The organism is Paenibacillus sp. FSL K6-3182 (assembly GCF_037976325.1).
Lineage (GTDB): Bacteria > Bacillota > Bacilli > Paenibacillales > Paenibacillaceae > Pristimantibacillus.
The window spans coordinates 6210073-6267743 of sequence record NZ_CP150265.1; the positions used below are offsets into that span (position 1 = coordinate 6210073).

Below are 57671 nucleotides of genomic sequence, written 5' to 3' on the forward strand. Positions count from 1 at the left end.
CCTTAGCTTTTTTTTCGTTTCATACCGCGTATTATGATTTTGGTTTCTTGATCGACGCGGTATGATTCTATTATTTTTTGCAGAGCTTTGTTGTAGGTGAATTCATCTAAAGAATTAGCACCGCTTTTCAAATAATTCATAGTAGCCTCTGGCTGCTTAATATAACAAATCGACAATGCCCATGCTACCGCCATCTTGACGTAATACGTCTCTCGTTTCGTCTGATCAAGCAGCTGCAAGAGGCGCTCGATATAAGTTTCTTCAATATAATAGCCAAGCAGCATAACCACGCCAAAACGTATCTCATACTCTTTGTCACATACCAAATACGGCTGTATGAAATCCCATACCGCTGACTTATTGTCCGTTGTAAACTTCAGCCCATTGCAAAAGCTGTCACAGACTGACCAATTGTCTATCTTCGGAACAAATTCAGCGACAATGTTTAAACGTTCTGTTATATCCGCTTGGGCATAACCAATGACCATCCCCTGCAGCATCACTTCCTCAAAGTACTCGCTATCTGCATCCTTTAAATAGGTACGCCAGTCATCACTTGCTATCGACTTGGCCAGCTGGCGCAGCTTCGGCAGCCGAACGCCTAATACATTATTAATTGTAGGAATAAGCGCAGCCGTAAATTTCTGAAAATCGTCTTCCTTCAATGCTATGAGCTGTTCTTTTATTGTTTTCTCCATGTTGTTGCTCCTTTTAGCTTACTCCATTGACAAGGTCCACAAATAAATCGAAGCCACTGAACCATAGGGCGAATACCTTAGCCGGTAGGTATCGAACTGTTCTTTGGTTAAATCTTGAAGACCATACAGCTTCATCATCCCGCGGCGAATGGCAATATCTCCCCAGCTCACGACATCTGGGCGCTCCATCGCATGAATGAGCAGCATTTCAGCCGTCCACTTGCCAACTCCCTTTAAGGACATCAGCTGCTTGATTACCTCTGCATCCGATAAGCGGTTCAACTCTTCCAGCCGGATTTCACCTTGCATAATCGACTCCGCAATGCTTTTTATGCAAACGGCCTTCTTCATCGTTATCCCGCAGCTTTGAATCTGATCTGCCTTTTGATTAGCTATGTTCGAAGGGGATATTTCGCCAAGCCGCACCTGCATTCGCTCCCATATGGTGTGCACTGCTTTAGCTGAAATCAGCTGGCCTACAATCGCATAAACGAGTGAAGTGAATAAGTCCGGCATGATGATGCGTTCGACTTTTCCGAGCCGAGACATGGCAGCACCAAGCGCTTCATCTACGCTTTTCAAATAATCGATCTCTGCTTGCCCATAGTCAAAAAGCTTTGTTTGTATGGTTTGCAGACGGCTCGCCCCCTGTAAATCGAAATAAATAGCTGTATATATATTTACTATACCTCATCGGGCTTTGTATGTTTTAATTACCGAATATAATCGCAAGATAACGAAATCGGCGATGATAAAAATAACGGACATCAGATGCCTTATTTGCTTTGAATTCCTCTTTTTTCAAAAGTAACGGACATAGAGTACGCTATTAGGCTCCAAGCGTTATAATTTAACACGATTTCGACTAAATAGTGGAATCTATGTCCGTTAGATGCAAATTAAGCCCAAATTATGAAGAATAGCGGATTCTATGTCCGTTAGCATCAAGCCTGAGTCACAAATGTATAGGTATGCTTAGAAGGAAAACGACCATTTCATAAAACAGCGGCAGTTTTGGACTGTTTCATCTCGTCCATCGCTGCCGCTGTATTTTAAATGGGATAGGTTTAATCGTTCTACTCTACTTTTATTTCTACTGCAGCAAGTGATAGTTGTTTTTGATGTAGTTAGCTCCGGATAGGATGGTCAACGCCAAGGCAACATACATCAGAATTTGATCGACAGGAATCGCTGTCAAAAAGCTGAGCTGACGATGGTTTAACAACACCGCTGAAATCGCAACAACTTGAAAGACCATCTTAATTTTGCCGAATTGGTCGGCTTGCAGGGCAATTTTTTGAGATGAGGCGACAATTCGAATGCCCGTTATAATAATCTCTCTTCCGATAATCACAACTGCGATCCAGCTGTAAATCATCTGCTCGCCTACCATTAATATTAACGCGGCGGATATTAGCAGCTTGTCTGCCAGCGGATCGAGCAGCTTGCCAAGATTCGTAATCTGATTATATTTTCTTGCGATATGTCCATCTAATTTATCCGTCGCTGAAGCGAGTATAAATAATGCTGCGGCATAATAAATGCCATAGGTATCTATATGTAGAAAAAATTCTGATTTGCTGATTAACCACTCGGGGTATATCGGAAAAAATAAAATAAACACAGGTATTAATAAAATACGAGCAATCGTTATTTTATTCGCTAGATTCATATGGTTCCTCCTTCGCATTATGCTAGTCATTATACCATATGTTGGTAGGCTTCTGAAGAAGCTGCCTGCGCGCCTCCATAACCTATCCTTATTCTCTTTTTAAAGACTGATCAAGCATATCCCAATCGGCATGTGAGGCGTCAAACAGCATTAGCCCGTCTGTGTACCGGAAAGCCGAACGGAATACCTCACCCTGCCGCTTGGCGCTATTCATCTGATTAAGGGAAATGCCCGCATATACCGGAACTTCTCCACCTGTGGCAATATTGCCAAGGGCCATATATTTCTCCACCTCGGCCAGCGTATCCTGATACGTACCAATCATGAGGAAATCCAAGTGCCGAACATAGCCAGTGCCTCGGTAGTCCTTGGTATAGACGGAGCCCTCCTGAAATTGAAGGCGGCTGTCATATTGAAAATCCGGGCTGGCCCAGTTTGCACCGTTGACATAATAGGTATCAAACCAAGACCCCACGTAGGCAGATAACAAAACATCGCTTCCCGTTTGTCGCTTATGACCGTCCACCATCTCCTTGACCTCCGCAACAAAAGAGGTAATGACGCCTGCACGGAAAGCCCACCAGTCCAAAATCAACGGACCATCTATTCTCGTATTGCCTTGATAATCGAATATGTCCTCTGGCCAACGATGAAGCCGCTTGCCCCTTTCCGCCAAATAAGCCTCAAAGCGGCTTCGTGTCAAAGGACTGAAGTCCGCCGTTTCATTGTCGTATCTGCCCCGGTCCAAAATAATGCCGTCCACCTGATAGCCGGCAATCACTTCCCGGAAAGCTGCCAATTGATGCTCGCGCACCTTCTCATGAAGCGGGTTGGCAAACGCAACCAAGCCCGGAGCCGAGCTGTCTCGCTGCCGTTTGATCACGCCTTCATCTTGATGCTTGTAAACCATTTCCTCCCATTCAGGATGTTCATTTAGAATCGCATATTGACCACGTACAATAGAGCCTTCTGCAAATACATTCATGGATGCATGAATAGCTAGACCAAGCTGATGCCCCTCCTCTATAAAAATCTGCAGCAAATCCAGCTTTGGATAAGGAGTATCCTGCTTAGCGTTTACCAATTCACTCATGTGGGGACGGCTCGTCAGCGGATTTTTGAAGTAAGAAACGTACCCCTCCACCCCTTTAACGTCAAGCGCAATATCCGTAACGCCTGCATGTTTTGCACGCTCCAGCAGTTTTCTTACAGCGTCCGCAGACTGCAGCTTCCCACTGTTGGCTCTCTGATCTATCCAAAGGATGACCCTCTGCTTCCTCTCAGCACGGCTCTTAGAAAAAATGGCTAAGCTTCGAGCAACTGGGGTTTCGTTCCCCGCTTTGATCTCCACATCAACAAAGTTGACGCCAAGCGCCAGTTTCAGTTTATGGGCAAAAATACCCTGCTCGTCAACCACAGCCTCTTCACCATTAATCGTTAGCGCCGGAAACTCGCCCGCATTGCCGCCGCTCACATTACCGCTAACTGTGGTAACGGTCTGCGTTTCCGTATAAACGGATGGATGATTCAAATAAAGGCTGAATTCATGATCAGCAGCGCCTGCCAGCCCGTGATGTTCAGTCACCGCACCATCCTTGCGCAGCTTGATACGGTCTCCTTTTCTAAAGCAGGTAGACAAAAAGAAGCGGCTGCTTTCCGGAGCATACAAAGGATCAAGGGCAACAAGCGCATAACCATCCTCAGGGATGTCTAGTATCGTTGGGCCCGACCAGGCCGGGGCAAAGCCGACAGGCGCTTCATTAACGACGCGTAAAACCAAGCCGCCTGCTCCCACCTGCACCGCAACGCCATTCTCAGGAACAGTGACCGATTCCCCCCATGCGCTTGTAAACAAGACAAGCCACTCTTCGGCCGACGGAATGGTGTTGACAGCCGTTATAGCGTGCCGCTGCCCTTCTAATGTAATCGTAATATCCTCTGGCGCAGCTTCCACTTGGGCATGGATAGCAAGCATATCAACCTCACTGCCTTTATGCGGCTTAAATGGTTCGTTCATTTCTGTTCCCCCTCAGTCAATTATGCTAGGCATTTCGCCTGGGCGACAAAGAGGCACCTGCGATTCGCAGCTGCCCCTTTGCCATCAAGCCTACGTCTATAGGCAAGCCATTATTTTGAAATGGTTTGATACCACTCGTTCGCTTCCTTGACGGATTCTGCGCCGCCTTCTGCCATCCATTGCGAAAGGAAGGTATCGTAGTTGTCTCTAGATTGCGCTCCTGCGATATACATTAGCACCGTGTCGTCCAGCAGCTTCGTCAGCTTTTGCTTGTTTTTGGATACCGCATCGATTGGCGGCGCAATCGACATCGGATCAACGACAATATTGCCTTTCGCCGCGTTTTCCTGAAACGCCTCATAGTAGCTTTGCAGCACAGGGTCCTTCCGAACGCGCGCCTGCCAGTAAGCCGGATAATCATATTCATTAACCCCGGTCATGTAGGAGCTAGCATTGGTTAAGTCATCATTGAATTTAGGCAGAATGGGATAATATTTGCCATCCTTCACTTCGTGATGAACGCCTTCCTCGCCAATGGCGAGCTTTATGAAGATATCCTTCTTCAGCTTGGTATCGAGCAGCTTGATCGCATGCTCCTTTTGCTTGGATATCTTCGGTATCGCAATAAACCAAGTAGTTGCCAGGTTAACGCCAATCGATGATTTGCCATCCTTGCCAACTAAGTATGGAATAATGCCGATTTTGGCTTCAGGGAAGTTTTTGACAAGGGCAGCTTCTGCGCTAGAAGCACTCCACCAAGCCAGCTTGATCATTGCGGCATTGCCGCTGGAAAACTTCTCAATCGCTTTCGCACTCGTATTGATCGGCATTTCCGAATCCAGCAGCCCTTCGCTGTACAGCTTGTTCATATAAGTCAAAAATTCCTTCATCTGTGGAAGCTCTGCTTTATGCAGAAGCTTGCCATCCACATCGTTCCAGTCGTTCAGCACGCCGAATGCTGCTGCAATATCTCCATAGATAGAATCCTTTGAGCCCGTTAATGGAACAATATTTTTGGCCTTCTTGATCGCTTTCAACACCTCATACAGCTCATCCGGCGTTGTCGGGTTTTTCAAGCTCAGTTCTTCCATCCAATCCTGACGGACAACGAGCTCCTCGCCTACGCTAATGCCAGAGCCCGTCTCCGGTATAGCATAGATTTTGCCGTCGATCGTAACGCTTTCCCATGAATCTTCCTTAATCGCCGCTTTGATGTTAGGGCCATGGCTTTCGATCAGATCATTCAGCGGCTCCAGCGCGCCCGCTGTTGCCAGCTTGTAGAACTGGGCAGAACCCAGCTTCATGATATCGAAGTTTTGCTTGTTCGCAACCATTAGGTTCAGCTTCTCGTCGGCACTTTCGGCCGGAAGCATTTCATAGGTAACCTTGTAGCCGGTCGCATCTTCTATGTTTTTAGCAACCGGGTCTGCGTTCGGATCGAACAGGCTGTACTGCATCAGCATCGTGAGGTTAGGATTGCCTTCGCCATCTCCCCCTGAGCCGCTGCCCGGAGCTGGAGTGGAATTGTTGCCGCATGCGGCAAGAGCAAGAGCAAATACAAGGACTATGGCCAACCAAGAACCTTTTTTCATAGAGTACCCTCCCGAATATGTGTTTTAAAGTCAAACTGCATTACCCTTCCATTGCCCGCTATCATGACAAGCTGACAGCATCACCGCCTTTCATGCCGATAGGTTTAACCCTTAACCGAACCTACCAGCACACCTTTGACAAAATATTTTTGCAAGAACGGATAAACCATCAGGATCGGCAGCGTAGCTAGCAATATTGAAGCTGCCTGAATGGACTGGGGCGTTGTGTTCAGCGCCGCGTCCACGTTATCCTTCAAAAACTCGCTGCTGGAGGATACCAACAGTTCCTTCAGATACAGCTGCAGCGGCTTGAAATCCTGATTGGTAATGTAGATCATTGATGTAAAATAGTCGTTCCAGAACGCCACCGCGAAAAATAGCGCAATGGTTGCCAGCACAGGAAGCGACAGCGGCAAAACAATGGAGAATAAAATTCGGATGTTGCTTGCTCCGTCCAGCTTGGCGGACTCCTCCAGCCCGTCCGGCAGCCCTTCAAAGTAATTTTTGATAATCAGCATGTTGAACACGTTGATGGCCGCCGGCAGGAATAGAACAGGAAACTGATTAACCAGTCCAAGATTATGCATGAGCAGGTAGGTAGGAATCAGGCCACCGCTGAACAGCATTGTGAAAATAAACATCAGCAGAAACCATTTTCTGCCTCGAAGCTGAACGCGAGATAATGGATACGCCGTAATGGTCGTGAGGAACAATCCTAACGCCGTCCCCACAATGGCCAAAAGAATCGAATTTTTTAAAGAGTTAAGGAACATGGAATCCTTGAGCACATACATGTACGTTCCGGTCTGAAAGCCAATGGGCAGCAAATTGACCTTGCCGGAGATGACCGCCGCTTCGCTGCTGAACGATTTGGCGATCAAGTTAACGAAGGGCAGCAGCGTCGTCAGACCTACCAGTATGAAAAATAAATAGTTGCAGAAATTGAACAGCTTCTCTGAAAACGATGTTTTCACGGTCACAGCAATCTCCCCTTTCAGTTACCAAATCCCGCGTTGCAGGTATTTGCGGCTAAGCGCGTTGCCCGCCAAGACGAGCGTGAAGGCAATAACGGATTCAAATACGCCAACAGCAGTAGTGAAGCTGTAGTCCTGATTGCCGAGACCCATTCGGTACACGTAGGTGCCGATGACATCTGACACCTTGTATACAGTGGGATTGTACATGACGAGAATTTGCTCTGTGCCAGCCTCCAGAATGCTGCCCAGCCTTAGAATAAACATCAGCAGTATAATGGGCGCGATGCCAGGCAGCGTAATGTGCCACAGCTGCTTCATCCGCCCCGCTCCGTCAATCTTGGCCGCTTCGTACAAGCCAGGATCGATCGTGGCGAAGGCCGCAAGATACACGATGGTACTCCACCCCGTCTCCTTCCAGCCCGCTGAGGTAATCAGAACACCCCGGAACACGCTATTATCCAGGAAAAACGAGATCGGCTCCATGCCGATCATACCCATTGCCTTGTTGACCAAACCGCCATTACTGGACAGCATGTCGATAAATAGACCGCTTACGATAACCCAGGACAGAAAATGCGGCAAATAGATAACGGTCTGAATTGCGCGCTTGAACAGCATCCGCCTGATCTCATTCAACAGCAGGGCAATGAGAATCGGCAGCGGGAACAAGATACCGATCTTCAGAAAACTGATAATAACGGTGTTTTGAAAAACATGCAGAAAATCGGGAGAGTTGAACAGTTTGGCAAAATGCTTCCATCCCACCCACGGGCTAGCGTCATAGCCATCAAAGATATTGAAATCCTTAAAGGCGATGGTAATGCCATACATCGGGGCATATTTGAAGAGCAAAAGAAACAAAATTCCAGGGACAAGAAGTGCATATAAATCCCAATCCCGTTTGACATCGGCAGCAAGCCGTTTGACATAATTGTTTTTAGCCTGGGGCTTCTCCAGTGGTGCCGTTGCGCTTTTCATCGTATTCCCCCTCGATTTGATGCTTTCTACCTAAAATTGTAGTATCCAGCGCTCAGGGTTGGTAGAGTAATGCCATTACTATTTCTGGTACTTTGATGTTTGATTTCTTCACAAAGGAACGTAATCGGCATTAAAAAAGACAAAACCGCTTTCTACAACTGAAAGCGGTTTTGTCTTATATTTTTTTTGGTTATTGCACGCCAGCATAATTAGGCGCAGCTTTCACGCTTTAACTCCGCCTGGGTTGACGCCCCAATATTTGCGGAACACCTTGGTGAAATAGCTCACATCCCGGTAGCCCACGAGACGAGCGGCATCGTACACCTTGCCCCCATTCTGCAGAACGGATTTGGCCCGTTCCATCTTGCGCTCCAGCACATAGGTTGAAAAAGGTACTCCTGTCTCCTGCTTAAACAGCCGGCTCAAGTAAGATGAATTGATAAAAAGGCGGTCTGCTACCGTATGCAGCGTAATATCCTGATCGATTTCCTGATTGACGATAGACAGAATGGAGCGGACCACTCCGTTGCTCGTCGTTTTCCGCTGCTGCTGCAGGTAATCGCAGATGCGGCCAGTCAAGCGGACCAGCCAGGCCCGAATCTGCTCCTTCGTCGCCAGCAGCCTGATGTTCTCGAAATAAATCATATCCTCTCCTGCCACGCACCCAATTCGCCAGCCCTGCTTCTGAATCATACGGATATACAGGCTGCTCAAATAAAGGACGGCCTCATGAACCTCTTCTGCCGTCTCCACGGACTCTAGGCTTTTGTCCCACAATCCTTGCAGCGCCTCCAGCGCCTTGGCCTCGTCAGCGGTTTCCATGGCGATCTCCAGCGCTTTCTCTAATCCTTGCTGTACCTGAACCCCCTGTTCCTTACGGCCAATCTCGCGGTAAGGAATGGCTATGTCGCAGCCGTATACAATACGTTCCTGCAAGGCACGGCAAGCTTCGGCATACAGCGCACTCATGCTGCCAATCCCTCCGGCCGCAGCGCAAATGCCTGCGCTTGCTGTCAGACCAAGCGTCTCCCGGGTGCGCGACAGCAATTGAACGACCGATGCCTGTACGCGCAAAGCGCTGTCTCCTGGCTCCTCCTCGCGCCGCAGCACAAAAACAAGGAGCGTATACCCTTGATGATCAGGGCACACCCAACAGGAGGCGGGCAGCATTTCTCTCGCCAGGCATTGCAATGAGAAACGCCACATTGGAGCATCCTCCGCGCGAAAGCAGCCATCCCCTTGCGGAAGCGGGTCAATATCCACCACCGCAACTGCGATCCGGTCGGACTCCTCAAGCTCAATCTGATATTCCGCACCTCTTCGCAGCACCTCGCTATCGTCGTAGTCGCCTGCTGCCCACTGCCGAATAAAACTGCTTTGCAAATGGGGAAGATGCTCACGCCACTTTACCTTCAGCTCTGCCTGCTCGCGCCACTGCTCCATCTCGTCTCGCAGCTGCTTTGCCGCTTCCAGTACGGCGCCCAGTATTTCCTCTTCAGCCGCGGGCTTCAGCAAATACTGGGAAACCCCTAAAGCGATAGCATCCTGAGCGAAGCCAAAGTTGTCATGTCCGCTTAAGATTATCAGTTTCAGCTGAACGCCGTTGTCTGGATATTCCCTAAGCTTCCTCACCAGTGTCAGCCCATCCATCTCCGGCATCTGGACATCAATCAGCATGATATCGGGTCGCTTCCGCTCGATCAACGCCAGCGCTTCTACCCCGCTGGCAGCCAGTCCGACGACCTCAATGCCATGCTCCTCCCATGGAATATTATTAGCCAATCCCAACCTAAGCCGCAGTTCATCCTCAACGATCATTAAATTCATGCGGATCGCTCCCCTTTTTCCAGAGTATGGTGAGTTACAGCACGAAAACTTTCCTTGCATTGATCCAGCGGCAGCGAAATGGTGACCGAGGTTCCATGTCCTTGCACACTTTCGACAATCAATTCAGCTTCTTTGCCGTAATAAAGCTTAATGCGAGTCATTACATTGCGCAGGCCGAACAGGTCACCCGTCTCCTCGTCCTCCAGCGAAAACAGATTCGCTTCGCGCTGTCCCAGCCGCTTCATTTCTTCTTGAATATAGGCTAGTCGCTGCGAACTCATCCCTGAACCATTATCGCTTACGGTGACCTGAACGGCCTCTCCATCTTTTATTCGGCCGGAAATAACAAGTTTTCCGCCTTCCGTTTTCCCTTCCATCCCATGCAGGATAGCATTCTCCACAAGCGGCTGCAGCAGCAGCTTCAGAATCGGGATGGGGCGGCAATCCTCCTGAATGTCGTATTCCACCTCAAAGCTGTCCAAGTAACGGATTTGCTGAATGCGAATGTAATAATGCAGATGCGACAAGCTTTCGTCAATCGTAAATACATCCTTGCCCTTGTTCAGGCTTAGACGGAAAAAACGCGACAAATTCAGCACCATCTCGCTAATTTCATCCGCCTCGTAATTTTTAGCTGTCCAGTTAATTGAATCCAGCGTATTATACAAAAAATGAGGGTTAATCTGGGTTTGCAAAAATTGAAGCTCCGTCTTGGCCAGCCTCAGCTGCTGCTCGTAATGATCTTCAATTAGCCGCTTCTGGTCTACGACCATCCGATTAAACGCTTCCGTCAAATAACCCAGCTCGTCGTGCCGTGTATTCTCCAGATGCACATTCATATTTCCCGTACCCAGACGCTTCATGCCCTTGAACAGCTTATCTACCGGAGAAGCGATACCGATATAAACGAGCCAGGATATGCCCAGCGCCAGAAGGACGCTTACGAAAATAATAGCTAACGTATACAATCGAAGCTGATCTGTTTTGGCGTACAGTTCTTTTTTGGGCTGTATCAACGTCAGCCGCCATTTGGAATACTCCGAATCGATAGAAACGGTCATCTCCGCATCCGTCGTGCGGGGAAGGCCAGGCATGCCCACGCCCTCCGCAAGCGTATGCTCTGCGCCGTCGAGCTTGCCTGTCCCGGCAATCAATTTGCCGGTATCGCTGTGCAAATAAATGGTAGCCGAAGGCGATGGGAGCAGCGACTTCATCAGATTGATCAGCTTGCTTTTGTCCACTGTAATAATGACTACATCCGCTCTGCGATTGTTGTTGTACAAATCCATGGTTCGCAGCAGCGATACGCTATCGGTATTAATTAAGCTGCCGAAGGTCGCGTTGCCGGCAATCGGCTCCTCCGCCAGCAGATAAGTGATTTCCGTCCCGCTAGTAATGGCGGTATTCTCAAGCCATTGCTGCTGCTCAGGGCTACTCAGCCTTCTCCCTCCATAATTCGTCGAAATCATCATATGGGAGGGCTGATGATACAGGGATATTTGCGATACGATATGATTAATAGAGTTTACATTCGACAGCTGCTTCAGCAGCATCGAAAAATCGACGATGGAGAGCGGCGACAATTCCGCTCCGTTATCTGCAAGCAGCTTGATAAACACAGGGTCTGTAGCAATCAGCGTCGAAATCTCCTCCACATTTTGCAAAGTCAAATCAATATAGTCCATAGCTGAATTCAGTACCGTACTGGACCGCTCCACCGCTTGGTCATGCAGAATGCTGCGGGAGCGATCAACGGCAAATAGGCTTACCAAGACGAGCGGCAGCAAAATCAACATAAAATAGCAGGTTAGCCGAAACTGGATTTTGCGGGAAAAGCGATCCCGAAACCATTTGACGGGATTTCTCATGCTTATCTCCCCCCTCCGGCGCTCAAGCGGGCTTCGTACCATTGATTAACTTCCGCTGTAACCTCTGCGCCACCCTCGCGGTACCACTCCTCCACAAAGCTGTCGAACTCATCCAGCGAAACGATGCCCATCACGATTTGTGTAAAAATGCTCTCAAGCTCCTCTAAATGTCCGGCATACTTGCTCATCGCCGGTGTCGGAATTCCGAAAAATTCGTTTTTTATTAAATTTTGTTCAATCATCTGCAAATTATCGTATAAGTGAAAGTCGCCGAGCGAATCCAACCGAGCCTTAGCCATAACAGGATCAATGACATCGACGAGCGACTGGTAGATGCCCCTGTACAAATGCTTGTCATGCTCTACAAAATCGGTGACCATTTTCCCATTTTTCATCGACCAAATCTTGCCTTCAAAACCAAGCTTCAACGTCTCCCTGCCCTCTCCCACGATGAAATTAAGCAGCTTTACCACTTCTTCGGGATGTTTCTTACCGACCGGCACTACGTTGTAACCGCGGATTAAATCCTTGTTATATACGCCGCTGTGCCCCTCAGGTCCGACGGGATACTGAAGCGGAATCCATTCCGCCTTGGGATCTTTCTTTTTGCTTGCCGCGATGGGTCCGCGCGTATCGTACCAAGTCGCGGAAAACATGCCGACCTTTCCGTTCTCGATTTTTTCGATAAAAGCATTGTTGCGGTTAAGCGGGAATTCCGGATCAATCAGCCCTTCCCGGTAAAGCTTTGCCAGAAAAGCGAGCGCTTGCTTGGTCTCCGGCAGCGTACTGCCATTAACCAGCTTTCCATCACGCGCCACCCAAGAATTCAATTGAACACCAAAAGCGCCAAAAAACGGCGCTGTCCGCCCCATGTCCTCGAGCAAAATAAGGCCCATCGTATCATTGAGCCCGTTCCGGTCAGGGTCTTCCTTAGCAAAGGCGCGCATGACTTCATAATATTCGTCCAGCGTCTTAGGCGGCTGCAGCCCTAGATTATCGAGCCAATCCTTCCGCACATACATCAACTCGATGCCCTGCACGTCTGTTAAACTTGGAATGCCGTAAATTTTTCCGTCGTAGCGCATTCGATCCCAAGCCTCTTCAGGAATAAACTTCTTCAGATCTTGTCCATATTCGTTAATATAGTCGTCAAGCGGCGTAAAAGCCCCTTTTTTGACATATTCGTCAAACCAAACCGGGTTGAACGTGTGAATGAGATCTGGGAGATTTCCGGAAGCCATAATGACGTTTAGTTTCTCTTCATAAACTTCCTGAGGGGGAATATTGACCCGCAAATCCAGTCCTGTACGTTCCTTTATATAGTTTATATAAGGATTATCGTTTTCGTCTGAACCATCCGGGAATGTCATGCCCAAATCGTTAATGACCATCGAAATCGCGACGCGGCTCTGCGATGTGGGCAGCGGCTGGCCAAGCTTCTCCCACTCGCTGCAGCTTGGCACCGTCGCAGCTACCATTAACAACGCTATTATCCGAACAATCAAACGACAGTTGAACCTTTTGCGCTCCATAGCTCCCCCTCCATCTTTTCCGGAATGCATCCGGCATTACTCCCTATTCAACTTCTCCTTCAAGCAAGCGCTAGACTGCGGTACATAACCAGCAAAAGCAGCCTCCTTCCCACCTACTCACTGTTATCCATCTAAATTATGTTAACTATAATAACACGAAATACAACTAATAAGAGTATAAAGGCATAATGCATCAGGCCAATCTTCTTTTCATGTCATTAAAGCGAACATACATTAAAGCGGTTGCATAAATAACAAGGTAATACGGATATCGCTATAGAATATACTTCCTATATTTAGAATAAATAGAAGCGGCTGCCCTTACGGCTATTCGAACTTTGCAGGCTGTTGAGCCCATCCTATTCCAATAGCCGCTCCAGCAACCGCTTTACGTCCAATCCAGCAAATGTGAATAAATCTGTTATTTCCATTGTACTTCCAACAAGCGCCCGCTTAAATCTTAGATTCAATAACTGGGGCTAGCGGAAACTCTTAATAAATTGAACCGCTTTGCGTATATCGGTCTCCGGCTGATCTCCAACTTCGCGTTCGATCGTCAGATAGCCATTATATCCAATCTCCTTTAACGCCGTAAAGTATCTGTCGAAATCAACATTCCCTTCGCCGAGCGGCAGCTCACGGAAAAATTGTCCCGTGCTCACCATCTCCGCAATTTTGGCATGATCCATCGGCTCATAGCCAAGCGCACCATATACCATGCGAGGATCTACCACCTTGCGGCGTATGCCGTCCTTGACATGGGTGTGAACGACGTAATCCTTAAGCAGGCGAACCCCTTCCGCTGGATCATCCCCCGTCACCATCACCATATTGGCAGGGTCAAAGTTGACAGATACCCCTCTGCCACCTAGCGTATCCAGAAAACCTTTCAGATGGGCCGCCGTCTCAGGGCCGGTCTCGATAGCAAAATAGGCCTTCATGCTATTGGCATATTCATTCAGCTCGCGGCAAGCCTCCTGCATAACAGCGAACACCTCTCCATCTTGATCCTCCGGCACGATTCCGATATGAGTCGTTACAATGGTCGTGCCGAGGTCCAGCGCCAAATCGAGAATCCGCTTTGATTTCTCTACTTTTTCCTCGTTAACGGATTTATCCTGGAAGCCATGGCCACCCAGGTCGCCGCATAACGCGCTGATTTCCAGCCCTAATGAATCGATATAAGCCTTCAGCTCCCTGCGGGCGGCAGCGCCGAGATTAACCGGGTCCATCTCGCCTGAAACGGCATAGATTTGCACCCCCTCCGCACCAACCTCCTTCGCCTTCTTCAGCCCTTCCTTAACGCCGACGCCAAAGCTGTCTACAATGACGCCTATGGGATTTCCGATATTTACAGACATGCCGATTCCACGCCTCCCCTAGTCGAAATGGATTTCCTTGCCTAGAGTCGCCGACTCGTACACGCCGCAAAGTATTTTCATGATTTCAACGCCGTCCTGCACTGGACTGATCGTGTTTTTCTTCCCTTGGCAAACTTCAACAAAGTAATTTATTTCGTCTTGGAAGCCCTGCACAAATTCGAATGAGAGATTGTCAATTTGTGGCGTGGCGTTCAGAATCGTGTCATACTTCTCTGTAATTAAAGTCAGCTCTGGCTCCAGCTCGACACCGCCTTTCTCGCCATAGAGCTTTACCGTCAGCTCATCCTGCTTCGCATGCAGCGTAAAGCTGACATCAACCAGCAGCGACGCCCCGTTCTCAAAGCGTACCAGCGCATTGGCCATGTCCTCAACCGTGTTCAGTGCTGCATCATAATCGGCTGCCTTGTAGAACTTCAAGTTTTTCACATTGGAGCGGTTGCCTAAACGGTTGTAGGTGTTGCCGCTAATGGATTTAACTTTGGGCTTGCCCATCAAATACCAGCAAAGATCGATGACGTGAACGCCGATATCGATCAGCGGACCGCCGCCGGAGCGCTCCACATCAGCGAACCAGCCTCCAGGGTTGCCCAGCTTGCGTATGCATGAAGCTTTGGCGTAATAAATCGGGCCGATTTCACCATTGTCCAAAAATGCTTTTACAATCCGCGTATTGGAGGCATAGCGGCGGACAAATCCTACCTGCAGCGTCTTGCCGGATTCCTTGACAGCCGCTTCAACCGCTCGTGCCTCCTCCACCGTTTTGCTGAGCGGCTTCTCGCAAAGCACATGCTTTCCTGCCTTCAGAGCGGCGATACTGATCTCCGCATGGGTGTTGTTCCAAGTACAGATGCTGACCGCATCAATATCGGGGTTCGCCAGCAGCTCGTTGTAGTCGGTGTAAACGTTAGGAATGTTATATTTCTCCGCCTTTGCCTTCGCCCGTTCTTCCTTCAAGTCGCAGACAGCGACCAGCACGGCATCCACGTTTTTGCTGTAGGAGCCAAAGTGCATTTCTGATATGGAGCCAGCTCCGATTACGCCAATTCGAATAGGATTGCTCATTGCGATTTTCACCTCATAAGTTAATTTAGTTTAAACTGCGCGCAGCGAAGGCCATTCCAGCTCGATGCCCTCTGCAGCCAGAAACCTCTGGTAAGCGGCAAGCTCTGTCTCCGAAGAACGGACATCGCTTGGCGACAAGCCGCGATCCAAGCAGAAGCTGGCACAATAGCCCGCTGCCTCGCCAATATTCCATTCCACCGGATGAAGCCGGTAGCAGCCGTTTGTAATATGAGTGGTTCCGATATTTTTACAAGCAGCAAGCAGATTGTTCACTCTTACCGGGATGAGACTGCCCAAAGGAATCTGGAACGGCAGCGACGATATATCTATATAGGGCTGATTTTCCGTGCTGGGATGCAGATCAATGCGGTAACAGCCGATGCCCACTGAATCCGAGAAATATTCCGCACGGCCGTCAGGACGGCTTTCCGTTGCAACATGCTGCTCCAAAATCGTAAACTCCGCCTTGATTCGGCGCGACTCCCGAACATACGGATACATGGCAAGCCCATCCTCTGTCCCCACCACATCGGGACGAAGCCTTAGCCCAGGGTAACCTTTCCCCCCATCCGGGCGAGGAGCCTCTGTCTGCATCCAATAAAGCAGCGACAGGCTGAGCTGCTTCGCCTCGCTTAAGTGACGCTCCCTATCTTCCGGCTTCACATCGATAATAGAGCCCAGCCAATAATCGTTCTGCGGCCAGTTGACCAGCGAAATAGAACTGTTGTAAGTCCCTTGAACGTAGTGCTCCTTCTCAGCGATTTGACGATATTTGAACAGCGAAAAAGCGCCTTCGCCAGGGAAAAGACCGTACTGAACCGGCTGCATCGTTGCCGGCTTGACGCCGGTCCAGCTTAGCAGGCGATCCGGCCAGAAATCCGCCTTGTATTCCTTCCAGAAATCATAGAGCTCTGGCTTTGGAATCGTATGATCCTCGCCTTCCAGATAATCGATGGCGAAGCAATAGGTAAAGCCCTGCATATCTTGGGGCAGCGCCTCTCCTTCTACAGCATGAGGCTCCCCGGTCTCTTCACGTGCTTCCGCACCTGTAACGTATTCAACGCCGGCCAGCGGAAGCAGGTCGCCGCATTCCGTAGCGTCGAGAAAATATGGAGCCTTCAGCAGCACCGTATTTCCGCTGTCCATGCTTTTAACCGTCACCGAGACGATGGCATCGCCATCGCAATGGGCGTTTACTGGAACATGGCGGCGCAATATCGTCAGCTGCCCGCTATGTACATAAGGAGCAAGCTGGCGTTCCAAAACGGCAAGAGCGGCGCGTGGCTCGTGACATAAACGGCTGACTGTACCGCCACCTGGGTTTAGCTGTTCGTTCTCTCGCGCCGCTGTCGTGAGTGGAAAAGCATCCCGGTAATAAGCGCGGATATCCTCGCGAAAGCGGCGATAGCTCCGGGTGCAGCCGAAGGACTCGATCCAGGGATGCTCGTCAGGCGGAACCGCCTGACTCGTTAATTGACCGCCGATCCAATCCGTCTCCTCGGTCATGATAACGGTTTTGCCCGACTTCGCCGCTGCCAGCGCCGCCGCAACTCCTCCCGTGCTTCCTCCTACAACTACGATGTCGGCCATTGCTTCTCGTTCCATGCGCTTATCTCCTTTGGGGTTAAATAATGGTTTCAAAATAGTCATAGCTGCGCCGAATGCCTTCCGCCTCGCTGCCTACACCTTCATATTCAAGAACAAACGCTCCGCGGTATCCATTCTCCACCAGCTTGTTCACGATTTTCTCCAATTCAACATCGCCGTCTCCTAGGTTGATTCCTTCAAAAGCTTTGCCTCCGAGAGACTTGTAGCGCCCGTCTTCACGCATTTCAAAATCCTTGAAATGAACATGCGAGACATAGGGGAGCAGCGTCTCAAGCGCGGCTGTCGGATGCTCGTCTACGAGCAGAAAATTGCCTGTGTCAAACGTGGATCGCAGAGCCGGAGAACCAACCCGATCGATGATCGTTTTGACCTGCTCGCCGCTTCCCGCTAACTTTCCGTGGTTTTCCAAACAGAGAACCAAGCCATCCTTCTCAGCGACCGCAGCAGCTTCTTTCAGTCCATCCACAATCCAGTCCAGCGCTTCTTCGTAGGTTGCAATGTCGCTAAGGTTACCGGAGAACACGCGGATGACGTTTGTTCCCAGTATCTTCGCAACAGGGTAGGCATCCGTAATCTCCTTCAGCGCCCCTGCTCTTTCCTCCTCGGTTGCCTTGACGAAATCATTGGCTACCGCGTAGCTGGACACCTTGATGCCATTATCTCTCACAAATGCAAGCACGCTTGGCAGTTCCTCCAGAACGTCCTTCCAGAACACATTCAACAGCTCGACATCCTCAATCCCTTCATCCTTGCAAAAGGATAGAAAATCCAGCACCTTCCATCCGTTTTCTCTCACGGTTCTGTGCATGCTCCACATGCTAAGTGACAGCTTCATTTTGCAACTCCCTCCATGCTCTGTTATGGCCTCGCTTTGTTGAAAGGCAACGCTATTGCTTACTGCGTACCACCATTGTAAAAGCTGCCATCCGGCATAAATAGAGTAGACCGATGACCATTTTTGGTAACTTGATGCGATTATCTCTCCATTCACTAAAAACAGGATGGCTATAACCTTCTTTGTAGGGCACGAATGTCTTTCCAGGTTATAAATTGAATGGTTTCATAACTCGTGGATAGCAAATAGGGACGCAAAATGTGTTTGCAGCCTTAATTGTTCGTAGTCGGCTTGTGCTATCCTGTACTTTTGCAGGCTACGCGCTGGTTTTTTCCGCGCCTGTACACCTATGTTGTATAACGTACATGGTAGATGTCTGATTAGGCCTTGATGAAGCTGATAACCATTCACTACAGATCATCCGTGCAATATAGCAACATCTCGATAGGAAAAAATCATAAAATTATTGCAATAGTGCAGGATAGCTTGGCTAGATTACGATGGTGGGCATATCTCCGGTCGGCAAAACGGCCTGTTGTATGGTCGAGCACTCGAGCAAGGAGTTCCATCTGCTTACTGCTATTGCGCTGAAGAGTGGCGTCTGCCAATAGGCTCACTTTTACACTGCGAAAGTTGAATAATTTAGATGTTATATAACTAAAATAGGGCTGCTCCGAAAGTAGTTATCTACTTTCGGAGCAGCCCCATTCAGCTTCTGCCTATTTTTTAGCTGCCGCCCAAGCGTCCAGCTGTTTTTGTTTCTCTGCGATAATCTTATCTATTCCCGCTGCTTTCAGCTGTTTATTGAATTCAGGCAGCTTCGAAACAGGATCGACCGTTCCGGTCTCCAATGCAATTTTGTACTGGTTTTGCACATTCGTTACTGCCGCAATTTCTGTTTTGACGGCATCTGCATTAAAAGTAAAGCCAAGCGCTTTTGATTTCACGGCGTTTCTATTAAATTCAGCCAGCTGATTCCAAAGCTCTGGATCATCGCCATTCCAAATGTGTGAAAGCGATTGGTTGCCAAACATCCAGCCCATTTGCAGGTTGTAGCCTGAGTTTGTGGCATCCACGCCTTGCGGGTAATCAATGACATTGTCGGAAATCTTCACGTAATGTTTGTTCTCAATCCCGTAATCCAGCAGGTTGATGAAGTCTTTATCGGTATACATCATATTCAGCAGCATCATCGCTCTCTCAGGGTCCTTCGAGTTTCTTGCAATACTCCACATGATCGATATGATATTAGTCGTCGCTGTTGCCGCAGGTTTGAAATGTACAGATACCATCTCTTTGCCTGTAGATCTTGATTCCTGCGTCTCAATACCCGGCTTCATATGGGATATGAACGAGAATGCTTTGCCTGATTTCACTAAGTTATATTGCGTTTCTGTGCTTGTAGCTGCATCCTTGGCAATATAACCTGCTTGATTCCATCTTCTTACTGTGTTCAGCATTTCTGCATATTCTGGCGTCTCATACATATTAACAACCTTCAGGTTATTGTCATAGCCTGGAAGCACGCCAAAGCCTTCGCCCAAGTTATCAAAGTAGCTAAGAACGTAAATATCGAGAATAGATGTTCCATACTTAACTGTCGGAATCATATCCGGTTCATTATCTTTAATTGTTTTGAATACAGCGTCCAAATCATCCAATGATTTAATTGCGGCAGTATCAATGTTATATTTTTCAACCAAATCCTTACGCATCGTAATGCCATAATCTGCTGCCAAATCCCTGATGCTTGGTACTGCATATATTTTCCCATCAATTCTCGTCGCATTTAAGAAAGCCGGATCAAGGGAATCTAGCGCTTCCGTTACCCCTTGTCCTTTATCAGTCAAATATCCGTCAAGCTCAAGCAGCTGCCCTTTAGCTACATCTTGGCTGTAGGTTCCAAGTCCGCTTACAATCAAATCCACCTGTTCATTACCCGACATCATTAGCGTCTTCTGCTGAGCCCATGCGCCAAAGCCGATAGGTACCAGCTTTACTGTCGCATTGATTTTTGCTTTTGTCATTTTGTTGATTTCGTCCTGCACCAGCTTTAGATCCTTAGGCTCGCCCCCGACCGGAAATACCATAACTAGCTCAACAGGCTTAAGCTCCCCGCTGCTGTTGCCGCTTTTTCCTTCTGCTGTTTTCCCGTCGTTGCCTGCATTAGTGCCCTTGTTGTCTCCATTGCCGCATGCACTGATCACCATTGCGAAAGCTAGTACGATTAAGAGAAGCGTTTTTGCTACAAACTTGTTTTTTCTCATTGCTGTGACCTCCCTATTTTTATTTGTGATCCGATTCTATCTATAAATGCATGATTCATGCCGTTATAGCGTCTATGAAAGATTTATCCTTTAACAGCACCAATCGTCAGACCTTTAACGAAATACTTTTGGAAAAACGGATAGGCGATCAACAGTGGAATGACCCCAATTGCGGCCATTGCCATCCGCATTGGCGCAAGTGGAATATTCGCTCCAATATCTGCATTACGGCTGCCTGCTTGCGTAGAAGATTGTAAAAACTGTACGTCCAGCAATATCCGATTGAGAAGGTTTTGAAGGCTATAATAATGACTATCTGTAAGATAGATTAAGCCATTAAACCAGTCATTCCAATATAAAATGGTGTAAAATAATCCTACTGTAGCAAGCACCGGCGTCGAGAGCGGCAATACGATCCGGTAAAATATTTTCCATTCCCTTGCCCCGTCGATGTAGGCGGATTCAATAATCGCTGTCGGAATTGAGCTTGCAAAAAAGGTTCTCATCAATATGATAAAAAATCCGTTCATCAAAAGGCCCGGTATAATTAAGGCCAGCATCGTATTTTTTAAATCAAAATAGTTGGTGTATAGCAAGTACGTCGGTACAAGACCTCCGTTAAACAACATCGTAAAAAATACATAAAATGCGAGCGTATTGCGAAACGGCATTTCTAGACGCGAAAGCGGATAAGCGACCATCGCAGTAAGCGTAAGTCCAAGCGTCGTACCAATTATAGTCGTTAAAACCGTAATGCTGTATGCCCTTATAATGTCAGAAGAGCTGTTCCACAAATAGTGGTATGCGGAGAAGCTTATTTTATCAGGGAAAAACGCATAACCGCTGCGAACAAGCTCCATATCATCGGTAAGGGAGGCGGAGAACAGCAGCCAGAACGGCATGATGCAGAAAAAAGTGAACACTAGCATAACGATATTAATGATCCATTGATAGAGCTTCCCCGATGCTTGCATAATACATCTCCCTTTCTAAAACAACGCGTTGTCTTTGTTGTATTTTCGTACGACCGCATTCGATAAAATGACCAAAATGAAACCGACAAATGCTTGGTACAAACCTGCAGCCGAGGACATCCCGATGTCGCCGAGGTTAATCAATGCTCGATAAACATAGGTATCAATCGTATTCGTAACTGGCATCAGCGCGCCTGTGTTAAGCGGAACTTGGAAGAATAAGCCGAAATCGGAGTAGAAAATGCGTCCAATGGCGAGCAAGGTCATAATCGTAATAACCGGCGATACGAGCGGAAGCGTAATCTTCGTAATTTGCTGCCACCGGTTAGCTCCGTCGATCGTTGCTGCCTCGTAATACTCATTATCGATGCCGATGATCGCTGCCAAATAAATGATGCACAAATTGCCTACGCCTTTCCACACGCTTACGAGCGTTAAAATCCATGGCCAATACTTGGTCTCACTATACCAAGAGATAGGATCAATCCCCATCGTCGGAAGCAAGGTTTTGTTCATGAATCCGTTCTCAACATCGAGGAAGCCGAGCACCAGATAGCCGACAATAACCATTGAGATTAGAAAGGGAAGCAGGATTAGCGTCTGATACAGCCTTGATAAGAAACGTTTGCGAATTTCATTAAGCATTATCGCAAGCGCTAATGCAATCCCCGTATTCAGCAGGATAAAGGTAATATTATAAAGCAGCGTATTTCTTGTAATGATGTAAGCGTCCGTTGTTTTGAACAAATACTCAAAGTTTTTAAAGCCAATCCAGTCACTGCCCATAATTCCTTTGGCAAAATTGATGTCCTTAAATGCGATCACGATTCCGAACATCGGCAAATAGTTGTTAATCAGCAGGTACAAAAGGCCAGGCAGCGCCATCAGCACGAGGGCACGGTATTTCTTAACCTTTCTCATCTCCGATGCGAATGCTGCTTTCTTCTTCGTCTTCAATGAGACCTGCTTCATATTGGAGGGTGACGTCTCAGGATTTGCTTGCACGGGTCTCAACCACCTTTGGCTTCGTTTAATATGTTGCTTAACTAATAGTAGCGCAAACAAAATAGAGCCACTACTAATAATCCGACATCCGACTTTCGAGTTTCCGACATCATAAACGGGAAAAGAAAAATGCCGTTAGAGGGTCTCTAATCCTCTAACGGCATCGTTTATTTGGACGGACAGCCTTTGCGATAATACTGGGGTGTCATCGATACTTCTTTCTTAAACAACGTAGAAAAATACGAAAAATTCGAGAAGCCAACCGCGAGTGCGACGTTGCTGATCGTAGTATCGGTCCTTGCGAGCAGCTCCTTTGCAAGATTGATTCTTTCTTTCAAAATATAATCGGATATCGAGAGCCCCGTCTCTTTCTTAAACAGTTTAACGATGTAATCTGGGCTTAACCCAATATAATCGGCGATATATTGTCTGGACAGCTCCTCATCGATGTGAAGCGCAATGTAGCGCTTGATCTTCTCGACCACCGTCTCCGTCGAATCCAGCTTTTCCATATGGACGAGCGCCTTCTCAAGCACATCCCGCACCCAATTCTGAAGGTTCGTCACGCTTCGTGTCGCTGACAAAATACGCTCTGGCGTCAAATGATCCGAAAAGATTTCATCCGCGCGCAGTCCCTGCTCATGCAGCGTATGCAGAACCATTTGCAGAAAGCTTTGATAAAATTGCTGCAGCCTTTTGGCGCCTAAGCACTCAATTCGTTTCCATGAATCCAAAAACTGCTGCGATTCATCGAGTACCTTTTTCTTATTTCCTTGCTTAATGAGCTCCGACCATACATTCATGGGCGGCATTGGAATCTGCGATTCCTTCTTTATTGGATCATCGATGAACATCACACAGTCTGCCATATTAACTTGATTCTTTTTAAAAGCGATCAAGCCTTCCACCATATCGCGCACTTCATGGACTTGTGCCGATTTTCCAATATAGCAGGACACGTGACAATATAAATAATGATTGCTCATCTCAATAAAAGACTGACAGCGCCTTTTGATTTCTTTGCTAAAAAGCTTGCCATCTTCTGTTTGCATAACATCCTGTGCAAACACAATGAGCATGTAATCAGCGTTCATCCGGACGATTTGTGCACTAGCAGCACGCTGAATAACGACCTCCTCAAGGGCGTTGTGGAGCGCATACTCCATAATTTGCAGATCACGGGCGGTTAATGATTTCTCCCAATGCTCGATACTGATAAGAACCGGCAGAAATGTCATAGACCTCGTGTACGGAAGCTTCTGCTTGCCGATAACCTCCAACATTTTATCCTGATTAGACGGAATGGCTTGCTTCAGTACATCCTGCCAAAAACGCTCAGCCACCATCGTTGCCGATTCCCGCTCCTTCCTGATTTTCTCAATTAGCTTCGTCATTACAAGCTTCAATTCATCATGCGGAACGGGCTTCAACAAATACTCGAAGCTGCCAAGCTGAAGAGCTTTTTTCGCATATTGAAAATCAGCGTGACAGGTAAGAAAAACACATTCGGTTTGGGGATACTGTTCACGCACCCATTCAAAGAGCTCCAGCCCGCTGCCCTGCGGCATTTCTATATCACAAATCATCATATCAAATGGCTGAAGACTAAATTCCTCCTTCGCTTGCCGAAGATTATGTGCGAGAGTGACACTTATAATGCCGAGCTCTCTCCAGTTCACACTCGATTTAATGCCATTTGCGATAAAGATCTCATCATCAACGATTAATAAACGGTACATATTCACGACCTCATTTCTTTCGTTAAAGGCATCGTTATTTCAACTGCTGCACCATCTTCGTTATAAAAAGCCATGCTCGCCTTGTCCCCGTATAACAGCCGCAATCTGCGTCTTACATTCCAAATGCCAATATGCTCCCCATCTTCATTCATTAAATTAATTTCCTGCTGCAGCTTCTGCAAGACCTCCTCGGAGAAGCCCCGGCCTGTATCATGAATTTGAATTCGCAGCCTCTCTTCTGGCATCAATTCGCATTTTCCAATCGTTATCGCAATATGAGTCGGCTCATCCGTGTTAATTGCGTGTTTTATCGTATTCTCGGCAAAGCTCTGGATAATTAACGGAGGAATATAACATTCCCTCAGCTCGCCATCAACAGCGATCTCGTACGTAAAGCTTCCAGGAAAGCGGAAGGTCTGGATTTTCAAATAGTTTTCACTATGATTTAGCTCATCCTGCAGAAGCACGTAATCCGTCTGGCTGCGGAACATAAACCTGAAATAGCGGATCAAGGAGAGGGACAGCTCCTGTATTAATTCGTACTTCTTCTCTTGCGCCAAGTAATATACGATGTTTAAGCTATTCAAAAAGAAGTGAGGGTTAATCTGCAGCTGCAGCTGTTTCAGCTCTGCTTTCTGATTAATCAATTGCTCCTCATATACGTCAATTTTTAATTGTTGAATATCGCAGACCATGCTGTTGAACGTTTCATTCATCATTTCGAATTCATTGGAGGTCGGTTTATTCGGTATTCTTGCCTCCATATAACCTTCTTTGATTTTGCGCATGGCGACAATAATTCGATTGATCGGCAGCAGGACCACTTTACGCAGAAAATACAAAGCAATCACTAGAATGAGAATCGAGCCTGTCGCAATAAGCACAATGATTCTTTGCAGATAAGGAAGCTTCTCCAAAATATTTTGCTCGGGTACGACAGCTACTAATCCAAATTCACCTTTGCCTGACTTTTCGCCCATGACGAGGTAATTGTTGTCTGCGCCGGAAAGCTGATACGTCTTAGAGATATAGGATAAATCGATTTTATTTTTTTCGAAAAAGTCCTCGTCCTGTAGCGGCCTATTGCTCTCATCAACAAGCAGCGACCTGCCTTCCGATCCGAGGTCTAGAAAGTCGAGCGGGTCCATAACTCCGTCCACATTTACCCCTGCCCCAATGTACAGGTTGCCAGCCTTAATCATATGCAGCAAATAATTTTGTTCTTTCAAATTCAGCACAGACCATTTATCGTACTGATAGCTTTTCATCGCTTGTTCATCGTTCAGAAGCGCAACAATTCCTTCCTTGATGAAATCATTGTTGGTATAAGCAGAGCCCGTCAGCTTAGGCGCGAACAACAAATCCTGATTCAAGGGTGAATAAATAAAAAAATAGTCCAATGCTTTATAATAAGTCGCATTGTCTCTTAACTCTGTAAATAGCCAAATTCGCTGCAAATTGTATAAATCCACATCTGCTTCTGGGAGACTATCGAGAATATTCAATCCGGATTCTTCCGCAGTAAATTTGAGCATGTAGCTATCTATATCCTCAAGCGTCATGTCAATCAAACCCATGTATAGATTAAGCATATTGCTGTTGGACTGCGCCACTTGATTACGAACGACATCAATGGAATACAAATTGTTATAAATAAGAAAGGAAACCATCGGAATCATAATAAGCATAAGCCCTGTTACCAGCTTAAATCGAAGCGAATTAAAGAGAGAACGATTAAGTAATTTCAAGATCTGCTAAGCCCCCATTTGCCTCTTAAATAAAAAATAGAGCTATATACAACTATTAGCCGGGGATTAATCCCCGGCCGCACGTTATCAAACTATTTTTTCTTGCCGTAGCGTTTCGTCCTATCATCCACGATAATCCCGCTCCAGTTTAAGCCATATGCAAAATCATAGGCGTTCCCCTCGGAATCAACATGTACTTCCATATCGTGTGCAACATCTTCCAGCTGCTCCTCAACGGTCTTCATATTAGCAGGCATCTGCATCGGCAGCAGCCCTGAAGGCTCTGCTTCACCTGTAATAATATCTAGAATCGCTTGATCCTGTACCCCAAATGCAGCAATGATTGCATCGGCCTCTGCTTCAAATTCTGCAACGATAGAAGGCTTCGATAATTGCAGCGACACAATGACAGGTTTGCCTTTCATAACCTCTTTCGTTCTCAGTACAGCCTCCAAATCCGAAGCATTTGTGGCCGTTACCGTTTTCCCCTTATAGGAGCGGTTTAACACATCTCTATCATCGCCGGCTATACTAATTTCCCTAGCATGCTCTGCGGTATAAGGGGCGTATTGCAAGCTTATCGGAACATAACCGTTTCCACCTGCTTCAGCATCTGCCTTGCTGTATCCGCTGCCGGAATCTGCCCCCGTAATGAACACCATTGCAAAATCAGCTTTCTCCGGGTCATCCGTTACCTTCAAATATTTCTGTATAACATCCATATTGACGGGATATCCGTCAAATGCAGCAGTCGGGAATCCGATCCAATTGGTACCTGCTGGTCTGAAGCGTTTAGGAATATAGACCGTCTTCAGTTTCTGTATCGGGAGAACGTTTCCTTTGTTTTTAAGCAATACGAGTGATTTGAGCTGCGCTTCGTAGCCTGCTGTCATAAATTCAGCATTACCGACAATGCGAGTCGTTTGTTCGGGATCGCAATACGGGTTCTCGAATAAGCCGACGCGGAACATGTTCTTCAAGAGCCTTACCGCTGACTGCTCAAACCTTGCTCGCATATAAGCTTCACCGTGCTCTGCCACACCGATATGGTAAGCTTCAATGACAGGACCCGCATCATTATTTCCACCGAATTGATCTACTCCGGCCATAAGTGCTTTGTAATGACGCTCCGAGACGGTATAACCTTCCTCAACTCCCCATGCACGTCCTCCTGGAAATAATCGTGTAATATCAGTGCCTTCATCGTCCGTAATTCCCCAGTCCGTGCACACGACACCATCGTAGCCATATTTATCACGAAGCAGGTTTCCGATGATGTGAGCGTTGTAAGCATTGCCGACATTCTCGCCATTCACCTGATCTTGATTATAGGAAATCGTATAATAAGGCATGGTGGCCGATGCTTTCTCCGTCCCTCCTGAGAGCTTGAATGCGCCGTCCAAGAACGGGATCAGATGCTCCTCGAAGTTGTTGCCTGGATATACAGCAAATTTGCCGTATCCAAAATGAGCATCTCTGCCGCCTTCGCCCGAACCGCCGCCCGGCCAATGCTTGACCATCGCATTTACGCTTCCTGATCCCCAGCCGTCTGATTGAGACTCTTCTTCAAACGAGGTCTGAAATCCATCGACATAGGCTTTTGCTAAATCGGCTGACAGTCTTGAATCCTCTCCGAACGTGCCGTCGAAGCGTGACCATCTTGGATCGGTCGCGATATCGATTTGGGGAGAAAGAGCGGTTGCAATGCCAAGCGCCCTGTATTCCTTAGCAGCGATCTTCCCAAACTGATGAACAAGCTCAGGATCAAAAGCTGCTGCAAGCCCCAGCGTTTCGGGCCACATGGAAATTGCGCCTCCCGCCCCTGCATTATATTCCTTGCTCGCATCGGACCCATGGCGCGGATCGCTGCTGTTATTCGCCGGGATGCCCAAACCTGTACTTTCGGCCAAGGCTTGTACTTTATTGTTCCAATGAGCAGCAATCTCCGGACTTTCAACAAAAGTAAGGAGCACATGCCGCAGATGGTCTTGGGTTAAAAACTTTATTTGTTCATCGGATAAATCATGCGGCTTCGCACCGCTCTCCGAATAAGGCTTGCCATTATAAGAGGCGGTGAAAAAGCCATGTGAAGCTGGAACAGCCTGATGCGCGCTGTACAACATCAAACCGGCGATTTGCTCGATGGACATTTTTGAGGCTAAATCCTTTGCTCGCTCTTCTGCCGGCAAGCGCCAGTCCTCGTATTTATCCAGCTTCCCATCCTTATTGAGGTCTTTAAATGCAAAACCATCTTCCACTATAATATTTACGCCTGAATTAGCTGAATATCCGAGTGTTGGGCCGCCTTCATTTTTTACATATGTAATCGTTTCCAATTTTGTTTCAGTCCAATTATCACTCATGTCATTACTGCCTCCTAGGACGATTATCATATTCAGACATTAACGTATTCCCTCTCACTAGCGGAAAAACCTTCCCACTGATGGAAAGGCTCCCTTTTATATTGTTACTCCGTTAAATTAATTGGAACTTTATTCAAATTCTACAACTTTGCCCGTTTCAGCTGACTTATAGATCGCCTCTAAAATTTGCGTGACCACATAAGCTTGCTCTGGTTTTACGAGAGGCTCGGTATCATTAATAATACTATCCAGCCATTGTCTTGCCTCTTTCACCCCATCATCCTCAGCCCCTGGACCGAAGTAAGCAATGCCCCCGCTAAAGGAAGGTTTCGTCTCTACAAGCTGTCCGTGTTTGACGCTATTAAAGATGACATCGCTTTTCCCAAATGTTGAGCTAGCTTTCATTTCTGCTCCGCCTTCTGTCCCGCAAAGCGTAGTCATCGCCTCTTTAGCATCGGTTGTATTTAATATCCATGACGCCTCCAAGAAAATCGTAGCGCCGTTTTCCATTTTAATAAATCCAAAAGCCGAGTCTTCTACATCATATCTTTCCGGGTCCCATGCACCCATCATATTGCCTTCGAACTTATCCGCCATTTTATGATAGACAGAACCACTCACCGATTTCGGCTTATAGTTATCCATGAACCATAATGCCAAGTCCAGCGCATGCGTGCCTAAATCGATTAACGGTCCGCCGCCCTGCTGCTCTTTATCCAGAAAGACACCCCATGTCGGCACTCCGCGTCTGCGCACAGCATGAGCTTTAGTCATATAAATGTCTCCTAAATCACCTTCGCGGCATGCCTTATGCAAAATTTGAGAGTCATTTCTAAATCTATTCTGATAGCCAATCGTCAGTTTCTTGCCTGTCCGCTTAGCCGCATCTACCATTTTTTTGGCTTCAATTGAGTTGATCGCCATTGGCTTCTCACACATGACATGTTTGCCCGCTTCTAGTGCATCAACTGTTATATAAGAATGCTGCAGGTTCGGTGTTAATACATGAACAACATCAATTGATTCGTCTTCGAGCAGCTTTTTGTAATCGACATAAACTTTAGCGCCCTCGCTTCCAAAATCCTGAGCTGCCTTTTGCGCTTTCTCTTCAATAACATCACAGAAGGCAACCATTTCACCCATATGTGAAAGCTTGGCTAACGATGGCATATGCTTCTGGTTGGCGATACCGCCGCAGCCGATGATACCGATCTTAAGTTTTCCTTTGTTCATTGAACATTCTCCTCCTTATGGGCTATACATATTGTTGAAGCACGGTTAGATCCTTGCGAATGCTGCCAAACTTGTCTTCCGACTCGCCCTCATTCTCCACAAGCGCATAACGGACATGCCCCATTGCGCGGATTTGCTCGTACACAGCTGCAAAATCAAACCTGCCTGTGCCAAGGTCAACGAAGTCTCCAGGGCCAATATGCTTCTGATAGATTTGAAATGGTTCAAGCCCTTCTTCACTGCCTAGCTGCATAGCTTCCATAATATTGAGCTGGCCGGATAGGTTTTTGCTTATGTCCTTCTGGTGGACAATATCACAACGATCTCCAAGCTTCTCTAACACATGAATCGGATCTATTCCTGCACGTACGACCCATGCCATATCGATTTCAAATTTCACATAGGATGGATCTGTATTTTCCAAAATCAAGTCGAACAGCGTTTGATCACCGACCGCTTTAAACTCATGCGCGTGATTATGCAGATAGAACTTAAACCCGCCATCCTTCATTTTTTTGCCGACACTGTTCATTTGCTCCGCAGCTTTCAGCGTATCCTCACGATCTTTGATCCACACGGATGGGAGCACGATTCGTTGGCAGCCGATACCCGCGTAATACTTCATAAGCGAATCCCAGTCATGCGAAATCAATTCTTGCCCTGGCATCGTGCCTTCATGAACCGCAACTGCATTTAGACCAAGCTCACGAAACTTATCTCGAACCGCTTCCATAGGAATTTCATCGATATATCGTGTAAAGGACTTCATATTGAATCCAATAAGCTCAATATTTACATACCCTGCAGCAGCAACCTTCTCCAGCGTTCCAAAGTAATCCTCACCAAGCTCCCTGTATACGGAAAAAATATTAATGCCTGCTTCAATAGTCATTCGGCGAAATACCCCCATCTCGATTGGTTGATTGTGTTCTTATTTATTATGATAGAATACCGGAGACTTTCTTTCTTTCACGTATCCGTCATTCTATTATTGAATTTCCGCACTGTGGCTGTCGGAATGAAAGATTTGCCGCCAACTTTTTGGATGAAAAAAGGGACTGACTCAAAAGTAGAATGACCTCCACTTGAAACAGACCCTGTTTTTTTGATAGAGCTTAGGCAAAACGATGTCCTTCCCTCATCCTACTTATAGCTTTCGAACCGAATAACCCTTATTTAAAACATTCATCATGGCTTATATTTGTAACGAACTCTAGAATCGTTATTTCGAGAAAAGTTGCTCATAACCACTTATAAAGCATGCAATAACGTTAATAAGGTTCGTTAAAATAAAAGAAAGGACGTTTTCTGCGTAATAAGCATAATACAGTTCGTTAGTGAAATAATCTTGAGATGTTATGCGCTGGGCGAGCCTATTTATAGCCAACCGCATGTCATTCTTTAATAATAAAAAAAGAAAGCCTCAATGAAACAGGCTTTCTCCACTCGCTGATCTATGCTGTTTACTGAACTTCCTCTACAAACCGGTTCGTTAGCGAACCCAGCTTCTCGATTTCGATCGTAACCGTATCGCCAGCCTTCAGCCATACCCGCTTCTCTTCCGGGTAGCCGAGTACAACACCCTCAGGCGTTCCAGTAAGAATAATATCGCCTGGCGACAATGTCATATGCTGTGAGACATAGCTTACAATTTCGTCACAGCTAAAAACCATATCCGAAGTATTGGACTGCTGACGTACTTCACCGTTAACCGTGCAGCCAATGGACAGATTGTTAGGGTCTGCAATTTCATCTGCAGTGACCAAATAAGGACCGAGCGGGCTGAACTTGTCCAGTGATTTGCCAAGCAGCCACTGCTGCGTGCGCATTTGCAGATCCCTTGCGGACAAGTCGTTGACGCAGCAATAACCAAATACATGCTCCAGCGCCTGCTCCTTCTCGACATACTTTGTTTTCTTGCCGATGACGATAACCAGTTCAGCTTCATAATCAACCTGACTTGTCACCTTTGTTGGAAGCGGAATATCTTCTCCATGAGCAGCCACGGTGTTATCGAATTTGTTGAACAAAATCGGATACGCAGGAATTGGAGCGTTGGTCTCATGCGCGTGTTTGCGGTAGTTCAGTCCGATGCAAATAATTTTGCCCGGCTCGGTTACACATGGGCCGAATGTAATATCCTCTTCGCGGTATAGGGCAGCAGAATATTGTTCTGAAGCTGCGGAGACTTCCTCCACAAACTGACTTAACGCACCAAGCGCATCCGAGCCACCTTCGATCACTTCCATAACTGCTGTCGGTACATTCGGCTTATTGTTGATTTTCAGTGCCTCAACAATATCCAAGACGCCATTAGCTAATTTAACTCCTAAATGAGAGCCATTTTCTTTTTGAATGACAAGCAATTTCATAGTTATCTTCCTCTCTTTTGTGGATGATCCATACTGCAGCGTCAGGCATTTTTGCCGAACACAACGCCTCCATCAATATAAAGCGGTGAGCCCATCATAAAGCTCGACTCATCGGATGCAAGAAACAGTGCTGCCTTCGCTACATCTTCCGGACGGCCTAATTCATTGCTGAGCTGCCGTGATTTTAGCGATGCGATGGCAGCCTCTGGGTCCTCGTAAGAAGTGCGTAAATAGTTTTCAACAAACGGCGTCATAATTGTACCCGGCAAAAGTGCATTTACACGAATATTGTACTTAGCATAATCTACCTGCATCGATTTGGTAAGTGCCAGTACCGCTCCTTTGGTAGCTGCATAAGACGCGCGGTTTGCAAGACCCATCTCTGCAATACAGGAAGACATGTTAATAATCGTGCCGCTCGCTCGTTCCATCATATGAGGCAGGACATACTTGGAAGGCAAGTAAACCCCGCGAATATTGACCCGGATCACGCGATCCCAGTCATCCGGCTCCACCTCATGAAGCGCCCCTACACCGCTAATGCCGGCATTATTGAACAGGACGTCAATTCGGCCGTGCGCAGCAAGCGTTTCGCTTACCATGGATTGAACGGAATCTGGATCAGTAACATCCGCATAAACAAACGAAGCCCGCCCCCCTAGGGAGTTGATCTCTTCTACCGTTTCATTTCCTTTATCTGCGTTCAGATCGTTAACAACAACAAACGCGCCTTCCTTGGCGAATAGCAGCGCCGAGCTCCTGCCAATGCCTGAACCTGAACCGGTAATGAGGACAATCTTATCCGCTAATCTCATATACTAAGCTCCCTTCTATATTCGAATTCATGCCCCAAAACTAACCACGTGGCTCACAAAATGTTTCTATAGGCTAGGTCCGATACGGTTAATGCTGAATTCTTGATGGCCCAGCGTTTCTGCCTTCGTCCATTTCCCATCCGCTACATCTATGATTTCTTGCCATATTTTCTCTCCTGCCGACTCCAAACTCAGCATGCCGCCCAGCATATCGCTGACGTCGACGTCCATATTATCTTCCATCCGCTCAAACATCCGTTTATTCCCTGTAATTTTGATAACTGGCACGACTGCTGCCCCCGTTGGCGTTCCTCTCCCCGTCGTAAAACAAACGATATGAACGCCCCCCGCTGCCATGCCCGATACACATTCGATATCATTGCCCGGCGAGTCCATGAAGTAGAGTCCGCCCTCCGGTATTTGTTCTGCGTATTCGATAACTCCTTTAATGGGTGCTTTCCCGCATTTGCTAATGCAGCCTAATGATTTCTCTTCAATCGTAGAAAGACCGCCTTCAATATTGCCGGGACTCGGATTGCCGCCCCGCATGTCAGCGCCCATCCGCTCTACCTCTTTCTCGAAACGGCCGACAATATGATAAAGCATATCCGCTGTTTCCGGCGTGGCACAGCGCTGTGCCAGCACATGCTCGGCGCCGATAATTTCGGTCGTCTCGCCGATAACGATTGTTCCGCCTGCTGCGATTAAAGAGTCCGCGGCTTCACCAAGTGCCGGATTCGACGACAAGCCGGAAGTGGCATCGGAGCCGCCGCATTTCACGGCTACCTTGAGCTTTGACAGCGGAACAGGTACTTTCGGCTGACGCTCAAGCTCCTCCATCATTTGTTTGGCTAGTTCCGTTCCATGCTGGATCGCTTTCACCGAGCCGCCAACCGACTGGATATCAAATACTTCCACCAGTTTGCCGGTTTTACGAATATCCTCTGCAAGCGCGTAGGGATCCACTACCTCACACCCTAGACTGATGATGATCACTCCGCCTACATTTGGATTTTTCCCAGTTCCCGACAGCACCTCGAAAGTACGTTCCTTGTCCGCTCCGATCTGGCTGCAGCCATGCTGATGAGGAATGGCCACAGTACCCGGTACTAGCTGCATGATTCGGTTGCAAACCTGATTGGAACAGATGACTGTTGGAATGATGAGCAGATGATTGCGGATGCCAATATCTCCGTTCGCTCTTTCGTACCCCATAAATGTGCTCATGCTTCCACCTTCCCGGCTATATCGCCTCTGCCGCGTATTCCTTCAATATTGTGGACATGAACATGCTGCCCCACCAAAATGGCAATGCTCGCTCGCCCGATGGTTTCGCCGTATTTCCGCACTTCCTGTCCTTCACTAAGCGCCTTAATCGCCAGTTTATGTCCGAATGGGATAACATCAAGTGCTTTTATTTCATGAATTTGCTCACCATCTCTGTAGCGAATGGTTTCTTCAGCTTCAACATCACGCAGCGCCATCACAACATGATCTCGGTCATCCATAATTAATGCATCGACGCCATCTGTCATTTGTTGTTTCATTCAGCCACTCCTCCATCTTTTGTTCGTTTATGACTAATCGGTTTACTATCCAATTTTTAATCGTTATCCTTCATAATAATCGAGCATTTAAGATATGAAAATTGCGAGAAAACGCTTAAATATACCCTATTTTGACTATTATTCGGTTAGCCATTACACTAGTACCGAACAGCATATTTTATATCTTCCTCATCAAGGAGGTACCGCCAAAATGAAGCCGATTCGCAAGCAATTTGATGCTGCTGCTTCTTTTCCATTTGAATTCAGCTATCGTGCGGTAAAGGATTCACATAATGAGCTGCCCAACCACCTGCATGATTGGCATGAAATCGTCTATGTCCATTCGGGAAAAGGCGTGTTTTTTATTGATGGCTCCTTCTATGCCATAGAACCCGGTGATTTATTTCTGCTCCCTGGCAACACCGTCCATCGTGCATTGCCGGATGAAGAAGCTCCGTTGACGGTGAGCGCCATTTATTTTCACGGACGTATCGTGCAATGGGACTCCTTAGGCGATACCTTTTCTTTTGTTCAATGCTTTGAGGAGGCTAACAAGCGGAAGAGCCAGAAGCTCAGTCTGGATACATCCGACCAGCACTTAATAGAAACGATGCTGATTCATATTAACGACGAGTTGACGATGGATAAACCAGGACGCCGCCATGCTGCCGTCCTTCATCTGCTTCAGCTGCTGCTTCTGCTGAATCGCCAAATACCCGCTCCAACAGCCGAACGGAAACATACAGGTGCACCGGAGTGGATGAGGCTAACGCTTCGTACAATCGACGAACATCCTTTTGGTGACGTCAGCTTATCCACGCTAACCGCCAAAGCGGCAGTGAATCCATCACATTTTACGCGTGTCTTTAAGCTTCTTACTGGTATGACGCTAACTGAATATGTCACGGCAAAACGGATCAGTCACGCCAAGGAACTCCTTCTATCCTCGGATGCACCAATCCATGCGATCGCGAGTGAATGCGGGTTTGAGAGCCTGCCACATTTCCATCGCACATTCAAAAAACTAACAGGAACGACGCCAGCCGGCTACAAACGCAGCAGCCTATCGTCAGACTTTAAATAGGCGCAGCAGGGACTTCATGTTAAGCAGGTTAGCGGATGTATTGATAAATCATCGTACTGTTATCTAAATACAGCTTCAGCTCCTATTTGGTACGATGGGTTCAATTGTTGATAACGAATAGGAGGAAATAAAACATGACAAGTCCATCTAAATTCGGTAGTTTAACGAATGAACAAATTGATTTTTATAATGAGCAGGGCTATCTTGTGCTTCCAAATCTGCTGTCGGAACAGGATTTAGCGCCCGCCAAAGAAGCGATGAATAAGAAAGTATCCATGATTGCAGATGAGTTAATGCATGCAGGACTTATTAGCGATAAACTGGAGCATCGGCCCTTCAAATATAGGCTCGCGGAGTTGTTTGCGGATTTGACCTCAGAGGAATTTCTGAACTACGGTAGAAGCTGGCGTGATAGACTGCCTGGCTACTTCGATTTAATGAGCAATCCAAAAATTTTGGACGCTGTGGAATCTTTAATCGGGGGTGAGCTTTTTTCCAATCCGGTCTACAACACAAGACCCAAAATTCCGAAAGTTGCTGCTGGAGCAGTGCCTTGGCATCAAGATAAATCATATTGGCCCGATGCCAATTCTAATCCTGTCATAACCGTTTGGATTCCTCTTGTCGATGCGAACGAAGTTAATGGCTGCTTGCATATCAAGCCTAAGACTCATCGCACAAAGCTATTGGAATGGCATAGCGAAAACCATACAGGTACAGGCTACACGGCGCTGCATGAAAGCCAGCTGGGGAAAACAAAAACTGTCGTCTTGCCCGTTCCAGCTGGAAGCGCGATTCTATTTAATGACCGTTGTCTGCATATGTCCACCCCCAATGAATCAGACGAGGTGCGCTGGAGCGTAGATTTGCGATATCAACCAACGGATCAAGATCCCATGCCATCCCATGGCGCAGGTTTTTTAGCAAGAAGCTATCTTCACCCAGAAAGAGTGGCCACTCTGGAAGATTGGCTTGCAGAAAAGCCCGAACACAACACATAAAATATATGGGAACTTAGCATTTGTTCAGCCAGAAGAGCGAGATATGCTCTTCTGGCTGTTTATTTTATAAGCTGCAGAACTTCAGGAATGGCAAAAGCTTCGCCTTATTTTAAAGTTGAAGAACTTGGCCTGCACTAATTTTGATAGGCTCATTGTCAGCACTTATCCAGACGTCGAGCGCAGAAGGATTATGGACAATGCTTCTATCGACTGAGAATCTAAGTCTCTCGATTGCTTGCATATAGGCTATGATCTCTGCATTCGTAGCATGCCAGATGGTATCGTTATCCTTTAGCAGCTCCCCCGCTTGATCAATAATTTCCCAGTTATCGTCATTGTCAAACTCATAGCTATGACCCCAAACATAAAGCAAAGACATTCTACTAAACCATTCCTTAAAGTCTTTGAAAATTTCAACTTGTTCTAGCAATTGTTTATGATGACATGTTGGATGCCAGCGAAGCGGATCAGCTGGCATATCGAATCTGCCATGGCTGTTCACCGTTCTAGCATATTCAATTCCAAGCGCTGGAAGCATCGCAACGACTTTGTCATTATAAGTTCCAAATGGATAACTCATTCCACGTACCGGATATTGCACAAGACTCTCCAGCGTCCGCCGATCTTCCAAAATTTCATGTGCTACTTGATCTGGTGGAGAGATTTCTAGAAAAGGGTGACTAACCGTGTGCGCAGATACTTCATGGCCTTGAAAGAGCGTTCTAACCTCTTCCGCTGTAATATATCCCTCGCGCCCAAGAAAACCAGAGTTAAGATGAAAGGTACCTTTGAAACCATACTGATTTAATTTCGCTACGAGCTGTCGGTCTTGAGTGCGCCCATCATCATAGCTGAAGGTCATAGCCTTCGTTCGTCCTTCTGGAAATAACGTGTACTGAACTTTCATCACATTTCGTCCTCTCTTATTCTGTTTGCTCAGCTGGACTATACACACTGCTAAAAGAAAAACCCATCAGTTCGATGGGTCAAGCTTTGTGGATAATTACAGCATACTAGGCTTCAACTGCAAAGTAAGCGCTATATCCTCATTATTCCAGCTTGCACTAATAGTTGCAAGCTCTTTTGTACGTTCGATTTGCGGCTTGAAGCTATCAACTCCTTGTCCTATGCAAAGAGAGAAAAGAAATGCAGCCTCGTTCATTTTTTGAAAATCAATAACCTTCTTTTCACCGGTATAAAGTACAAGGTCGATGCCGAGCAAGTCACCCTCCCTAGTTACTTCCCAGCTCCAGTCTCTGGCTGCCTCACCTGCACTCTGATCATCAAAGGCTGCAAACCAGCTGCGCAGCAATACCAGCGTCTCCCCTATTCGCAGGCTAACACTGCCTTTCTCCACTACGGTACTGACCTGATCCAAAGCGCCGCCAATTTCCAGACGGAATCGCAAATCTGACGCTTCGATTGAGCCATGAATCATATCCAAATTCGGGTGGGTATCACCGCCATTGACGACAAAATTCACTCCAAACAACAGATGGTTCTCCCGCTGCTCCCCATGAAAAATAGCAGAACAATAATCATAACCATCGTGCAGCGCACGCAGATGCAAGTAAGTCGCCTCGCCACCATTATCAACATAGGCGAGCAAAGTCCTTGTCTGGTTCCACATAATCTCTTTGTTGAAGCTGCCAAGTGTATAGGTCGGCGTCATATAAGTAGTTGCCCACTTCTCTTTACCGTTCCCATTGATCCCGAAGCATTCCCTTATCGTCCGCTGACCGAGCGCAAGGAAACTTTCTACATATTGCTCTGGACATACAGCGCCGCATTTATACCAATCTTCATAATAAGGAAGTTCATCCTCCGTATAAAAAGCCAGCTTTCCTTTGGTTGCTAATTGTAGAAAAGCTTTGCTTTGAGGGGTAAGCAGCGTTTTGTAACAACGGCTGTGCGGACCGGACCACTGCCTTGTACCGGCATGAAAATGATCCGCTACACTTTTCCATGCGATGTTCAGCAAGTCGTTTCCAAGCTGCTTTGCATAATCATTGCTCGTTTCCGTTACAATAGCAGACAGCTCCAAAATAGCAACATAAGTGTACGTCGGACTATTATATTCTTGGAACGCCTGCCGAGGCATTGTATAGCTATGCAGCTTTTCCAGTCGTTCCAAACCGTATTTTGCATAATCCTGCCGCTCGAACAATTCACCAGCGATGAGCGTAACGAATGCGCCCATAATCGCAATGTTAGTGTAATGCGGTCCAACATTCCGAATGATAATCGCGTCACAGGCATTACAAATAGCTTGTTTCACCGACTGCCGCAGCGTCTCTGGCAGCCTTGCGTCGTGCCTTGAAATGATCAGCACAAGCAGCTTGCCGCAAAAGTCAGCCCAGTTCCAATCAGGAGGGGCCATTTGATCAAGCGGCTCCTCATAAAACCAAGACCAGATACCGAACGTATTGCGGCTCCGATCTGTATCCTGCAAGGAAACGATTTGCTCAATGATATCGAAAGCACGCTGCTCATAATGTTCTTTCCCTGTATCCAGCAGACCCAGCGCATAGCTGAGCGAACTCCGTGTTGAATGGATAAAATCAGCCTGTTTAATGGTCGTATGATAGCCGGGACTACTGAAGGGTGACCTAAGTAAACGGTTTTCTGAATTGTACTGGGAGTCTAGGGAATCAATCAGCTCAATCAACTTGTTTCTGTTATTGAATGAATTATTGGAATAGTCCACTATGTTCATTTCATCCCTCACCTGTAATCAAGTTATCTTCGTTTGCTTGCTCAGAAGTCAGCAAAAGCTTAAATTCTGTCAACAGCTGTAAAGTTAAGCCTTGCCCATAAAGTGTCGGATAGATCGGAATCTGATTATAAGCGTCCACGGATGGCATAATAGGTGTTCCGCCCGAGACACCTGCAACTTCACCATTAGAATTAATTAGCGACAACACTTCAGATAGCGTTCGCTCAGCCGGCTCCAGAAATGAGGCGTCAAGCATACCTGTGTTGACCCCTCTGAGAAAACCGCATGCAATTCCAGCACTTGCCGAGGTTTCTTTATACGTATCCGTGCGATCCAGCACCGTATGCCACAGCCCGTCTGCAGCCTGACAAGAGCGTAGTGCAGCGGCAAGAGTGGAATATCGTTTATTAAGCTCTGTTGGTATGGCTGCTAACCCGCTGATTTCACTCACAATCTCGGGTATGCTCATAACGATCCATGCATTGGCGCGAGCCCAACGAACCGCTGATAAGTGGTTGCCTGCCTCACAGTTCCAGCCGTGAAATAACAATCCCGAATTCGAATCCTGCAGCAGCTGCAAGTGAAGCATGGTCTGCTCTAGTGCCTCCGTAGCCAACTGCTTATCACCCGTCGTTCTCGCCAGCCTAGCTAGAAATAAGACAGCCATAAATACCGTATCTGCCCAAACCTGTTCACGGAACTCGACATCCTCCGTAACGGTGTGCTCGAAAGCCCGCTCGCGTGTGCGCGGCGCTTCATTCATCATCCACTGTGCAATTTCCTGCGACTTGGCGAGTAGCCAAGCCTCTCCGGAGCGGCGATATAAGGAAGGAAATACGGCAAAAGGCGCCATTGCATTAATTACTTTCAGAGCATCGCCCTTATGCTTATTCTGCTCTACCCATTTTTCTACGTACTGGATCGTTTCTTCTTGCCCTGACTTCTCACCATAATCCAGAATTGAGATGATACCGACACCAGGAACCCAGTCCCACTGATTCATATCCATGCCCCAATTTCCCTGATGATCATCGGTCATATAACTGTAGATTTTGCTCATCGCCTCTGCAATCTGCCCTGTCATATCAGTTCTCCTCAGTTAATTGATCAATGTCAATGATGCCAATCCATAAGTGCTGATCCTCATCTGCAAAAGTAAACGACACCTTTTTACTATCGGGACTGAACATGGGGTGGGGATGTCCGGGATGATCTCTCCATAGAGGCAGCTCGCACAGCAGCTTGGAGGTTCGCTTCTCCAAATTGATGAGGACGATTTTGCTTATCTTCATTCCCTCTTCAAACGTATCCGCAACGGCAAAACGCCCATCTGGACTCGGCGCTACATGCCAGTACCTGTAGTCGCCATTGATAAGTTCATGATCTTTGCCCGTTTTTTCTACCCGATATACTCCTGTTGGTTTTAGCGGGCTTTGCGGATACTTGACGAAATACAGATACTCCCCATCTGCTGCCCACATCTCGTGCCCCACATATTCCACATGCTCACCTGTATCCAGCCGCTGCTGGCGAAAAATATTACGTATCTCACGCGTCGTTGTATCAGCAACGTAGATACGATCTGCAATATGGTCTGTCCTGCCCTCATGGGCAAAAAAAACAAGCTGATCATAACGAGGATTAATCATCGAATGATTCGCAATAGGGTAGGGCTCTTTAAACCCCGGTGCAGCAACAACAGAGACCTCACCTGTGAGGACCTCAACAATCCCGACTACCCATTCCTCGCCGTGTTTCCAGTAAGTTCCTATTTTCTTTCCGTCATTTGTGATGGAGAGCGGACCATACACCTCAGTCCCAACCTCCATTCTGCATATGTTGCGAGACAGCATCGTATGCAGATTAAACTCATAAATCGCAGATCCGACATAATAATAGAAATAATCATTTGACGATACAACACCGCATCCCCAGCTGAGGTTTTCTATCATTGTTTCAACCGCACCCGTCTCTATATCAAAAAGAACATAACGCCCTTTAAAGCTCTCATCTATGTCTGTACAGACCATAATATTGCGGCTGTCTGCCATCCAGGTTTGTGCTGTAAAATAGTTTTGGCCGGTATCCGTACCAGGGTTTCCAACAGCCTGAATAGCGATATTCGTTAAAGGATCCTTCAACTTGCGAATGATCATGCTGCACCCTTCCTCTCCTCTATAGTTCAAACCTCTCCATCTTGTTCTCTCCGCGCCCGCTCTCTGAATTCCGTAGGCGTTAGCCCTGTTATTTTCTTGAATAATCTCACAAAGCTATTCACATTTGTATAGCCTACGCCTTCCGCAATATCGCGTATTTTCTCTTCCGTATCCTTCAGCAGCTGCTTAGCCTTGTTCATGCGCGTCTCCATCAAATAATCGATAAAATTGCATTCCTGCTGTTCTTTAAACAGCTTGCTGAGATGAGATACGCTCAAATGAAATTCGCTCGCGAGCAAATTAAGCGACAGGTCGCTGCGCATATAATGTTTTTGAATATAGAGCATCACATTGTCAATGACATCATTTCGTTCCCTGCTGCTTCGCTTTTCCTTAATTCGTTCGATGAAGCTCGAGAGTGATTGTATCGTAAAGGCCTCAAGATGGTGCAGCTGCTCATACTGGTTCAACATTTCAACCATGTACTGCTCCGGCAAAATCCCCTCGGGGTCAACGCCAATTTCAACAGTGGCTGTCGCGGCCTTCATCAGGCATTGTACAATCAGCTGCATAATCATTTCCGGCGGCACGACATGCTCGGTGAACGATTCGAACCATCTGTGTACTTGCAGCTTCATCTTGTCTGTATCTGATACCTTAACCGAAGCGACAATCCCATCTGTCATCGCAAATAATCGGTAAAATTGCGGGGATTGCTCACTGAACACATCCTCTTTCGTAATAATTGAATTGCTCCCCATTACGAGCTTATAGCTCAGCGCCTCAAGCGATTGCTTATAGGAGCGATGAATTTCGTTCACCGTTTCAACAATATCTCCAATGCCAATCGTAATCGTGCGGTTAAAATACTCCTGAACGAAATCCTTCATTAAATCAGCTACTGCGACCGCCCGCATCATATGGCGCTGCGGATCATCTTGATCACCGAAGCTCATAATGACAGCGCATTTGCCAATGCTCACTTCCACTGCAATGCCGCGGCTCTCTGCATTCATCAGCTCCTCTGCTACATTGCAGAGCGCATAGGCATAAAGCTGCAAATCCCGCGGCGAAGCAATTTCATGCTTGTTGTCAAATTCAATGCTCATGACGACATAATGCTCTAGATACAAACTAATGCCAAGCATATCCATATAAGGCTGTAGCACTGCAATATTTTTGCGTTTCTCAGAAAGCAATTCAGTGAGCAGCTGCCATTTGATAAGCGGCTTGCTCTCAATCACCTGCTTATGCAGCTCTTCCCGATCTTGCAAAATATGCTGTACCGTCGATTCGAAATATTGAAATTCATCCGTGTATTTCCTTGTTGTTCCTTCCTTCGGATGAATTGTCAAATGCCGAGTCATCGCCTGAATAAAACGATTAACTGGCTTGAAAATCCAGCGGCCTACCATCGCTGCCGATGCCGTCGCCACCACAAACAATACAATGGCAAGAATAAGCAGGCCATTGCGAATGGCATAAAGCGGCTTTAGAAACTGCGCTTCTGGCACTACCCGAACAATATTCCATCCCGTATAGTCTGACTTCACATAAAAAACGGAGGATGCAGTCCGTTCAACCTGCTCAGAGAAATGGCCGCTCGTTTCCGAGGCATTCAATATTTGGTTAATATACGGAAATTCACTAATGTCCTTGCCCAGCTTGCTCTGGTCTGCATGCAGCACCACAACGCCTTCACTATCCATAATAAAGGTCTGTCCTTTATCCATCGCAGCCGTATTGCGAATCAAGCCGTACAGCAGATCCTCCTTAATATTTACGGCGATCGCACCTTCCCGCGTACCTGACGAATGAATAAGCGGATAAGAGCGTACCAGCGTTACAACATTGCGGTATACCGGATATTGCGAGTGATTAAGCTGTACCTTGCGAGTCGACATCCAATTGAAGTATCCATCATACTGCTGAAATTCTGGAATCCATGAGAAATCCAGCTTATAATCCTGTTCAGTCAATACATTTCCTGAAACGAGCCGCTGCCTGCCATAGGAATAAAGATCGATGGAAAAGAGATAATCAATACTATTAATCGCATTCGTAATTAGAGTGGATACGCGGAAAGCATTGTTCTTACTCTCCAAATCGGTCAGCTCATCATTGAAGAACCGTCCCACCTCAGACGTCTTCAGCAGCTGAATTGCCGATTTATCAATATGCTTAAGCGACAGCTCCAGCTTCTGATCCAGCTGTCCTAGCAGTTCCATGTTCGTACTGGTCAACTGCCGCTCCAGCTGTCGGTTGAATACGGAATATGTCAAAAATGCAGAAGAAAAAACGAGGAAGAACAGCAGCATAGATAGTACTGCAACCGCTTTTACAAGCCGCCGATTTTGTACGAGCTTCATTTCTGTTCCTCCTCCATTTTTATCTTATCGCGCAAATGCTTCGAATCTAAAAGAATCTAGAAGCTGGCTTTATTGTCTTCATACCACTTCTGGGCAATCTCTTCTGCTTTCTCACCGCCAAGGCGTTTCCATTCCTTGCGAATCTGATCCAGTGCCCATTGACCTGTATATTTGTCTCCTTGGGTTACGGCATTAGCACGTGTTTCCCTAATGAAGGTATCCAGTGTTGAACGGATTTCATTAATTTCATCAAAGCTTGGCTGATATGGAATATCGCGGCGGAACTCATTTTTCAACGCAATATCGAGCGATTCCATATCAAGCTTAGCAATGCGCTGTGACAAATCATCGCTGGCCGCTTGAACAAGCAAATTCTCGGCTTTAAAACCGCTCTCGTCACGCAATACAGCGTATTCCCCTGCATAAATAACTTCTTTTGTAAATTTATCCGGATCAAGACGTTTCGCAACGTCACCTACCATTTCATGATGGACGCCTTCCTCTCCATTCACGAGTGTGAACCAGCCCTTCTCCAAAATCCAATCCAAATACTCCATAGCGGCCTTCGGATTTTTCATATCCTTATTGAAAGTGACATAAAATAGCGGCGAAGCCTCCTGATACGTACCATATTTGCCATGCGGAGTAGCAACCGCTTCCAATGGCTCAGGCTTGGCGTCCGGCACATTAATGAGTAGATCCTTCGTTAAAATATCGGTATTACCGAGTCCCCATTGCCCCATATAGATTCCAGCTTTACCTGTTGTCCACAACTGGGTTGCACGCTGATTATTGCTATCCGTTAAATATTCACGATCAACAAGTCCCAAATCATACAGCTGCTTCTCCAGTTCAATCGTTTCACCAAAACGATCTAGAGTTGCACCATATACCATTTTCCCATCTTCCACATACCATTGATTGTTCATTGCCGCATAGAGAGCAGAGTAAATATCGAATGTCGTATGACCGACTATTGGCGTGCTGTCTGGGTAGCGTTCTTTCATCGCTTTGGCTACAGCAACAAGCTCTTCAACTGTCGTCGGCCTCTCAAGCTTCAATTCGTCGAGCCAATCCTGTCTTATCCACATGCCATGGTTTACAATGCCGGTAATCGCACGTTTCGTCACTGCCGCATAAACTTCTCCATTGAAAGTAATATAGGGCAACAAATCCGGATTTTCTTCCAAATACTTTTTGTAGGTCGTGCTGTATTTCTCAATATAATCACCGATCGGTTGAATAACTCCTTGGGTGACCAGCTTGCCAATATATGTCCTGTCGTATTCCCACAGCAGGTCCGGCGCTTGTTTCGATGCAATCAATACGTTAAGCGCATCCTGTGCTTGGTTGCGCGGTACAGGTACGATCGTTACATCAATACCCGATTGCTCACGAATCCATTTTACCCAGCGATTTTCCTCATAGGTACCCTCATCGCTTGACACTGCTCCTCTATCAAACGTGGAAATGCTGACCTTCTTAGGCATCCCATCATAGGGATCTTTCTCGCCTGTAGAAGACTCGTTGCCAGGTTTGTCAGTGGCCTCGTTCGTTGTATTCGTAGAGCTGCTGTTTTCCCCACTGTTGGAACACGCCGTTGCCAAGAGTGCCATGATCATAACCAGCATAAGCAACATTTTTCCTTTTTGTATTCTCTTCTGTTTCATACTTGACCTCCTACAAAATAATTTTTTTATATCAAAATGTGCATTCTTGGCACCCTTGATATTCAGCTCATGCCGTGCATTATCCTTTAATCGAACCAAGCAGCACGCCTTTAATAAAATGCTTTTGCAAAAATGGATACACACACAGAATCGGCACGATAGCAAATACGACTGCTGCAGCCCGAATGCCTTCCGGCGTAATCGAGATTTGCGACACACCTTCACCGCTTCCACGCAGCAGTTCTGGACTTACCAAATCGATCATCTGGTACAGCTTCACCATCAATGACACTTTATCCGTACTTCGAATGTAGATTAAGACATTCATATAGGAATTCCACCAGCCCACGGCATAAAACAATGTTAATGCAGCGATGACCGGTTTGGAGAGAGGCAATATGATTCGCCATAAAATAGTGAAATCACCAGCACCGTCAATCGCAGCGGATTCTTCCATCTCGTCAGGCAGCCCTTCCAGAAACGACTTCATTACAAACATATTGTAAGCGCTTATAAGTGCTGGCAGCCAAAGTGCCCAATACGTATTGGTAAGTCCAATGCTATTGATTAGCAGAAAATTAGGAATCAATCCGCCGCTGAACAGCATCGTAAATAAAATAGCCATCAGCATAACATTTCTGCCTTTTAATCTCGCTTTAGAGAGCGGATAGGCAGCAATGATCGTAAAAATCATATTCAACGCGGTGCCGATGACTGTAATGATGATGGTGTTCTTCATCGCTACGATTAATTGCCCGTCTTTCAGCAGCTTTAGATAGGCTTCCACATTGAAATCAACCGGCCACATAAAAATTTCCGCCGCATTGATTGCCCTGCTGCTGCTGAATGATACAGCAATCACGTTAATAAACGGAAATAACGCCATGTAAGCAAGCAGCGCCAGCAAGATGTAGTTAAGCCAGCGAAATATGACCGAAAAAACGCTTTGTTTTCCAAGCTTCAGGTTGCATCACTCCTTTCATCCCTTACCACAATCCTCGTTCTCCCAGCGCCTTAATGATTCGGTTCACAGATACAATAAGTATGAGCGCAATCAGTGATTGGAATAAGCCTAATGCAGTTGTGTAACTGTACTGCAGGTTGACAATCCCCCTTGTGTACACGAAGGTACTGATAACCTCAGCCACACTCGTTACCGCCGGATTCCGCAGTGCATAGACCTGCTCGAAACCAACGTCCATCATTTTGCCTACTTGCAAAATAAGAAGAATCGCAATCGTACTGCGAATGCCTGGCAGTGTCACATGCCAGATCTGTCTTATTTTATTGGCGCCGTCAATTTTGGCCGCTTCATACAATGTTGGATCAATTGAGGCCATCGCAGCTAAGTAAAGAATCGTCCCAAATCCGGCTTCTTTCCAAATGCCCGACACAATGAACGTCACCGGCCACCATAGCTTATCTGCCATAAAATAGATTGGCTCTATTCCAAATGCCTGCAATAAATAATTCACTATGCCTGTAGATGGCGATAACAGTGCAATAATGATGCTTCCGAGGACAATCCACGAAATAAAATGAGGAATGTACAGCAAGTTTTGCAATGTTCGTTTGTACCACTCCACCCGAACTTCATTGAGCATGATTGCGAGCAGAATCGGAGCAGGAAACGCAAAGAGCAAGCTGTACAGGTTAAGCAGCAGCGTATTTTTCAATACGATATAAAACTCGCGACTAGCAAACAACTTCTCAAACTGCTGGAATCCTACCCAAGAGCTTCCCCAAATCCCATCGGATAATCGATAATTTTTGAAAGCAATGATTTCTCCAGCCATCGGTGCGTATTTAAATAGCAATAAATAGATGGCTACTGGCACTAGCAGCATATAAAGAAATCGATTGCGTTTTAATTCCTTCCGCATGGATCTTATCCATCTCGAGCCTGCTCCTGCTTTCGGCATTTTAGGCATGGGAGCTAGATCCGCTGACTGCGAATGTTGCTTCAAAGTAATCCCCCTTTCTTTTGGCATGTTATCATTCTGTTCAGCAACGCCTTGCCAACTTAACGTAACATGTACAGCTGAATGCGGAAATCTCCACTTTTTGTGCTGCTATTCCTTCACTCTGAAAGCGCACCCTCCATTTTTGTGATGCTATCCCTTTTTCATTATCTATCGGCTGAAATCCCTTTATTTACTTGAGATCTGGGATTTCGGAATACAAAGTCGAAGTAAGAGAGGCAAGCTTGTGAAGCGCCTGAAATTGTTGCCTACAAGGTTTTCATATGAACAACATCTCGCTAATAATAAAAAAAGATCACCCGTATTAGGTGATCTTTTTGTTTCAACTATAAACGTTGCCCACATTTTATGATTTGAAAAATTCGCTCGTATTTATTAATCCTTTTATATAGTCGATCACTTCATTAAGACTTACTCAAATGATTAATTATTATTAGAATGAACTGTGCTGCCTCTGCTCTCGTAGCATTAGATCTCGGATGGAACATATTATTCCCTTTTCCCTGCACGAGGCCCGCTTCATTTAGTGCTGCCACAGAAGGCATTGCCCAAATAGGTATGTCCTTGGAGTCCGCAAACTGAGCGTTCAGGTTTGTATCCTTATTCATGTCTAGCGCTCTTGCGACTAGTACGGTCATCTCCGCACGAGTTATAGGCGCATTCGGAGCAAATAAATCGAGACTGATGCCAGAAACAAAGCCCGCTTTCACAGCGGCTTGCACGCTTGCTGCATACCATGCATCCTCTTTTACATCCTTAAACATCTGCTCATCCTGAGAGGCTTCGAGGTTTAAAGCACGAACTAAGAGAGAAACAAATTCCGCACGTGTCGTATTGCCTGAAGGCATGAACATGGAATCATTCACACCGTTCACAATATGCTTAGCCGACAACACTTGAATCGTTCTTGAAGCCCAATGAGTAGTGAGCATATCGCTAAACGTCTTTTTGAATTCCAAAACTGCATATTTGCTCAAATGCTGAAGTTTAACTGTTAATGTTTTGGCACTGCTGTTTACCTTCCCACCTACATACTCCCAAACCTTAGTCAGCTCGTTATAGTAGTAAATCCCAAGAAGCTCCTCATCAACACCATTGGCATCATAGGGTAAAGTAATCTCTACACCGCCTTTTGCCCCTTTAACTTCAACCACGCTGCCGTCTTTCTTTTTTAACTTCATGCTAATTTCATATACCTGACCTGCAATCGTTATTTGTGCAGCTGCATTTAGGGAGGCGGTCCGAATGTCTCCCGATTCGGTCACTGGCTTAACCTCGACTTCAATTGCTGCCCCTGCCTCATTATTGATCTGCCCTTTCCAAGTAGTAAGCAGTTCTCGATCAACAGTAACAATTACCGAACCCGCCACTACGGATAAAGGATGATCTCCAATTTGCGCTAATGGAATCGATACGACGGATAGGTTATTGCCTAGCTTTACTATCGCTTTACCATTTTCTACTGACACTATGCTTCTAGCCGTATTTCCATTGCTTCCGCTAGAACCATTATTACCGCCATTACTGCTGTCTGTTGAAAAGTCTAATTGATCTAAATATTTGATTTGCCCTTTGGGTTCATTCCCATTAAAGCTCTGAATCCAATTCGGATCCGTAATAATCCAAAGCTTACCATCCCTAATTCCCCAAGCCTTTCCATCCGCCGAACTATAAAGCACCTGTGTCGTACTTGTCGCATTTGGATTAAGTACCTGTACCATTGTTCCATTCTCCAATACCGTAAATTCATTCGTAAAATAGGCATCAATCTCCGGCAACGCTCCCAGGTTTTTACGGTAGCCCATATAGACGGTATTTCGTTTGCCAGCCTTTAGGCTTCCCTGAGCCATTAAATCTTCGCCGTACAGGGTTGTCGCTGGATCGTCCTCTAAGCTGACGACTAATACATTCGTAGCTATATTAGGATCAAAAGTAGGCACAACCCATTTATTATCAAAGGTTTGAAGCGTGGCTCCGCCCCGATAATCATTACCTGGTAGCACGACATTCCGTCTATTCAACATCCACCAAGTCTCGCCAGCAGGATATACATAATAGACTTCTGGCAGATAGGTTTCAATATGTGCTAGCGAATCAGGAGCTAGAATCGCATCCTTGTATTCTTTGAGCCAATCGAACTGGATCGGTTTCGCTGTATAATAAGCGTAAGATTCTTGGCATGATGTAAAGTAATCGCAATTAAAGAGAAAATCATAAATGCCTTTGCTCCCTGCCTCCAATACCGAATCAAAATGATTAAACATCGTTTCTTTGTCCGGATAGCCCTTCTCGCCGGATTGATATTTACGTTCCATATTTTCGTCCAGCTGCGTTTCCGTCGTTAAAAACCATAAGGTTTGTGCCGATTGCTCGATTAGCGAAAAGGTATACCCGGATCGTTCTCTCACCAAGTATTCCGTATCGCCGTAAATTTCTCCCCCAACGCCCGCGAACCCTCCGGTCTGCTTGTCATTAATAAAGTATTTCCTTGTGGTGCCAGCGTGTTTGAACACGACGGGCACGTCAACGACACTATTTATCGCATCTGCAAATTTCATTAAATAATCGTTATAGGAGCCCTCTCTGAAATCGACAAAATCATCCCATAAAATGCCGTGATAAGCATCCGCCGCATACGTGGAACCCGGGTTACCCTTGTCAACCAAATACAATTGGTTGTTCCACACAGCCGATCCTTCTCCCCGAACTATGGGCACTAAACGCGCCGCCGTTTCATAAGATTCAACGGGACTGCTCATTTTCCAAGCCTCATTTAGAGCATTCAATGTGGCGTATTTCTGCTTTAACCAATCCACAAATTGAGCACTGTAGATGGGAGAGTCGAACAGGTAACCCTCGTCGCTGTTGTATATTCCTGATTCGTTCGTAACCGGATCGACAAACAATCTAAAATTGGGGCCCAAGGTCACCTTGCCAAGCGTGTCTACCATACTATTGATAATTGAATCTCCTGCATCCCAGATATTCCTCAGAGTATGGCCAGAATACTTAACCTTAGGGGTAAAATAAACCGTATAGGACGCATTATTCGTACTCGGAAGAACAACATCTGCGTGAAGCTCAAGCGTAGCGGAATTCACCTTGCGAATAGCCTCTTCGCCGGATTGAATAACTTCGCCCGTAGCCGGATTCATGACCACATACAGCGCTGACAAAGCATCCACATAACCTGGAATTTGAAACGTTGGTACCGTTAAGGTCACTTCTCCGCTATCCACGATATTCTCTTTCTTTAATACACCCGCTCCTTCATAGGCTCTCGGCATATAAGCAGAAAGGGTCAAACCTTGGGCTCCTTGAACCTGCAGACCGTAAGTAAATCCTTCCTGGTCTAAGTAATCCAGCATTTTCTGCCATGCCCATGCCGGAACCTCCATGACAGCCGTGTTGATATACATATCCATTGCGCCATGTGCCTTCATATATTGCAGTACTTCTACATCCTTATCCCAATTAGCTTTATTGGCTGCAGCATCTGTTTTGGAGTAAAAGAGCAAATAATCCGAAGTAAACATACCGCCGATCGGCACGAACGGTTTGCCATCCCAAATCATCGTATGCGACTGGTTAGCATACCAGAAATGAGATTGCCCCAGCTTCCCATCGGTAAAAGCACCGTGCGTTAAGGGCTTGTAATTCGTACTGGACGCAGCGACTGTTACTTCAACTTGCCCTGCTGTCACCTGCTCTGCTTTTAATTTGTGGAGTCCCCATTCCACGGTATAGCTGTCGGCTGGCATTCCTTCCGGCAACGTAAAACTAAACTGTGCCTGGGTTTCCACATTGGCTTGGAGGGCCGACGTATTTATAGCACCTAGCTCGGCAACATACCAAAGCACTTCTCCTTTATAAAAGCTTAGATACCCCGTCGTATCGAAATCTACAGCTTGATTTAGTCGATAAGCAACCGTCCCGGCAAATGATCTTGTACTTGTATGGGTCGGCTGCAGCTGTAGGTTAAAGATCGTTGCCCCTAACACAGGTACCGCAGTGTTCGCATCTTCTTGTTCAATGTTCAAATTGCCTACTTTAACCGATTTCTCTCCATTAACTGCATTATCGTAATGACTATCGACAATGCCGGTACGGATTTCATTTTTTCCTTTTGGAGCATTAAACGGGACCGTTAACTGGATCGTTTCCGTATGCTCCTCGCCAGCCGCCCAAGATGTTTTATTAAACTCTTTAACCGCTCGTGATACAACTTCTCCCTCATAAACTAATTCAACGAAGAAGCTTAAGGTTGCATTGACTCGCGCTATGGCTTTATTCGTAACCGTAACTCCTACTTGCTCTTCACGATTCGCCAACGATTTATCTAGCGTGCCTGTTACGTATTCATATTTAACGGCTGCCTTATCAAAAGGTTTAGTTATACCATTCGGCTGCCATCCCCAACCGACAGGTACAACGGCGATTGCATCGATACCTTGATTATATAAGCCATCGCTTGCTCCTTGCCTTGGCGTATTGGTTAAAAACGCTAGGTTATGCTGTCCTTTGCTCAGCTCTGCGCTGCTTAATTTATGCCAGTAGAAGGGCATACCTTCAGCCACAAATATGGAACCCTCCGTCATAACAGGCGGGGTTGCATTGGAACCTTCGTCCAGCTTCCAGCTCCAAGGGGACATCCAAATGCTTATGCCAGTTGCTAACACCCAGATGTCGTAGCTTCCTGTTTGAGGTATATCCACTTGATACTCCGCAGTTGCCGCGGTAGCCGGCGTATTGGTTTGAAGCAAGAGATAGGTGCCACCGCTTGCCAGTGAATCAGCCGTTCCATGATAACCTCCCTGTACAGAATCAGTATTTTCTCCTTCTGTCCATGAGTACCCTTCTTCCACTGGCTGTTCAGGTATAACGGGAGCTGCCGGTTTATTCAAACCATTCGGATGCCATTCCCAGTCAACAGGTACGATGGCAATGGCATCGATCCCTTGATTATATAAACTATCGTTTGCCCCTTGCCGAGGAGCGTTCGTTAAAAATGCTAGATTATGCTGTCCTTGAGTCAGTTCGGTACTATCTAGTTTATGCCAATAAAAGGGCATGCCCTCTGAAACGAAGATCGCCCCTTCCGTAACTACGGGAGGTGCATTATACGAGCCCTCGTCCAGCTTCCAGCTATACGCAGACATCCAAAGACTCATGCCGGTCGCCAGCACCCATATATCGTAGTTTCCTGTTTCAGGGATATCTACTTCATACTCTGCAGTCGCAGATGTGCCTGGCGTATTCGTATGCAAGGCGAGGAACTTTCCTCCGCTTGCTTGCGATTCATCGTTCCGATAATATCCCCCTGGAGAAACAGATAAATAGTCTTCCCCTTCTGTCCACAAGTAAGCGTCTGCCTCTGAGGTACCATCCCTTAAAGTGTTCTCGTCAGATGCTGCCCCATTCGATATAACCGGTAAGCTTGAAAATAATAAGAGGAAGACAATCGTCCATGTCATCCCCTTTTTTAAAGCTTTAAACCTCTTGCTCCTCATGATTAAAACCCCTCTCCTTATATTAAAGCGCTTACATTAATGATGATATGATGTCGAGTCAATACGGTAAATGGAGTATTCGAAAGTCGCAGGGGGAATATTTCACATTCGGAGCGCTTGGCAAAACCACTCCATTGCTCTATCGTTTATGTCCAGCTCATGAGCTCCATCAAATACTTCTCTCGACAATCGGTGCATGATATTCAACTGCCCATAAAGCTCAGCTAGTTTGTCCAGCTCTTTACGCGCATGCGCATAGTGGAACAGTTCATCCTTTTTGCCCACCTCAATATGCAGAAATCGTGGACAAATTAATCCAGCTACTTCTGCATCTAGAAACGTATTGCCAGCATTAAACCAAGTAAAATCAAACCAATCATACTTAAAGCGATCGTTGAAAAAACACGATGAGTACACTGCCTTAATACGAGTATCCGCTGCTGCTGTAAAGAGGGTATAAAACCCGCCATAAGATAAACCGATCATACCGACTTGGTCAGCGGCGATATCATTCCGTGATAATAAATAATCCAGGCTCCGCTGAATTTTATAGATTTCCACCGCAGCAATCGAGCTGCCTACCTGCTTTAATTGTCTATCGATAGACAGTCTGTCATACGGAGAACCATATTCCCCTTCCTTCCAGAGCAGGAGCTGTGGCGCAAATACAGCGATGCTCCTTTGGAGTACTCTCCGCGTCATATCATGATAGTTCGTGGGACCATATAAACCGGAACATAACTCCGGCGTGCCTTCTCCTCCATGCTGTGAGATCACGAGAGGAAAAGGCCCCTCCGACAGCGGCAGAAATAACAGGCCATACGTCGTCAGACCATATCCCCCTTCAACGATAACCCTATAAATTTTGCTTAAACGATCCTGGGCAACAAATTCAACCCGAGCATTAGGAATGGATGAATCAAGTGCGGGATCACTCAGCGGCCAACCTAGCATCGCTTTGAATTTCTCTCGATAGGGTTCTAGCTCCGCTTCAAATGCATCTATCGATGAGGTGTCCGGACGAAAGAACTCCGCCCGATTCTGATCCCCGGCTGCACGCATACGCTCGATGAAGAGCTCGTATTCAAGCTTTTGTTCCTCACGATACCGGTTGCCGATATTTGGAGCTTCTACATATAAGTCGTCCATAGAATCACTCACCCCAGTTCAAAACCACACCCAAACAGGGTTGATTTTTATCCAGGATGAGCTTCCATGCTTCTACTGCTTGATCCGCCGGAAACTGATGCGTAATGAGTGTTTCTGTCTGAAGCCAGCCCTCTTCTATCCCGCGAATCGTCTCATTCATTCTTTGATTATCCCAGCCCGAGGGATTGTGAAGAGTAACTTCCTTCTCCCGTAGAGATTGTATATCAATTCTGCCATCCGTCCCTAGGAACCCCGCTGAAACCAGATGTCCATTATGACGCAGGTAGGGAAGACATTCGTAGACCGCCGTGAGCGAGCCTACCGTATCAACAATAATGGAGAGATCGGGATACAGCGAAGAAAGCTGCTCGCTTACGTCGTTCTTGGAAGTGTTCATCGCGACTGCTTTATCCGGAAGCAGCGCTAACCGATTCTCATGTCGACCCAGCACGGTAACCTTTGCCCCCCTGTGGATTAAGGTTTGAGCTGCCCATTGGCCGACAAGACCGTCGCCAATGACAATGGCCTTATCCCCTTCCTTCACCGGTGGCCGAGAGCCGCAATTATAGCCAACTTGTGTAAGCACAAGCCCGGCAAACGCCACAGGGCTCATCCCATCTGGAATTTTCCATACTTGGCTAACATCCGTTACTGCAGGGCTGACATGGCCTCCCTCGTTGAATGCCATCCCCTTTACTTTGCTTACCGTGGCAAATACGCGCTCACCTGCTTGAAAGCCCTCCACCTGATCACCCAACGCTCTAATTTTACCGACCTTTTGATAGCCGTTGATCTGTGGAAAAGGCAAAGCATCACCTTCTATGTAAGGGACTTCTCCCGCAATTCGCTCACCCTTAAGGAAGGAAGATTCCGTTCCAATACTAATCCAAGAATGCTCCACGTCGATGACGATATCACGACTCTCTAGCTCAGGAACGGTTACCTCTTGATATTCAACCTTGCCTTTATCAACGAATACTACACCATAGCCTTTCATTGCCAGATCCCCTCCGCCTTGTATATTGGACTTAAATATCGAAATCGGTTTGTGGATAAAAATATACCTTAATCGCTTCCTGCTTATTTAATAAATCAACGGCTTCCTGATACCGATCAAACGTACAATGATGAGTTTGCAAACATTCCATGTTTAATTTCTTATTTCCCACCAGGTCGATTAGCAGCTCATGATCCCTTGGACCAACATTGCGGTATTTATAAGATTCCAGCTTCATTCCCTTGTACCATAGATGTTCCGGATACTTCACTTCTCCGCGAAGAACACCAAATATAACGATATGTTCATCTACGTACTCAATCAGATTTTGCACAGAAGCGGCCGCCCCGACACAATCGTAGCCTAAATCGAATTGTTGACCCTGCAGATCATCGACAAGGCAAGTCTCGCCAAGTCCAAGCTCTCGAACCTGTCGTACTCGCGTTTCATTAATATCTACTCCGATAACACGTGAAGCCCCCCATAGGCGCGCCACCTGAATGGCCAGCATTCCCGCAGGTCCAAGACCGGACACGACGATAGATTTACCCCGCAGATCGCCAAATTGCATGATTCCAATTACTACACATTTCAATAGTTCAAGCGATACTGCTTGTTTATCAGAGATATGATCTGGCAGTTTGATGAGCTCCTCTTCACGGAAGCATAAATACTGCGCATAAGCCCCATTACCATCCAAATGCTCAAGGGCAGCCACACGGTCCCCCACATTCAGCGTACGCACGCTTTTTCCCACCGATTTGACTACACCAGCCAGCTCATGTCCCGGAAACCCCGGGGGTAATGGGTAATCCGGAGATTCATTATAATTAAACATATTGCGGCCAGCCATCATGTTCATATCCCAGCGAGGACAAGTCGACACCAGCCTTATCTCTACCAATACCTGATCATCAAAAGGTACCGGAATTTCATATTCTAAGATGGTATACGTATTCGCTCCTGTAATTTGCAAAGCTTTCATAAGACAGCATCACCCTTCTATTAGATGTTCGAATGCCTGATAATAAAGCCAATGCCCATAATCATTCGGATGATTAATATTGTTGAGCAGAAGGCTCTCTGGCGTTTTTCCTGCTCGTAATTCTTGTTTCCAAATCTCATTCACATCTGCAACGCCGATATCATATTCCTTCCCTAAGCGACGAAGAACTTCAGCGTATCCATCCATCAGCCCACTCGTATATTTCCACAAGGGATTTGGCTCGCAAGGCGTAACAAGCATAATATCTGTTTCACAGCTCCGCATCGTAGATTCTATAATCGTTCGAATATTACTCTCGTAAATAGCATAAGGCACAGCTACTTCGCCATCGAAAATATTCTGATCATTCATCCCGTAGCCTATTGTCAGCAAATCCGGCTTATTAGACACAATATCCTGCTCTATGCGGGCTGCGCCTCCCGTGCTTGTTTCTCCTCCTATTGCTTTATTAACAACACGAAGGTTTCCACCCGAGCTTATAGCAGATAGCCGATGCGCAAAACGTTGATAAAAAGTATAGCTATCCTCACTTGCCTCTCCGCCTTCGCTAATGCTGTCACCAAAAACCACATAAACAGCTTCTTGTCCGGCATTAAGCTTTTTCATCGTGTTTTTTAATAAAGGACTAGCCCCTATGCTCAATCCGGCATTTAATTGATGTTGATGTTGCTCCCTCTCATATTCGTAGTCTATAAATACAGTGAAACTGCGATTACTGTATTCCTCAAACAACTGATGATCGAAGTTCAGGTTTTGAAAGAATACATGGTCAGCCCAATCCCGTATGCTGCTTGCCACCGTTCTTGCAATCAGCCCAGTTTCATAATCAACAATAAAATCCTTTCCTTCTTTATAACTAACCGACTCCACATGCTCGGAATTCGTATGTGTTCTTAAGCTCAAGCTTCCTTTGACGATCGGGTGGAATCGCAGCTGCTGCTGTTCTTGCCCCACAAAAACGAGTGACTCCGCTGTTTGTTTCACGTTATGCACTGACATTTAGCAAACCTCACTCTCCCATTTAACTTTTCACTGCCCCTGCCGTTAAGCCTTCAACGATGTACTTTTGCAAGAATAGATACAATAGAATGACCGGCACGGATACCATAACCAAGTCAGCAAAAACCAGATTCCAATCCGAGGAATGCTGACCAAAGAAAAAGTATACGGTCAAGCTTAAGGTGAAGCGGCTCGCCGTATTTAAGAAATAAAACGGGGTAGTGAAGTCATTCCATACCGACATAAATGCTATAATTAGGACGCTGGCGCTTACCGGCTTCAGCAATGGGAAAATAATCTTCCAAAACAAGCCGTAAGGGCTAACTCCGTCAATCATTGCGGCTTCATCCAATTCTCTTGGAATGCTATGAAAAAAACCGATGTATACGTAGGTTAGAAAAGCATAATTCCCAGCAATATAAAGCAAAATCACTCCTAAATAAGTACGAACCAGATGCAAATCAAACATCAGCATATACGTCGTAATAATGGAGGAAGGCAATATTAAGCCGGCAATAATAACCGTTTGCAGCAGCCTGCTCACCCGGTTATCTCTCCGTTGAATGAAATAAGCGGACAGTGAACAGAAAATAACGATAAAGAATACACTAATGACGGTTAAAATCGTTGTATTCCATAATGCCTGTGGAATCTTGGCATTTACGAACACATCTGAATAGTTATGCCATAGGTTCCATTTCGTCGGGAAGGATAATCCTAAATCTGAAGCCTCCGCCTGTGTTTTGAAGGAGTTCACAACGACCAAGTAGATAGGAATGGCGATGATACAGCTAATGAACACAGATAGAGCTTCCCATAATGTTTTACGCAATACTCGCATTCCACTCACCCTCTGTTGTCTTTATTTAGATATTTGTTCGTTATGGATACAAGGACGAGAATGATCACAAACAATAACAA

General features: G+C 46.4%; 44 protein-coding genes (2 of these 44 only partly in view). 3 read left to right on the plus strand and 41 right to left on the minus strand.

The genetic code is table 11. The features are described 5' to 3' along the window. On the plus strand, positions 1-6 hold the final stretch of the coding sequence (locus MHH56_RS27340; protein WP_339204786.1) for a radical SAM protein. 813 nt of this gene lie to the left of the window's left edge; only the last 6 of its 819 coding nucleotides appear in the window; the start codon falls outside the window, past its left edge; it ends in the stop codon at positions 4-6. Here MHH56_RS27340 and MHH56_RS27345 read toward each other — a convergent pair. The 26 genes from MHH56_RS27345 to MHH56_RS27470 form a co-directional block, all read right to left on the minus strand. Continuing rightward, on the minus strand, positions 3-698 hold the full coding sequence (locus MHH56_RS27345) for a DNA alkylation repair protein (protein WP_339204787.1): 696 nt from the start codon (positions 696-698) through the stop codon (positions 3-5). The genes MHH56_RS27340 and MHH56_RS27345 overlap by 4 nt on opposite strands. Positions 699-716: 18 nt before the next feature. Next, the gene (locus MHH56_RS27350) at positions 717-1334 is read right to left on the minus strand and encodes a DNA-3-methyladenine glycosylase 2 family protein (protein WP_339209742.1); all 618 of its coding nucleotides are present in this window, start codon (positions 1332-1334) and stop codon (positions 717-719) included. Between the two features lie 457 nt (positions 1335-1791). Then, positions 1792-2370: a CDP-diacylglycerol--glycerol-3-phosphate 3-phosphatidyltransferase gene (pgsA, locus tag MHH56_RS27355; RefSeq protein ID WP_339204789.1), complete on the minus strand. Its 579-nt coding sequence runs from the start codon at positions 2368-2370 to the stop codon at positions 1792-1794. Positions 2371-2458: 88 nt separating this feature from the next. Beyond that, positions 2459-4387 carry a family 10 glycosylhydrolase gene (locus MHH56_RS27360; protein ID WP_339204790.1) on the minus strand — a complete coding sequence of 643 codons (1929 nt, stop codon included), beginning with the start codon at positions 4385-4387 and terminating at the stop codon, positions 2459-2461. Positions 4388-4497: 110 nt separating this feature from the next. After that, positions 4498-5979 (minus strand): extracellular solute-binding protein, encoded by a 1482-nt coding sequence (locus tag MHH56_RS27365; protein ID WP_339204791.1) that lies wholly within the window; start codon positions 5977-5979, stop codon positions 4498-4500. 104 nt (positions 5980-6083) lie between these two features. Then, entirely contained in the window at positions 6084-6959 is an 876-nt protein-coding gene (locus MHH56_RS27370; RefSeq protein WP_339204792.1) for a carbohydrate ABC transporter permease, read from the minus strand. 18 nt (positions 6960-6977) lie between these two features. Further along, positions 6978-7934, minus strand: a complete 957-nt coding sequence (locus MHH56_RS27375; RefSeq protein WP_339204793.1) for an ABC transporter permease subunit — start codon at positions 7932-7934, stop codon at positions 6978-6980. Positions 7935-8156: 222 nt separating this feature from the next. Then, complete coding sequence (locus MHH56_RS27380; protein WP_339204794.1) at positions 8157-9761, minus strand: response regulator; 1605 nt, start codon at positions 9759-9761, stop codon at positions 8157-8159. Continuing rightward, positions 9758-11629, minus strand: a complete 1872-nt coding sequence (locus MHH56_RS27385; protein ID WP_339204795.1) for a sensor histidine kinase — start codon at positions 11627-11629, stop codon at positions 9758-9760. The genes MHH56_RS27380 and MHH56_RS27385 overlap by 4 nt, the downstream gene beginning before the upstream one ends. Before the next feature lie 2 nt (positions 11630-11631). Continuing rightward, a complete protein-coding gene (locus tag MHH56_RS27390; protein WP_339204796.1) occupies positions 11632-13161 on the minus strand; it encodes an extracellular solute-binding protein in 1530 nt (509 codons plus the stop codon). Between the two features lie 479 nt (positions 13162-13640). Then, positions 13641-14522 carry a sugar phosphate isomerase/epimerase family protein gene (locus tag MHH56_RS27395; protein WP_339204797.1) on the minus strand — a complete coding sequence of 294 codons (882 nt, stop codon included), beginning with the start codon at positions 14520-14522 and terminating at the stop codon, positions 13641-13643. A gap of 18 nt (positions 14523-14540) precedes the next feature. Then, positions 14541-15605 (minus strand): Gfo/Idh/MocA family oxidoreductase, encoded by a 1065-nt coding sequence (locus tag MHH56_RS27400; RefSeq protein WP_339204799.1) that lies wholly within the window; start codon positions 15603-15605, stop codon positions 14541-14543. Between the two features lie 30 nt (positions 15606-15635). Continuing rightward, the gene (locus MHH56_RS27405; RefSeq protein ID WP_339204801.1) at positions 15636-17210 is read right to left on the minus strand and encodes an FAD-dependent oxidoreductase; all 1575 of its coding nucleotides are present in this window, start codon (positions 17208-17210) and stop codon (positions 15636-15638) included. 19 nt (positions 17211-17229) lie between these two features. Further along, positions 17230-18048 (minus strand): sugar phosphate isomerase/epimerase family protein, encoded by an 819-nt coding sequence (locus tag MHH56_RS27410; RefSeq protein WP_339204802.1) that lies wholly within the window; start codon positions 18046-18048, stop codon positions 17230-17232. A 719-nt stretch (positions 18049-18767) separates the two neighbouring features. Continuing rightward, positions 18768-20315: an ABC transporter substrate-binding protein gene (locus tag MHH56_RS27415; protein WP_339204803.1), complete on the minus strand. Its 1548-nt coding sequence runs from the start codon at positions 20313-20315 to the stop codon at positions 18768-18770. An 83-nt stretch (positions 20316-20398) separates the two neighbouring features. Continuing rightward, positions 20399-21289, minus strand: coding sequence for a carbohydrate ABC transporter permease (locus MHH56_RS27420; RefSeq protein ID WP_076267076.1), 891 nt, complete (start codon positions 21287-21289; stop codon positions 20399-20401). Between the two features lie 15 nt (positions 21290-21304). Beyond that, the gene (locus MHH56_RS27425) at positions 21305-22261 is read right to left on the minus strand and encodes an ABC transporter permease subunit (protein ID WP_339209743.1); all 957 of its coding nucleotides are present in this window, start codon (positions 22259-22261) and stop codon (positions 21305-21307) included. 200 nt (positions 22262-22461) lie between these two features. After that, positions 22462-24033 (minus strand): response regulator, encoded by a 1572-nt coding sequence (locus MHH56_RS27430; protein ID WP_339204804.1) that lies wholly within the window; start codon positions 24031-24033, stop codon positions 22462-22464. 2 nt (positions 24034-24035) lie between these two features. Beyond that, positions 24036-25781, minus strand: a complete 1746-nt coding sequence (locus MHH56_RS27435; RefSeq protein ID WP_339204805.1) for a histidine kinase — start codon at positions 25779-25781, stop codon at positions 24036-24038. A gap of 92 nt (positions 25782-25873) precedes the next feature. Then, a complete protein-coding gene (locus MHH56_RS27440; RefSeq protein WP_339204806.1) occupies positions 25874-28144 on the minus strand; it encodes a glycoside hydrolase family 3 N-terminal domain-containing protein in 2271 nt (756 codons plus the stop codon). Between the two features lie 129 nt (positions 28145-28273). Beyond that, positions 28274-29377, minus strand: coding sequence for a Gfo/Idh/MocA family oxidoreductase (locus tag MHH56_RS27445; protein ID WP_339204807.1), 1104 nt, complete (start codon positions 29375-29377; stop codon positions 28274-28276). A 22-nt stretch (positions 29378-29399) separates the two neighbouring features. After that, complete coding sequence (locus MHH56_RS27450; RefSeq protein WP_339204808.1) at positions 29400-30269, minus strand: sugar phosphate isomerase/epimerase; 870 nt, start codon at positions 30267-30269, stop codon at positions 29400-29402. Between the two features lie 571 nt (positions 30270-30840). Continuing rightward, positions 30841-31749: a fumarylacetoacetate hydrolase family protein gene (locus tag MHH56_RS27455; protein WP_339204809.1), complete on the minus strand. Its 909-nt coding sequence runs from the start codon at positions 31747-31749 to the stop codon at positions 30841-30843. A gap of 41 nt (positions 31750-31790) precedes the next feature. Then, positions 31791-32564 (minus strand): glucose 1-dehydrogenase, encoded by a 774-nt coding sequence (locus tag MHH56_RS27460; RefSeq protein WP_339204810.1) that lies wholly within the window; start codon positions 32562-32564, stop codon positions 31791-31793. Between the two features lie 66 nt (positions 32565-32630). Then, positions 32631-33791, minus strand: coding sequence for a UxaA family hydrolase (locus MHH56_RS27465; RefSeq protein ID WP_339204812.1), 1161 nt, complete (start codon positions 33789-33791; stop codon positions 32631-32633). Continuing rightward, on the minus strand, positions 33788-34111 hold the full coding sequence (locus tag MHH56_RS27470; RefSeq protein WP_339204813.1) for a UxaA family hydrolase: 324 nt from the start codon (positions 34109-34111) through the stop codon (positions 33788-33790). Before MHH56_RS27470 ends, MHH56_RS27465 begins: the two co-directional genes overlap by 4 nt. A gap of 211 nt (positions 34112-34322) precedes the next feature. Here MHH56_RS27470 and MHH56_RS27475 point away from each other — a divergent pair, with 211 nt between their 5' ends. Continuing rightward, on the plus strand, positions 34323-35195 hold the full coding sequence (locus tag MHH56_RS27475; RefSeq protein WP_339204815.1) for an AraC family transcriptional regulator: 873 nt from the start codon (positions 34323-34325) through the stop codon (positions 35193-35195). A gap of 134 nt (positions 35196-35329) precedes the next feature. Further along, positions 35330-36196, plus strand: a complete 867-nt coding sequence (locus tag MHH56_RS27480; protein ID WP_339204816.1) for a phytanoyl-CoA dioxygenase family protein — start codon at positions 35330-35332, stop codon at positions 36194-36196. Positions 36197-36305: 109 nt separating this feature from the next. On the opposite strand, the gene MHH56_RS27485 is transcribed toward MHH56_RS27480, so the two are convergent. The 15 genes from MHH56_RS27485 to MHH56_RS27555 all read right to left on the minus strand — a co-directional run. Then, positions 36306-37103: a polysaccharide deacetylase family protein gene (locus MHH56_RS27485; RefSeq protein WP_339209744.1), complete on the minus strand. Its 798-nt coding sequence runs from the start codon at positions 37101-37103 to the stop codon at positions 36306-36308. Between the two features lie 96 nt (positions 37104-37199). Next, positions 37200-38912: a hypothetical protein gene (locus MHH56_RS27490; protein WP_339204817.1), complete on the minus strand. Its 1713-nt coding sequence runs from the start codon at positions 38910-38912 to the stop codon at positions 37200-37202. 1 nt (position 38913) lies between these two features. Continuing rightward, positions 38914-39996, minus strand: a complete 1083-nt coding sequence (locus tag MHH56_RS27495) for a glycoside hydrolase family 88 protein (RefSeq protein WP_339204818.1) — start codon at positions 39994-39996, stop codon at positions 38914-38916. A 1-nt stretch (position 39997) separates the two neighbouring features. After that, a complete protein-coding gene (locus MHH56_RS27500) occupies positions 39998-41068 on the minus strand; it encodes a hypothetical protein (protein WP_339204819.1) in 1071 nt (356 codons plus the stop codon). Positions 41069-41094: 26 nt separating this feature from the next. Beyond that, positions 41095-43437, minus strand: coding sequence for a helix-turn-helix domain-containing protein (locus MHH56_RS27505; RefSeq protein ID WP_339204821.1), 2343 nt, complete (start codon positions 43435-43437; stop codon positions 41095-41097). A gap of 56 nt (positions 43438-43493) precedes the next feature. Continuing rightward, on the minus strand, positions 43494-45107 hold the full coding sequence (locus MHH56_RS27510) for an extracellular solute-binding protein (protein ID WP_339204822.1): 1614 nt from the start codon (positions 45105-45107) through the stop codon (positions 43494-43496). A gap of 79 nt (positions 45108-45186) precedes the next feature. Continuing rightward, complete coding sequence (locus tag MHH56_RS27515) at positions 45187-46014, minus strand: carbohydrate ABC transporter permease (protein ID WP_339204823.1); 828 nt, start codon at positions 46012-46014, stop codon at positions 45187-45189. Positions 46015-46093: 79 nt separating this feature from the next. Beyond that, the gene (locus MHH56_RS27520; RefSeq protein ID WP_339204824.1) at positions 46094-47074 is read right to left on the minus strand and encodes an ABC transporter permease subunit; all 981 of its coding nucleotides are present in this window, start codon (positions 47072-47074) and stop codon (positions 46094-46096) included. A 419-nt stretch (positions 47075-47493) separates the two neighbouring features. Next, on the minus strand, positions 47494-52599 hold the full coding sequence (locus MHH56_RS27525) for an S-layer homology domain-containing protein (RefSeq protein ID WP_339204825.1): 5106 nt from the start codon (positions 52597-52599) through the stop codon (positions 47494-47496). Between the two features lie 102 nt (positions 52600-52701). Further along, positions 52702-53748: a prolyl oligopeptidase family serine peptidase gene (locus MHH56_RS27530; RefSeq protein WP_339204826.1), complete on the minus strand. Its 1047-nt coding sequence runs from the start codon at positions 53746-53748 to the stop codon at positions 52702-52704. Positions 53749-53752: 4 nt separating this feature from the next. Next, positions 53753-54745, minus strand: a complete 993-nt coding sequence (locus tag MHH56_RS27535) for a zinc-binding dehydrogenase (protein ID WP_339204827.1) — start codon at positions 54743-54745, stop codon at positions 53753-53755. A gap of 31 nt (positions 54746-54776) precedes the next feature. After that, complete coding sequence (locus MHH56_RS27540; RefSeq protein ID WP_339204828.1) at positions 54777-55730, minus strand: zinc-binding dehydrogenase; 954 nt, start codon at positions 55728-55730, stop codon at positions 54777-54779. A 9-nt stretch (positions 55731-55739) separates the two neighbouring features. Next, on the minus strand, positions 55740-56750 hold the full coding sequence (locus MHH56_RS27545; protein ID WP_339204829.1) for a GDSL-type esterase/lipase family protein: 1011 nt from the start codon (positions 56748-56750) through the stop codon (positions 55740-55742). A 22-nt stretch (positions 56751-56772) separates the two neighbouring features. Further along, positions 56773-57591, minus strand: coding sequence for a carbohydrate ABC transporter permease (locus MHH56_RS27550; RefSeq protein ID WP_076267100.1), 819 nt, complete (start codon positions 57589-57591; stop codon positions 56773-56775). A 5-nt stretch (positions 57592-57596) separates the two neighbouring features. Beyond that, a protein-coding gene (locus MHH56_RS27555; protein WP_339204830.1) for a sugar ABC transporter permease crosses the window boundary here: on the minus strand, positions 57597-57671 show its final stretch. Its footprint extends 795 nt past the window's final position; only the last 75 of its 870 coding nucleotides appear in the window; the start codon falls outside the window, past its right edge — the gene reads right to left on this strand; it ends in the stop codon at positions 57597-57599.

Bases quoted from the DNA above. Each gene is read 5' to 3' on its own strand.
- MHH56_RS27345 (WP_339204787.1), bottom strand. From the start codon at position 698: ATGGAGAAAACAATAAAAGAACAGCTCATAGCATTGAAGGAAGACGAT.
- pgsA (WP_339204789.1), bottom strand. From the start codon at position 2,370: ATGAATCTAGCGAATAAAATAACGATTGCTCGTATTTTATTAATACCT.
- MHH56_RS27360 (WP_339204790.1), bottom strand. From the start codon at position 4,387: ATGAACGAACCATTTAAGCCGCATAAAGGCAGTGAGGTTGATATGCTT.
- MHH56_RS27365 (WP_339204791.1), bottom strand. From the start codon at position 5,979: ATGAAAAAAGGTTCTTGGTTGGCCATAGTCCTTGTATTTGCTCTTGCT.
- MHH56_RS27375 (WP_339204793.1), bottom strand. From the start codon at position 7,934: ATGAAAAGCGCAACGGCACCACTGGAGAAGCCCCAGGCTAAAAACAAT.
- MHH56_RS27380 (WP_339204794.1), bottom strand. From the start codon at position 9,761: ATGAATTTAATGATCGTTGAGGATGAACTGCGGCTTAGGTTGGGATTG.
- MHH56_RS27385 (WP_339204795.1), bottom strand. From the start codon at position 11,629: ATGAGAAATCCCGTCAAATGGTTTCGGGATCGCTTTTCCCGCAAAATC.
- MHH56_RS27390 (WP_339204796.1), bottom strand. From the start codon at position 13,161: ATGGAGCGCAAAAGGTTCAACTGTCGTTTGATTGTTCGGATAATAGCG.
- MHH56_RS27395 (WP_339204797.1), bottom strand. From the start codon at position 14,522: ATGTCTGTAAATATCGGAAATCCCATAGGCGTCATTGTAGACAGCTTT.
- MHH56_RS27400 (WP_339204799.1), bottom strand. From the start codon at position 15,605: ATGAGCAATCCTATTCGAATTGGCGTAATCGGAGCTGGCTCCATATCA.
- MHH56_RS27405 (WP_339204801.1), bottom strand. From the start codon at position 17,210: ATGGAACGAGAAGCAATGGCCGACATCGTAGTTGTAGGAGGAAGCACG.
- MHH56_RS27410 (WP_339204802.1), bottom strand. From the start codon at position 18,048: ATGAAGCTGTCACTTAGCATGTGGAGCATGCACAGAACCGTGAGAGAA.
- MHH56_RS27415 (WP_339204803.1), bottom strand. From the start codon at position 20,315: ATGAGAAAAAACAAGTTTGTAGCAAAAACGCTTCTCTTAATCGTACTA.
- MHH56_RS27420 (WP_076267076.1), bottom strand. From the start codon at position 21,289: ATGCAAGCATCGGGGAAGCTCTATCAATGGATCATTAATATCGTTATG.
- MHH56_RS27425 (WP_339209743.1), bottom strand. From the start codon at position 22,261: ATGAAGCAGGTCTCATTGAAGACGAAGAAGAAAGCAGCATTCGCATCG.
- MHH56_RS27430 (WP_339204804.1), bottom strand. From the start codon at position 24,033: ATGTACCGTTTATTAATCGTTGATGATGAGATCTTTATCGCAAATGGC.
- MHH56_RS27440 (WP_339204806.1), bottom strand. From the start codon at position 28,144: ATGAGTGATAATTGGACTGAAACAAAATTGGAAACGATTACATATGTA.
- MHH56_RS27445 (WP_339204807.1), bottom strand. From the start codon at position 29,377: ATGAACAAAGGAAAACTTAAGATCGGTATCATCGGCTGCGGCGGTATC.
- MHH56_RS27450 (WP_339204808.1), bottom strand. From the start codon at position 30,269: ATGACTATTGAAGCAGGCATTAATATTTTTTCCGTATACAGGGAGCTT.
- MHH56_RS27455 (WP_339204809.1), bottom strand. From the start codon at position 31,749: ATGAAATTGCTTGTCATTCAAAAAGAAAATGGCTCTCATTTAGGAGTT.
- MHH56_RS27460 (WP_339204810.1), bottom strand. From the start codon at position 32,564: ATGAGATTAGCGGATAAGATTGTCCTCATTACCGGTTCAGGTTCAGGC.
- MHH56_RS27465 (WP_339204812.1), bottom strand. From the start codon at position 33,791: ATGAGCACATTTATGGGGTACGAAAGAGCGAACGGAGATATTGGCATC.
- MHH56_RS27470 (WP_339204813.1), bottom strand. From the start codon at position 34,111: ATGAAACAACAAATGACAGATGGCGTCGATGCATTAATTATGGATGAC.
- MHH56_RS27475 (WP_339204815.1), top strand. From the start codon at position 34,323: ATGAAGCCGATTCGCAAGCAATTTGATGCTGCTGCTTCTTTTCCATTT.
- MHH56_RS27480 (WP_339204816.1), top strand. From the start codon at position 35,330: ATGACAAGTCCATCTAAATTCGGTAGTTTAACGAATGAACAAATTGAT.
- MHH56_RS27485 (WP_339209744.1), bottom strand. From the start codon at position 37,103: ATGAAAGTTCAGTACACGTTATTTCCAGAAGGACGAACGAAGGCTATG.
- MHH56_RS27490 (WP_339204817.1), bottom strand. From the start codon at position 38,912: ATGAACATAGTGGACTATTCCAATAATTCATTCAATAACAGAAACAAG.
- MHH56_RS27495 (WP_339204818.1), bottom strand. From the start codon at position 39,996: ATGACAGGGCAGATTGCAGAGGCGATGAGCAAAATCTACAGTTATATG.
- MHH56_RS27500 (WP_339204819.1), bottom strand. From the start codon at position 41,068: ATGATCATTCGCAAGTTGAAGGATCCTTTAACGAATATCGCTATTCAG.
- MHH56_RS27505 (WP_339204821.1), bottom strand. From the start codon at position 43,437: ATGAAGCTCGTACAAAATCGGCGGCTTGTAAAAGCGGTTGCAGTACTA.
- MHH56_RS27510 (WP_339204822.1), bottom strand. From the start codon at position 45,107: ATGAAACAGAAGAGAATACAAAAAGGAAAAATGTTGCTTATGCTGGTT.
- MHH56_RS27525 (WP_339204825.1), bottom strand. From the start codon at position 52,599: ATGAGGAGCAAGAGGTTTAAAGCTTTAAAAAAGGGGATGACATGGACG.
- MHH56_RS27530 (WP_339204826.1), bottom strand. From the start codon at position 53,748: ATGGACGACTTATATGTAGAAGCTCCAAATATCGGCAACCGGTATCGT.
- MHH56_RS27535 (WP_339204827.1), bottom strand. From the start codon at position 54,745: ATGAAAGGCTATGGTGTAGTATTCGTTGATAAAGGCAAGGTTGAATAT.
- MHH56_RS27540 (WP_339204828.1), bottom strand. From the start codon at position 55,730: ATGAAAGCTTTGCAAATTACAGGAGCGAATACGTATACCATCTTAGAA.
- MHH56_RS27545 (WP_339204829.1), bottom strand. From the start codon at position 56,750: ATGTCAGTGCATAACGTGAAACAAACAGCGGAGTCACTCGTTTTTGTG.
- MHH56_RS27550 (WP_076267100.1), bottom strand. From the start codon at position 57,591: ATGCGAGTATTGCGTAAAACATTATGGGAAGCTCTATCTGTGTTCATT.